Raw genomic sequence first — 57671 nt, forward strand, 5'->3', positions numbered from 1 at the left:
GGCATGCCACACATGTCCAACAGTTGGGAATTCCCCGACAGTAGTAATGACATGGTTTTTTTCATCGTGGGGCAATGTGCTTGCAATCATAGACGTGGCATCGGACACCGAATTTACCACGCCAATTTCTGATATGTCAGCGTGGATGAGGCGGGCAAATGATGCTTTAGCCCGCTCTACGCCCTCCATCCAAAAACTCCAGTCCATCCCGACTGTACGCCAGTTGTCGAGATATTCCTGCATCGCATTCATAACTGCAACGGACTGGGGTGCCTGAGAGCAGTTACCTAGGTGAACTTTCTCTTCAAGAATTGGGAATTGATTTCGGTATTCTTGCAGTTTCATAGAATGTTCCTCCTTAGTTTATGTCTGCTGATGTGTCGTTCGAAGCGGAGGGGGATTTCCTGCCCCACATAAAATAGTACACGATGCCACAGAGCAGGATAAACGGTGCACCGAAGTACCAGGCTGCTACCCAGTTCGAATCGGTTAGCATCGTTAGGAGAATAGCAATAAGCAGAACGGCTCCAACGATAGGGACCACAGGAAACAGGGGAGCCTTAAATGGCAGTTCCCAGTCTTTGGTGAGTGGACGGAAACGAAGGAAGGTGAGAAAAATCATGATCCATACAAAGATACCACCAAATATCGCAATGCCAAATAGGTCGTTAAACGCTTTTGGGGTCAGAACATTAAGGATAATCGCCACAAGTAAGCCGGCACTAGACAGCAGTAATGCCGGTATAGGTACTCCTGATTTATTGATATGCCCAAGTCTTTTAGGTGCGTAGCCTCCACGTGATAATGAAAAGATCATTCTGGTACACAAGTAGAGGTTCGTATTCATACTTGACAGAGCTGCAGTAAGTACGACAAAGTTCATAATGCCGGCTGCGGCAGGAATACCTATCTTTGCAAATACGAGCACAAATGGACTTTCAGTAATGAGTTTGGCACCCGTCTGAGTCCACGGGACGACGGCGAGCATCACGACTAAAGACAGCAGGTAGAACAATACGAGTCGTACAACCATCGCACGCATGGACCGCGGGATCGCTTTTGCTGGCTCCTTGGCTTCTCCTGACGTTACTGCTACGACTTCGACGCCGTAAAAGCTGAAGATAGCCATCAACACTGCCATCCAAACACCGTGGAACCCATTTGGCATGAACCCTTTGTGACTGGTAAAGTTAGAAAATCCAGTTGCTGCAGTTCCGATACCAAAGATTATCGCAAGACCGAGAACGATAAAGAGAACGATAGCGACAACCTTAATCATGGCAAACCAATACTCAAACCTTCCAAAATTACCTACAGACCTTGCGTTAACGTAGACCAGAGCCAACGAAAAGACGAGAATCCACAGCCATTTTGGAATACTAGGGAACCAGTAGTTCATGTAGAGTGCAACAGCCGTTGCTTCGCCGCCAATCGCGATGACTTGAGCCGCCCAGTAAGTGTAACGGACAACAAAACCAGCCCAGTTGCCGAGATACTTCTCTGCATAGACGCCAAAGGATCCTGCTGTAGGATGAGCAACCGCCATTTCTGAGAGACTCAGCATCATCAAAAAGGCAATCAATGCTGCAATCGCAAAGCTGATAATGACTGCAGGTCCAGCGTAACCAATGGCAATACCCGAGCCCATGAACAAACCAGTTCCGATGGCGCCACCGATTGCAATCATAGTCAATTGTCCGGTAGAAAGCTCACGCTTTAGCCCGCTTTCCCGCTGAAATATACTATCGTTTTCTGGATTCATAAATTCTGCACCTCATCTCTTCGTGTTTTTTTACATTAAACAAGTTTAAATTCAGAACAATTAGTCATTTTGACCGGGGGGATTTCGGTGTCCGATTATCATTTTTTACATAATTCCACATGGGTAGAGTCTGTTTCATTTGACTGGAAACCGTATCAGGCTTATGGTCACACGTTGAGCGTCGCCAAACATCAGTATGTCTTTCATGAGGGCGGTCCGGTCGAATATGTGTTTGTTGTTCACTCCGGACGAATTCGCCTGTGTCAGTTGAGTAGTACGGGTGAAGAGAAGACCATTCTTGTTGTTGGTTCCAACAATTTATTTGGAGAAGTCAGTGCTATGCAACAAGATGGCTATATCACATCAGCTGTTGCATCCTGTGACTCTCAATTATTACGGATTCCAGTACAGACTTTTCTATCACTGTTCAGAAGTAATTCAAATTTTTCTGAGTTCATTTGCCAAAGTATGAGTCATAAGTACAAAATACTCTCGTCCCAAGTAACAGCTATTTCATATACATCCGCACAGTATAGAGTTGCACAATACGTTCTCGAGTTAGCACAGAGTTACGGTGAGTCGTTTGAGACTGGTGTTCGAATTTCCATTTCCTTTACTCATCAAGAAATGGCCAACCTTGTTGGGACAACACGTGTGACAGTTGCGCAAATTTTTGGACGGCTGGAGGAACTACATATGTTGATCAAAGATGGTTCATACTTCTATATACCTTCCATTGAAAATTTTCGTCACCTCCTTGACAATCCTAAAGCTTCGCATTCTCACAGTAGCGTGATTAAGAGAGATGCGCTGTAAAGTGTTTTACATATCTCTGTTCATTTAGAATATATAAATAATTCAATTTTCTTACTATACTAACAGTTGAAAATGAAGCGTGTTACCGCTGTTGGAAAGAGATTTGCACTAATCTTAGCCGCGGCAAGGCAGGAGACAGCGTTACCTTTAAAAATCAAAAGAATAAAGTACTCCTTGAGGAATACGGTACAGAAGAGGAAGTCGTTACACAGCGACGTAACACATTTAACAGTGCATTAAATATAACGTCGCGAGAATTTAAACTCATTAGCATCGGAATTCACAAGCAAGTGTCTCATTTGCCTTATCGAGTAGGGGTTGTGGCTTTTTGTGGAACAATCCTGCTATTGGCGAAGTCATGTTTGGGGAAAACATCACGATTTGGAAGGCACAATCCACGAAGGAGCTGGACTACTGGATTACGGCGGGTGAGACTCCCGCTGAAATTTTGGAACAGTATACGGAGACCACCGGTAAGCCTCCGATGATCCCGATGGAACATACTTAGGGAAAAGAACAGGTGACCAGCCTCAATTTGACCCGGGTGTCATGACAGAAGGAGAAAATACATATCTGTACACAGGTTTTTGTGGAATTGGAGATGAAACGAGAAAGGGTCCGATGGCTACGGTACTAGGGCCAGATATGCTTAGTGTCGTAGAAGAACCGGTCTTCATTGCACCAAGTGAACCGTTCAGCAGGGGCAGTGGTTATGAAGGACACGAGTTTTTTGAGGCTCCTTCCATGAGAAAAAGAGGGGACACCTATTATTTCATCTATTCTTCAATTGCCATGCATGAACTCTGTTATGCGACCAGTCATCATCCGACAAAACACTTTGTTTATGGTGGTGTCATTGTAAGTAATAGCGATGTTCAGATTGAAACTTATAAACCAGCCGCGAAACCTATGTATTATGGCGGCAACAATCACGGCAGCATCGTTGAAATTGACGGTGCATGGTACATTTTTTACCATAGGCACACCAATGGGACAAATTTTAGTCGGCAGGGCTGTACTGAACGAATTGAATTCCAGAATGACGGAACCATTCCTCAGGTAGAGATGACATCCTGCGGGTTAAACGAAGGACCACTCGTCGGATCCGGAGAATACCCCGCATATTTAGCATGTAATCTATTCTGTGAGCATGAGGAACTGTATACGGGGACTCACGGGGCGTGGATGGACGGACGATTTCCAAAGATAACTCAGGATGGAAGAGACGGAGATAAAGAGCCAGGCTATATCGCTAATATGAGAGATACTGCGACGGCCGGATTCAAATACTTCAATTGCAATGGGGTTCAGAGAGTCACAATTAGGGTGCGAGGCTATTGCCGCGGGTCTTTCCAAATCAAAACATCATGGAATGGTTCCGTCTTAGGTGAGATACCGGTGGACTTTACGAATGTATGGAAAGCCTATTCTGCGACTATCGCGATTCCAGATGGTATACAGGCACTGTATTTTACATATGCAGGAGTGGGTAATGCCAGTCTGCAATCCTTTTCATTAGAGTAGCCCATCATCTCACTTTAGTATGTTGTGTCCCACAAGCGTTTCTGGCACTGCAATTACAGTTTGGGGCGTCCAATAATCGTAAGGGAACCAAACATTGGTTACTGTTCGACGAACCAGTAATAATGAGGTCCTCAGACGCAGCACGCCGGTCAGCCTTACAAAAGATGAGGTTTCGGACAAATTAAATGACAAACGAGGGCGAAGCGCACAACGAATGTCAAGTTGTGCGCTCTATTGTCTTACAAAATCATGTTTGCTTTGACTTCCAGTAATATTTTAACGTGTCACGTCGTCAACTAATCAGGATGTCTCAAGAGTGCTAGGGGTGTGAGTTTGGATAGAAACAAAGCGATAGAGGAATGGTTTCATCAATTTGCAACTGACATTTATCGTTTTCTTATTTATTTCACGGGGGAAGTTGAAAACGCCGAAGACCTGCTGCAGGAGACTTTTACACGAGCTTATGATAAATTCTATCAGTTTCGACATGACAGTTCCCCAAAGACTTGGCTATTGCAAATTGCTCGCAATTTGGCAATTGATGATGTCAGAAAGTCTGAGCGGAATATGGCTATGGATAAGGAATTTATTGTTCCGGACTTGGTAACTCATGACAAGGGCCCAGAAGAAGCGACTGTTGTGATAGAAACGACTCGATGGGTCTTAAACGCACTCAGTGAAATGAACCCCGACTTTTCTAAAGTCTTGTTAGTGCGAGGAATTCAAGATTTATCGTCAAAGGACAGCGCGAAGATACTTGGATGGTCTGTCGTAAAAGTCAACGTGACTTATCACCGTGCTTTAAAGGCAGCGCAAAAGATATTTTCTCATAGCGAACGACAAGATGAGAAAGCGGGTGTGAATTCATGAGAGACGTTCCAAAGAAAGTTCAGCAGTTTTATGAATATGCAAACCAACTGGAAGTGCCGCAAGACGTAAAAGAGAAACTTCAACGTCATGTAGATTCTTTAACAGAGAATAAGTTTGGGCCAGAGAAAAAATCTGTGCAACCGCGACGACGGCGACGACGCTATGCTAGAGGTTTACTCGTAGGGGCAGTGGCGGTTTTCGCGTTTGTCGGTGTTGTCTCAGTCATTTTGCGGTCGGATAATGAGAAGCAAAATACCGTAGCGAATAAGCCTCCGCAGACATATGATTACAAATCTCTTTTAGGGTTCAATCCTACGGTTTTGGCACATGTGCCGTCAGGATATAAGTTGACGAAAGCCTCAATTTTTGTAACGAAGGGCGTGGAGAAAGACATTGTTCATTCACCCAACGAGCAGAATTTGGATTTTACCGCTCGTTATACTTCAAACTCGGGGAACATTACGTTTTATGAATACAAAGCGCCCAACTGGCCGAAACCCAGTGTTGCAAACGGATATCACAAAATCACTGTAAATGGGAAACAAGATTGGATAAAGGAAAAGAATCTCATCAACTCTACCACTAAGCGAATTGTTCTCTTTCAAAACGGGCTCTATTATTCAGCTGACGCGTTCAATTTCACTCAAAAGCAGTATCTGCAATTTTTTCAGGATTTGACTGTCCCGTACAAGAAAAAACCGAACCAAGTCGTTCAACGATTTTGGGGTATCAATATCATCAAGAATAATCTTCCCTTTCATGCACAGCTGCCGCCTGTTCCGAAGGGATATAAAGTGACGCAGGCAGTAGGATACATTTCTAAGGGTGTCACTAAAAGTGAAGAAAAATTGGGTTACCCGCCCGATGGAACGCGAATGATAGTTAGGTATGATGACAGTAGACAACACAGATCCGTCATACTTTCAGAGTATCTGGGATCTAAAAGTTCTGTACCAAGTGGAAAAAAGGTGAAGATTGGTTCCATCACAGGCAGTTACGTAAAAGCTCCTTCAGGTTCGTCCGCGATGGGGTCAAGCTCATCTGCCTTAGCTTGGTACAACTCTTCTACCCGCGTTGTCACGGCGCTTGAGGGATACCCGGATCTCAGTAAGAGGACGTTGCTCAAGATTGCGAATGGAATCATCGCTGACCACACAAAGGGGTGACACAATACGTCACCCCTCTGATAAGATGTCTATTCTGCGACTCGCTATAAGTAGCCAATGTGTTATAAATTTGGACTGGATTTTCCCAGTGGATGTGTCTCGGTAACTTCTGTCATACCGATATTACCGAAGCGGCGACATTGATTACAGATTGTCCCGCTATTTGATTTTGTAGGATGACTGCCAGTACTGATGCCCCGAAGGCGCCGCCGATTTGCTGCAGAATTCGCGTTGCGCTGCTGGCATGGGGAATCTGTTCTTTACTTAATCCGGTGTACGCTGCTGCCATGACGGGAAGCAGGACGCCGCCAAGTCCCGGACCGCGGACAACGAGGGCAACCGCCAGGAGCACCTCGTTGATGTGAGGGCCGCAGAGGGCAAAGGGCAGTGTCCCGAGCAGGGTGAGGAGGGTTCCAGTGAGGACGACCCACCGTGATCCGATGGTGTCTGTAAGCCTTCCTGCCAAGGAACGGGTCAGGAGCATGCCGACGCCTTGGGGAATCAATAACAATCCGGAAGCGAGCACGCTGTCTCCGCGAACCTGCTGATAATACAGTGGGAGTAATAACATGCCGCCATAGGAAGACAGCCCTGCTAGAAACAAGAGGCCAGAGGATGCGGTAAAGGGGAGGCTCTTAAAAATCCGGATATCTATGACTGGATGATGAGCTTTTCTTAAAACATAGAGACAGAAGACCGTGAGCAGGAAGAGTCCAATAACCATCGGGACGATGACGGAACTGTGAAAGAACCCGTGATTTGAACTGACCTTCGTAAGCCCGTAGACCATCAGCACGATGGCCGGGGATAGCAGGGTTAAACCAACGAGATCGAGCTTTTGTGACGGGTTTGGGGCACCGTCTTTTGGCAAACCCCACACGGCCAGGATGACGGCAACGAAACAGATGGGGATATTGACATAGAAGATCCAGCGCCATTGAAGATAATTCAGAATCACGCCGCCTAACACGGGGCCAAGAATCGGGCCAGGGTCTGCAAATGGCCATCTCATTGCGTAGTCGCTATGGAGATGCCTGGAGGGCATGGCATATGGATGCACATATATATGAGTTGGCATGTGACGAGAACCAACCTAAGATTGTTGATGAGGAACTACATATCTTAGAAAACCTTGAAGCAGATTGGGATGACAACTGATTCCTAGCATGATTCGTCTTCGCCGGAAGGTATTCCAGGAACACATTCTGTCAACGTTATTGAGTGATTTTAACCAGGACCGTTAGCCAGCAATCTGACTGTGCGATTGCCTATGTCCCATAATATGACGGTGTCTGGATGAAGAGACCGTCGATAAAGTAGGTATTGCTGTGATTTTTTAAGGAGGGTGTGCCGGACGGTTTTAGACAAAGGCGCGTTTCAAAGGGTGATTGAAATCATAGAATGCCCAAGAAGTCTATTCTTGAATTGCCATGCATGAACTCTGTTATGCTGCCAGTCATCACCCGACAACACACTTTGTTTATGGCGGTGTCATTGTAACTACTAGCGATGTTCAGATCGATACTTATAAACCAGCCGCGAAATCTACGTATTATGGCGGCAACAATCATGGATGTCAGAAAATACGTCTGCTTTAGTGTGGTACAGCCCTTCTACTCATGTCGTTACGGCACTTAGTGGCTATCCAGGTGTCACTAAGAATCCGCTGTTCGGGTTTGCAAATGCAGTGATCAGCGACTACACGAAGGGGTGATTCGATATGTATCGCCTCTTTCTCATTAGTGTGTATTGGGTCCTATTCAGATTTGGGGCTGTAGATCTTTGCTAGGTTACCGCCACAATTACGAAAATTGATTGATTCTCCCATTCTTGGAGAGCGCCTGGAACCCCTGCATCTGAACTGTACACCTCTCTAAGTCATTAGAGATTCTTCTGCCTCTTACTGAAAGTAGCTCATACATTTCAAACCAAAAGTCTGAATCAAAAGAAAGTTGCGTAAGTATTGTTGACAGCGTTATCATTACCACATATACTTTCTGTTATAAAGAAAGTAAGTTGGTGTTGGTTTGAGATATCGACCGGCTATGTTGAAAAAAATGAATGAATCCAGAATTTTGAACGTCGTAAGAATGCGGGGGGGAATGTCACGAACAGAAATATCAAAAGAACTTGATATTGGATTGCCGACGACCATGAGGATTGTTGATGCGCTTGTTGAGAGAAGATTTCTGAGTGATGTGGGTGTCGGAAATTCGACTGGGGGGAGACCTCCTACAATTGTCGATATTGACCGGAGTTCACTGAAGGTAGTAGGCATCGAGATTGGCAGAAGGACAACCCGGGCTGTATTAACCAATCTCTTAGGGAAAGCTGTCTATGGGCAGACTACAGACATCCGAAGGGTCGACACCCCGGAGAAATTGCTGTCTTTTACTTCGGACTTCCTTTCTGCGGCGGCAGTACCAAAGACGGACATTTTGGGCATTGGGATTGCTGCGCCTGGCCCACTGGATCCGAAACAAGGTAGAATTCTACAGCCTTATAAATTCCCCGTCGCCTTGCAAAATGTGCCGCTTGCCGATGTTGTGAGTAAGCACTTTCAACTGCGTTGCTGCTTGACGAACAACGCTGACGCTGCTGCTTTGTCTGAGGTGTGGTCCCATACGGCAGACTCGCCAGATAGTCTCATATTTGTTTTGGGAGAGCTTGGATTTGGAATGGGTACCGTACTCCACGGGCAAGTCTGGAATGGACACTCTAATGTTTCGGGAGAACTCTCCCACATTGTAGTGAACCGCCACGGCAGGAAATGTTCCTGCGGCAAGGTAGGCTGTGTAGATGCTTACAGTTCACTTTCCGTCATGGAGCAGCGCGTATCAGAAAAATTGCAGGAAGATATACCCTTTGAAGAGATTATCTCGAGGGCAGAGAGAGGAGCAGATCCGGAGGGTTCTGTAGTCAGAGAAGCTTTGGAGGTATTGGAAACCGGTATTTTAAATGCGGCCGCCGTGGTTGATCCGCAGTCGATAGTACTGGGCGGTAAGTTTTGGATAGACATCGAACAGTACGCACCTGGTTTATTCAGCGGGACAGTAAACGCGTTGAGTGAATGGGCCGGAGCATCAGTTTCGATGACCAGAAGAGGTATTCAGGCCGTGTCCCTTGGTGCAGCTACTTTAGTCTTGCAAGATGTTTATGATCATACCAACGCGGTGAAATAGGCGTGGCGCTGAAATGAATTGACTGAAATGAATTGGTTGAAATGAATTGTGGGTAAAGGATTAAACTGGCATCTTTGAATCTACATCTTGACTCTTTGATGGAAGCATAAGGGGGAAACGATGAAGATGAAAGTGAGAAACAAGGTTGCTGTTTTGTTCGTACCGATTGTGAGTACTGCGGTGTTAGCCGGCTGTAGTGCGGGGGCATCATCGACAGGAAATGCAGGTAGCAATACCTCTGGTTCTGGCGGTGGTTCGGGGGGCACGATAACCTACTGGGCCTCTCAGGAAGGCGGTTCCATTCCACTTGAGAAGAAGGTGCTGCAAAAAGTCACCGCTAATTTTCAGAAGCAAAGTGGGATAAAGGTTGATTTCCAAATCATAACCTGGGCCAACCTCTGGAATAAGACGTTGACTGCCATCACGAGTGGCAATGGCCCGGATGTCATTGATTTAGGGAACACTTGGGCATCAACTTTTGCGGGAACGGGCGGTTTCGTTCCGCTGTCGGCAAGCAAGATGCAAGAAATTGGAGGAAAATCCAAATTTCTGTCTTCGGCGATGCAAATGACTGGGGTACCGGGGCAGCCGCCAATTGCGGTGCCGTACATGTCTGAAGCCTACAGTCTCTTCTATAATAAGCAGATGTTTAAGAAGGCTGGAATTACAACGCCTCCGCAAACCTGGACACAGTTTGTGAAAGATGGAAAGAAGTTGAATGGAAACGGTGTTTACGGTATGGGGACAGACGGATCGGAAGTAAACGATAATTTTCACTTGTTCTGGATCTTACTCAGACAGCACGGAGGAAAGATTGTAGAGAATGGTAAAGCAGCGCTAAATAGTGCGAAGGCTCAGAAATCTACTCAATTCTTTACTCAACTGATGACAAAATATAAGGTCATGGATCCCGATTCTGCAGCATGGAATGGCAGCCAAATGGTGTCGAACTTTGCGAACGGGAAGATTGCCATGATGTTCGCCCAAGGCAGTGATATTCCTCAAGTCGAAGCGGATGGTATGAAAAAGTCACAGTTTGGCATTGCGACTGTACCTTTGGTGTCTTACGGTCAAACAACGGCTCCGTCTCAAGATAAAATCGCGAGCTTCATCGCCGGTATTGACTTGGGTATTTTAAAGTCTTCAAAGCACCAGTCCGCTGATTTGAAATTCCTGAAATTCATGACGAGTAAACAGACTCAAATTACGTTAAATAAGGCGTACGGCACACTGCCTCCGGTCAAATCGGCAGAGTCTAATTCGGCCTTTCAAACGCCGGCAAACAAGGTGTACTTAAAGACCTTGAAGGACTATGCAGCACCAACTCCCCGGATTAAGAACGAGGGGCAAATGGAGCAGTCCGTAGGAACTCATATGAAGACAATTCTTGCGGCTGCGGCACAGAATAAGCTCACGAGTCAAACCATCGCAGCGCAGTTGAAAAAAGCGAATGCGGAGGTTCAATCGATTCTCGGAAAATAAGAATTCTGGTGTAACGTCTCGTACCTCCAGTACAGCACGTCTGAGCTTCGTGTATGTGGCCAGTGCGGTTCATCTAGTCACATACACGGGCCTATATTTGGAGTGATATTCTCAGGTGAAAACATCGTTACGAACGAGAAGTCTTAAATGAAAGGAGATGGGTAAAATCGCGAGGGGTAATAAGAAAAATACAAATCGGGTAGTTATTTGGTTCATTTTACCCACTATCTTCTTTGAACTGTTGATTCACGTTATACCTATGCTAATTGGGGTCTATATTAGCTTTACTCATTTGACATCACTTACCTTGCTTCACTGGCTTCGAGCTCCTTTTATTGGCTTTGGGAACTATCAGACAGGATTAAGTCCGACCAGCCCCATAGGCGCAACATTTTATTCTTCGTTATTGGTCAGTTTGTCGTATTCGATTCTGACGGTTTTGGCATCAGCCATCATTGGAGTGGGGGGCGCTCTTCTAGTCAACCCGCCGTTTCGCGGTAGAGCAATTTTTCGGGCGCTGTTTTTAATCCCGTATGCTGTCCCTGCCATCGTAGTCGGGATTATCTGGCGTTTCATATTTTCTCGGCAATTCGGATTGGCAAACGGACTTCTTGTGAACATATTTCACATTTTGGGACAACGTCCTTTTTGGTTGATTGGGCCGCACGCATTTGTTGCAATGCTTGTCGCCAACGTATGGAAAACATGGCCTTTCATTTTCCTTGTGTCGCTGGCGGGGTTGCAAACCATTTCCCAGGACTATCTCGAAGCTGCGGAAATAGACGGGGCGGGTGCTTGGCGGCAATTCTCGGCAATTGTACTCCCTGGAATACGTCCTGTTCTCTCCATTGGGGTATTGCTAAGTTTTTTGTGGACCTTCAATGATTTTACAATTCCCTATTCTATGATGGGGTCAAGTCCGCCTACAAGTGCAAATGTACTGCCCCTATCCGTGTACAGTAATGCCTTTCAAAACTGGAATTTCGGCACAGGCGCAGCCATGTCTGTATTGATGATATTGATTTTGGGCCTTATTGCCGTCCTGTTTGATAGACTCTTTAAAGTCGGAAGGAGCGCATAGCCATGAGGCAAAGGTCGACTCGTAAATCCGTGGTACGCTATGTACTGCTGGGTGTCTATACGCTGTTTGTGGTACTTCCATTATATGAAATGCTTGCTGCATCGTTGGAGCCTCTGAAGTACATTATTTCTCCGGCTTTCCATTTCTGGCCAAAGCATGTGAACGTATCAGCCTACTTTCATATGTGGAAGACCATTCCTTTAGCCAGGTATTTTATGAATAGTATCGTTGTTTCAGGTGTTGCAACCCTTCTATCCATTCTCATCGCTCTGTTTGCGTCCTACGCATTCAGCCGGTTTGAATTTAGAGGGAAAACGTCCTTTGGGTGGGTCCTGCTGGCGACTCAGATGTTCCCAGGCATTCTCTTCTTACTGCCTATCTATGTCATGTTCATCTACATTCAATCTCACACGGGTATTCATTTCACTGGAACCTACCAAGGTTTGATTATTACCTATATGACTTTTGCCCTGCCCTTTTCGGTGTGGATGCTGAAGGGCTACTTTGAGGGGATTCCAAAGTCTTTGGACGAGGCTGCCAAAATTGATGGGTCATCGCACCTTCGCATTATCTTTCAAATTCTTTTTCCTCTGGCTCTTCCGGGGATTATAGCAACAGCGGTATTTGCTTTCATCACTGCTTGGAATGAACTCTTATTTGCCACAGTCCTGACGTCGTCGGCTACAAAAACCATTACAATTGGGTTGGAGAGCTATGCGAGTCGAAGTGTGATTCACTGGGGACAACTGATGGCAGCCTCCTTGACTGTAACGATACCCATCGTTGTTGCTTTCTTACTGGTGCAAAAGTATTTCTTGTACGGTTTTGCTGGCAGTGTTAAGGAATAAGTGCGGAGTGGGTGTACTCTAGCATACTAATGTGCCAAAGTAGAGAGCAGAATCATTTTGACAAAGGAGAATGTTTTATGGCAAAACTCGGTCTTCAATTATACACGTTGAGAGACATGATGGAGCAAGATTTCACAGGCGTCTTAAAAAAAGTGTCAGACATCGGATACCAAGGTGTGGAGTTTGCTGGATATGGCGGATTGTCTGCCACGGAACTTCGTAAGGTCATTGATGACCTTGGACTTGAGGGCGTTTCCAGTCATGTGCAACTTCATGAATTGGAAAACAACCTAGACAAGGTCCTGGAGGATGCGCAGGAACTAGGGCTGAGTTATATTGTCTGTCCTGTACTTCCGGAAACTATGAGGGAAGGGGCCGACAACTACCGAAAGTTGGCTGGTCTGTTTGAACAGGTGGGTGACAAAGCCGCACGGGTTGGCATCAAATTTGCATACCACAATCATGCATTTGAGTTTACCGAGTTAGATGGGCAGTTTGCCCTCGATGCGTTGTACGCATGGACTGACCCCAAACTGGTGCAAGCAGAACTGGACATCTATTGGATTGAATATGCCGGACAAAGCGCAGCGCAGTACATCAAGCGCTATGCAGAGCGGACGGAGTTGCTTCATGTAAAAGATATGACTAACGACGATGAAAGGTTTTTTGCGGAAGTAGGCACAGGTCAGCTAGATATTCCAAGTATTCTGAGTGCGGCACAGGCAGCGAAGGTTGAGTGGTATTTGGTAGAGCAGGATATCTCGCGACGCGATCCGCTGGAGAGCATTCAGATAAGCTATCGCTACTTGACTGGCATGGGTCAGTAAAGGACACGCTCGGGAACGACCACACAACAGAATTGAGGGATAGTTATGAGTCGTGACATAAAAATAGGATTGATTGGTGCGGGGAACATCGGGAGTGTACACTTAGACGTCTTTCAACACGTGGATGGTGCATCGATTGCTGCGATTACGGATGCCTATTTGCCTCTGGCAGAACAAAGAGGAGCCGAATACCAACTGCGGGTTCATCAAAGTGTAGAAGGTCTGCTCAATGACGAGTCATTGGATGCGGTCATCATTGGCGTACCGAACAAGTTTCATGCACCCTTGGCTGTTCAGGCGTTACAGGCAGGGAAGCATGTTCTGTTGGAAAAGCCAATGGGTCTCAACGCCGAAGCAGCAAAAGAGATTGTGCGGGCTGAGCGTACATCCGGCAAGGTGCTCATGATTGCCCACCAGATGCGTTGGCAGTCCAATTCCATCGAAGTAAAAAAGCAGATTGAAAAAGGTGCTCTGGGCCACATTTACAGCGCAAAAACGGGCTGGTTTCGCAGAAAGGGAATTCCCGGTTGGGGGACGTGGTTTACTCAGAAGAATGAATCGGGCGGCGGACCTTTGATTGATATCGGGGTACATATGTTGGACCTGGCTCTCTACTTGATGGGCAATCCGAAGCCTGTATCGGTCTTCGGGTCTACCTATGCGGAATTTGGTCCAAAGAAAAAGGGGATAGGGACCTGGGGCACACCAAACTGGGATGGTATTTTTGATGTGGAAGACTTGGCCACGGCACTCATCAAAATGGAAGACGGCAGCAGCTTGACTCTGGATGTCAGTTGGGCTGTACACATGGACACCAGCAACGAGCCTTTTGTTCACTTAATGGGCTCAGAGGGCGGTGCATCCATTCAGGGGAACTCTGCTAAGCTGCTAACGGAACTATACGATAGAGCGGTAGATATTCCCGTTGCTGAACCGAAAGACGATGAAGGAGAGCGGGTTCGCTTAAGTCGTCACTTCGTGGAATGCGTTAGAAACGGCACGCCGCCCATTACGTCCGCGATGACGGGGTTGGCGAATAACCTGGTCTTGGACGCAATTTTTGAATCGTCCGAAACTGGATTGGAAGTCGTATTGGACTGGGAGCTCTAAAATACTCCATGAGAATGCGGGGGGATTTGCAATGATGAAGGGACTTACCAGAGCAGGTGTTGGGGATGTCGGTTCCATTGAAAAATTCATCGAGGAGGCGTCAGAATACGGATTTTCATCTGTTGATGTGAGCGGGAGTGAAATTGAGGAACTCATCAATTCTTTGGGTGCAGCCGGGGCAAAGAAACTTCTCAATGACAAGCATATGGAAATTGGTTCGCTGTCGCTTCCGGTTGAATGGAGAGCGGACGAAGAGACTTTTCGCAACCAATTCAGTTCGCTCGGTGTGATTGCGCAACAGGCTTCAGCTCTAGGGTGCACGGCGTGTTGTACCTATGTTCTACCTTCGACAGATGATAATGCTGCGTCTTTTATGGCTGCAGCAACACGACGGCTGCGGTTGTGTGCACAGGTCCTAGGCATTTACGGGATACGCCTGGGGCTGGAGTTTGTGGGTCCTCATCACCTTCGGACCCAGTGGAAGCATCCATTCATTTGGGACATGGCCAGTACGCTGGAATGGATTGATACGATTCACGAACCCAACGTGGGTCTGCTCCTTGATGCGTATCACTGGTACACCAGCGAGTCGGATGTCAGTGAGATTTTACAACTCAATGCTGCGCAGGTTGTACATGTTCATGTGAATGACGCCCCTCCGATTCCCGTTGCTGAGGTCTTAGACAACAATCGCCTTTATCCTGGTGAGGGTGTCATTCCATTAGTAGATTTTCTGCAGGCACTACAGCGCATTGGCTACAGGGGTGCCGTTGCCCAGGAAGTGCTTACGCCAAAACCGCCGGAATACGAAGCTGCAGTGCTGCTGGAGAAGTCTCGGGAACAAATGACGCATTTGTTCAGCCGTGCGGGATTGTAAAGGAAATGATGTTGTGGAACAAGGGCTCTATGAACAACTGATGAACCGCATGATGCACAGACAATTGAACAGTCTGTCGCCGGCGGAATTTGATATTGGCAAAGACCGCCTGGATGCGGAAGAAGCGAAAAAGTATCTTTCCAGCTACATTGCTTCCGTTACGCGAAAGGTCTACGCTCTTAAGCATTGACTCCAGACTGCTGCTGAAGTTCCTGATTCGCTATATCGAAGAAGGCCGCCAACCGCAGACCTCTGAGGAACAGTTGATGCAAAACATGTTTTATTACACGTTCTATCGCTCCGTTCCTGAGGCAGTGGGCTTCACAAGCATCCAGGAGGCTGTGGAATTTATTCTGGCATCTAAGGAGTTTCGTAGTGAACTCCTTGCTATCCTGAAGTATAACGACAGTCATCTCAGTTTCGTTGCGAAGAGAAACGAATTTCCATTTCCGTGTCCGCTGGAATTGCACTGCAGGTATTCGGTAGACCAAGTGTTAGCTGGCATGGGATTCTGGGATGGGAACAAGGCACGTCCGTTTCGGGAGGGCGTACTCTATCTGGAGAATAGGGATACAGACATCTTCTTTATCACGCTGAATAAATCGGAAAAGGATTTCTCCCCATCCACACTCTACGAAGACTACGCAATAAACGAACGACTGTTCCATTTGCAAACACAGGCGCGGACATCTGCCGCCTCGCCTACGGCACAGCGGTATATCCATCATCATGAGAGAGGCAGTCACATCGCGCTCTTTGTGAGAGAATTCAAGAAAGAAAGCGGTGTGACTTCACCCTACACATTTCTCGGTGAGGCGGACTATGTTCGGCACGAGGGAAGCAAACCGGTCAGCTTTGTGTGGCGTCTGAGAGAAGAGATGCCGGCGGCCTTGGTGCCCGCAGCAAACAAGGGCATTGTCTAGCTGTACATGGGAACCATCAAGAGGAGGTAGGACTGGTGACTGTCTACAATAAACTGGCACGTGACAAAGTCCCCGAAATCATCGGTCAGGACGGAAAAGCGCTATTGTCGAGGATGCTTGACTACAATAAGTACGTCGAGGCGCAGCAAGGGAATGAGTGATATCAAAATCATCACGAGCAACCTGGCGAACGAGATTATACCCGCCCTATCCGCCTCCAATTCCGTCTACATGGTGGTTTCCTTTGCCATGGCATCCGGCGTCAGAATGCTGATGCCGTCCTTGCGTTCTGCCGCGACGCGTGGGGCAGATGTAAAAATTCTCACGGGTGACTATCTCTACGTGACTGAACCAGCAGCGCTGTCGATGTTACTTCATCTCGGAGATTCAATTGAAATTCGTCTATGGCACAGCCACGGCAGAGCCTTTCACCCCAAGGCCTACCTCATCGGTGTGGGCAGTGAGGAGACCACGGTGATTGTGGGGTCTTCAAATTTATCGAAATCAGCGCTAACCACAGGCGTTGAATGGAATCTTGCTCTCAGTTCAAAAGCGGCTCCCGACACCGTGGAGCAAGCCTACCAGGAATTTATGCGATTGTTCTATCACGAACAGACAGTACCCGTCAATCAGCAGACGATGCGCGAGTATGAGATAGAGTACAGTAAATACTATGCACGCCCCAACACAGGTGAAAATCCGTGGACCGATCCCGAAGAGAAGGTATCTGATGGAGTCCAGACCGCAGGACCCGACATGGTTCACGAAACACCGTCTGCGTATACCTCAATCACCGCCAATACGGCTCAAGTCGACGCGTTGGACGAGATCCACAGGCTAATTGACGACGGTTATGACAGAGCCATGGTGGTCATGGCGACGGGGCTTGGCAAGACCTATCTTGCAGCATTTCTGGCACAAGAGTATAAACGTGTTTTGTTCATTGCTCATCGGGAAGAATTGCTGCTCCAAGCCGAGCGATCCTTTAGAAGTGTGCTCCCCAACCGAAGCATGGGGATATTCAATGGTGTACAAAAGGACGCTGACGCAGACTGTGTATTCGCCTCGATTTTTACGTTGGCCATGGCCCGGCACCGTCAACGCTTTCGACCTGACGACTTCGACTTAATCGTTGTCGACGAGTTTCACCATGCTGCCGCCAAGTCATACCAAACTCTATTAAACTTCTTTCAACCGGCTTTCCTGCTAGGTTTAACGGCAACGCCCGACAGGGCCGATGGGAAGGATATTTATGCGCTGTGTGACGGAAACGTTGCCTACCAGATGGGCTTTATTGAGGCCATCCAGAACGGTTGGCTGTCTCCCTTTCAGTATTTCGGTGTCTATGATGAATCGGACTATTCTAAAGTGACGTGGCTTGGTACCCGCTATGATGAGGAGGAACTGGCTGCCATCCAATTGCGTGACAACGCAGCAAAAGCGGTTTATGGTGCCTGGGCACAACACAGGCAAACGCGGACCCTTGCGTTTTGTTCATCGATTCGGCAGGCCAATTTGCTCGCTTCGCACTTTACCAAACGGGGTGTTCGCAGCCTCAGCTTACATTCACACACAAGTGGCGTGTCGCGCCAGCAGGCAACCCAAAGTCTTGCTGCAGGAGAAATCGAGATTGTTTTCACCGTCGATCTCTTTAACGAAGGTGTGGACATTCCGAAAGTTGACACGTTGTTGTTTGTCAGACCGACGGAGTCACTGACTGTGTTCACTCAGCAAATTGGCCGCGGACTGCGGCTGCATCGGGACAAGTCTCACTGCACCATTATCGATTTAATTGGGAACTACAGAAATGCAGACGTAAAGCTGGGGGTCTTCCAGGAAGTCAATGCTTGGACTGATGCAGACCGCAAAAGTGTCCTTTCGATTCCGGTGCCACCGAGGAATTGTGAGTTTCACCTCGACCCTCAAGTGATTGACCTTATCAGGGAAATGAGTGGGAAACGCCGTCCACGCAAGGAACGTCTCTTTGGAAACTATCGAGAGGTGAAACGTGTCTTAGGCCACAGACCGTCATACCTTGAACTCCACTTACACGGCAGTTCGGATGTGAAGGCGTACAGACAAGAGTTCGGTAGTTATGTCGGGTTTTTGGAGTGGGCCGATGAACTCTCAGACGACGAACAGACCGTATTTCAAGACTATCAGCCCTGGCTCAGAGAAGTGGAGAGCACGGTCATGACAAAGAGCTATAAGATGATTGTTCTGCTAGCAATGCTGCATAGGGGCACAGAGCAGTGGACAGAGCCGGTGGCACCTATTGATGTTGCACCGTTTTTTCACCAGTATCTGATGGATAAAGAATATCGGAAGCGACTCGACTTCTCCGAGAAGACCTTAAAGCTGTTGTGGGACTATGACGAATCTGGTGTGAGCCGCTTGATTGCCACCATGCCAATGGCAAAGTGGGCTCGGTCATCTAAAGGCCTTGTGACATTCGAGGGCGGCATTTTCCGACTTGCGTTTGAGGTTAAGTCCGACGACCGTCTTCTGCTGCACAAGTGGACATTGCAAGTCTGCGAGTATCGCCTGCACTGGTATTTTGAGCGCAAGGCGCAACTGTCACGCAAGAGCAAAGGGTAGTTGTTTTGAGGAGCGATGCTTCTTCGACTCTATCCATTTCAATAAATCTTTTCATAGAAAGGATATATTTAACTTCACGTCGAATATTGTCAAGAGTACATATACTAGAGAGTAAAGGACAGATGATATTGGCTCGACGTAAGAAAGATGATGGACTGGAGTTAGCATGGCAGGGACTTGTTGTATTTCCTGCAGGAATGGGATTTTTGTTTGCTTTTTGGCTGTCGCATTATTCCGTGGTAGCTGGTATCATTTGGGGACTTGTCCTTGGAGGCATTGGTCTGATAATAATCATTGTCTATCAGTCTATGCAGGAAGCACGGTTGAAGCGTTCTGGCATTCTTGAAGTTGACAAGATGACCGGGAGGACGTTTGAGAATTATTTAGGGCATCTCTTTCGCAGCCAGGGCTACAGGGTCAAGGTAACAAGGGAATCCGGAGACTATGGAGCAGATTTGGTTCTCGAAAAAAACGGCTCAAAGATTGTGGTGCAGGCAAAGAGGTATCAAAAAAACGTTTCGATTAAGGCCGTCCAGGAGGTTCAGGCTTCTCTTGCGTACTACGGAGCTCAACAGGGGTGGGTCGTTACGAACAGCGGCTTTACGGCTTCCGCAGTCAACCTGGCGAGGTCAAACGGCATTAGACTTGTTGGTCGCAAGGAACTGATGAATCTCATGTTGACTCTGAATGACAAGAGCGACGCCAAGAAACAGAGTGCTAGAATATGAGACAACTCTGAATCCTAAGATGGCTTTTGCATGACTCTCGCACCCCCTTGCTATTGCCAAATGGTTCATGTTCCCAAGTTGTCGAGTTATTTGTACAATGAAGAGGAATAATGACGGATTTTGGGTGGCTGAATGATGCAAAACCTGTTTGACGTCGTATCTACGAATCTATTCTCTATTCTGGCCGCACCGAACAGGGCTGTATATTTCCGGGCCCTAATGGTGCTTCAGGCATGTTACCAGCGAGAGATAACCATTCACCGATCGACACTTGTGACGTATCTCGTAAGTGAGATGGAGCGAGACCTCTACGATTTCATAGAAGACGAGATATCTGACGCATCGGACAGAGAGGCGTCGGACGCCGCTACGTCCGACGAGCCCAGCTCATTGTCCAGCAAAGCACATGCTTTAATTCGACGCTTTGTGGAGACGGGCTGGCTGCAGACGTCTACGGATGCGGTGGAGCTGGACGAGACATTGATTGTCCCGCCTTACGCTGGTATCCTGCTCGATGCCTTTCACAGCATCGTGGAACCGGTGCAGCAACGATACAACGGCTTTGTTTACAGTGTGTATTCCAACCTTCGCACAGCCAATGACGACCGAGATGAGTTTATGTTCCAAGGACTGCAGGCTGCGAATGACAATACCCTTGCACTGCGCGAGAACCTGAGATCACTGTTGCACAACATCCACTCCTACTACCAGAACCTCCATCTGCGTCAGGAGATTCGTGAGCTTCTGGCAGAGCACTTTGACAGCTATCAGTTATCTGTAGCAATTGCTGCATATCACCCGTTGAAGACCTTTGACAGTGTCTATCGGTTTCGGCCTCGTATTCTGGACATTTTACGCAATTGGTTGTCACTTCCAAGTGTGCTCAACCAAATGACAAAATCCGTGAGGCAGCGGCGTACGGAACTTGACGAGCCGGATGCACGACGCGAGGTCGTCCAGCGAATTACATTCATTATCGATACTTTCGAGTCTCTCGATGACTTGTTAAGGGAGATAGACAAGCGTCACACCAGCTATAACCGGGCTTCAGTCGAGCGCCTGCAGTACCTCCTGAACACGGACCGGGACATTAAAGGTAAGCTTGTTCAACTGATTCGGGCGCTGCCAAAGGTACAGAGCAACTCTACGTCTGCACTTTTGGAAGAGATGCGTACTTTGCCGATTTACCAAGTCAAGTATCTGGACTCAGAGGCTCTTTATAGGCAACCAAAGAAGCGCGTCCGAGGAGCGCCGCAGCCCGTGGTGCAGCAGAGCACGGATGATGCTGCGTTTCGTGCGGAGGCCCGAGAGCTCATGGAGCGGATGAACGAGATATACTCGCAGAAGCAAATCGGAGAGTTCATCCTGAAACAAATGAAAGACAGTTATCGTCTTGCTTCTGAGGACATGATCCTAGAGGAGTTTGACGACTTTTTGCGTGTGATTGTTGCGGTGGTCAAGGGGGATGAGTCTGGGGTTCCATATGAAATTGTATGGAACGAAGACAAGGCAGTCGTCTCGGTTGGCGGCTACAAAATACCGTTGATGACGTTTGTGAAAAAGGGGGCCAAGGTATGAGTTGGGACGAGCAGTATAGAGGCTTGACGGAGCGCGACAAGGAGGCCTTCTCTCGACTTGTGAGCCTCTTGTATCAACAAACGTTTCTTGTCCGTGATGTGTGGGATGCAAAGGAACACGGCATGATGGGGAACCGCGACTACCGTTTTGCAGAACGCAATTTGGCGATGTTGAAGGAATACCTTGCAGTCGGCGGGTTCGAGATTCAAGTGGACGGACGCAGAGGCGTAATGGCCATTTCCAACAAATACGACCGGAACCGCATGAGGGTGGACAAATTCACCACATATCTGCTCTATACGCTGCGTTTGCTGTACGAAGAGCAGATGGAAACCGCATCCATGCGTCGCGAAGTTGTGGTATCGTTGCACGACATCATTGGCAAGCTCTATACCATTGGAGTGATGGACAAGCGCATTGCACTGACCCAGCTGCAGTCGACCATGAACCGACTGCGACAACTTTCCATTCTGGACCGGGTGGAAGGTACCACTCAGGATATGGAGAGTCGCTGGATGATTTATCCTACTATTACTGTTGCTGTATCTGACGATCGCATTAATGACCTCCACAAACGCATGCTCTCCGGTGAACTTGGAGGCGATGTGTTTGACCAGACTGACCTGGCAGGAGACGCTGTTGAAGAGGAGGAGAGCCAGTGAAGCTGCTACGGCGCGCGTTGCTTGTGAAATGGCACTATATTGAACACGAGCTGATTGATTTTGCTCCCGTGACGTTTCTTACGGGAAAGAATGCGGCTGGCAAGTCGACCATTTTGGACGCCATGCAACTGGTCCTGCTTGGAGACACAGCGGGGCACTTCTTTAACAAGGCTGCGAACGACGGGTCACGGCGAACTTTGAAAGGCTACCTGCGTGGTGAGGTGGGTGAAGACGAGGGCTCAGGTATCATTAATTTGCGCGACGGGCAGTTTTCGTCCTATATCGTCCTAGAATTTTCCGAAGAGGGAGGGGACAAGCCCTTCTGTATGGGGGTTGTTTTCGACTCTTCACCAGATGGATCCGTCGAATGGAGATTCTTCTCACTGGCGGAGGCACTCCCGGATTTCCACTTTATCCGCGACGGCGTACCGCTGGATATCAAAGGACTGAGAACCTGGGGACAGATGCGAAAGAATCGTTTTGAGATGTTCGAGAGCAACAAGCGCTATCAGGAAGTCTTCCTGGCGCGCATGGGGAACCTGAACCAGAAATTCCACAGACTGTTTCGCAAGGCAGTGCCCTTCTCACCCATCATGGATATCGCTGGATTTATTTCCGAGTTTGTCTGCGACGTGAAGGTGCATCTCGACATTGATGACATGCGAGAGAACATTCGTCACTACCGTCAAATGGAGGAAGAACTGCGTGTGGTGGAGTCACGTGTGAAGGCACTTGGTGAGATTGACGGCACATACCACCGCGTGGAAGCTGCGAGGGACAAGGTCAAGCTCTACGAATACCTGGTGGACAGGGCAGAGTTGACAAACAAAGAGGAGCAGGTCGCGGCAGCAAAAAACGAGGCTCATGAAATGGAGCAACAAAGAGAGCGGATTGATGGGGAGATTGTTGCCAATAAGCAAACGCAGGAGCAAGTTACTGGAGAACGAGACGTACTGGTTGAAGAACGGGGGAACTCGGATGCCTATCAGCGGCAGCAGAGACTTGAACCTCACAAGCAGCGTCTTGAAGGTGAGTTTAACCACATTCGCCGGGACGGGGAACGCCATGATGGAATGCTGGTCGATCACGCTGAACGCTGGCGTGCAACGGCCCGCAAACTGGAAGACACAGACACATGGTGGACAAGTCTCGAAAAGGGGACCTCACTAGACGTTGGTGGCGTTGAGTTGAAACTGTTTCAATCAGCTCATTTGTACAGTGAGGCTATTCGTTCTATACGGGAGGGGTTATTGCAGTGGCCGAGCCCGGCTGGTTGGCAGTCGCACACATTACTTGATGAAGAGATTACCGTAACAACCGATATGACAGCTCTCAGGAATTCCGCTGAAAGGCTGAGACAGGCAGCTCAGCAACTCGCTGAAGGCCAGATGGTGATGCATGACGCGGTCCGCGCTTGGGATGAGGAGTCCGCTTCACTCGAACGAGCAATTAGTGAGTTGAAACGGGGGATTAAGCAGTATGATCCCAAGGTGGTGACACTGAAAAGACTCATCGAGGACGGACTGTCTGCCACGGGTCAGCAGATGGCTGAAACATCAACGGAAGTTGCCGTGACCCGGCAGTCAGTTGCAGGGGAGTCTGACGTTGACAAGGCCGCAACGGGTAAAGCGGCATTGGATCGACGGAGTAGTGAGATGAGCAGCAGGGCAAGCGGCGAGACGAGCGGTGTCAGCATTTTTGCTGAGTTGCTGGAGATTCGCAATCCAGTGTGGCAAAAAGCAATTGAAGGGTACCTGCACACACAGCGGTTTTACCTGATTGTCCCGCCTGAAACATTTTCGCAGGCGCTGCGGATCTATGACGAAGTCAAGAACTCCCATCATCTGTCTGAAGTCGGACTAGTGGATATTGACAAGGTCATGGCGGAAAGGCCCAAGGCGCTCAGCGGATCGTTGGCAGAAGAAATTGTTACAGACAATCCGTACGCCCGTGCTTATGCAGACTATCTGCTTGGGCGCGTAATGAAGTGTGACAGCGTGGATGAACTCCGCAACCACCGTACAAGTATTACGCAGGACGGGATGCTGTATCACAATTACGTGGCCAGGCAAATCAATCCTGCTCGGTTTGCAACACTGTACATTGGTAAGCAAGCAATCGAGCACCAACTAAATCAGAAGACGACTCGTTTGGAACGGGTGCAGACCTTATTGCAAGGCTTTCGGCCTCGTCTGGATCTTGTGGCAGAGTGGGCAGCACAGTCCTGCCCAACGCTTTCAGAGCTGACGGCAGCGGAGGACTTTCTACAAGAGTTCTCGCGCCTCTCAAAGCTGCGGGGAGAGTACCTTGCGATACTCGATGAGATGGGGCGTCTTGATTTCACCCGTGTAGAAGAAATTGGTAAGGAAATTGCACGCTGTGATGTGTTATTGAAAGATATGGGACACCAGATGAGTGAGTTAACCAAGAAACAGGGAGCTCTGCAAGCACAATACCAGCGATTAGTGCAACAGGACATTCCTGGACTTGAAGAGGAGGTCAGAGACAAGAAACACTTTATCTCCAGCCGCTACGACCCGCTTGCGGCCGCCGATATGAACAGCCGCTACCAGCAGGAACTGAAGCGACTTGGTTCACCGCAAACGGTGATGGCTAATTTCGGACGGCAGCGGTCCACAGAGAAAAACAGGGAAGAGGAGTCACGGGAAGAACTAGTCAATCAACGATCAGATTACAACAAGACGTTTGGTGCCGGATTTGACATCCTGCGTGAGGACAACGACGCGTACAGAGCTGAGTTGACTGCGCTTCAGGAGTCAGGACTGACGGAATACGCAGCCCAGATTCAGGATGCTAAGGAACGAGCTCAGATGCAGTTCCAGGAGGATTTTATCAATAAACTCCGCAGCAACATTGATACGGTGGAGCAGCAGATTAAAGCACTCAACTCTGCACTGCGGGAAGTTTCCTTCGGCGGCCGTGAGCGGTATCAGTTCAAGGTATCCCCGAATTCACAGTACCAGCCGTTTTACGCTATGATTATGGACGAAATGCTGCTTGAGGGACGAAGCCTCTTTTCGGACGCGTTTATGGAGAGGCATGGTTCTGTCATTGACGAGTTGTTCCGGAAAATTGTCGATGTCGACGAGGATAATCAGACAGTTCACTCCGAACTTGAAAAGAACCTGCACACGTTTACGGATTATCGAACCTATTTGGATTTCGATCTCGTGGTTCGCGACGAAGAAGGCCGCGAGTCACGCTTATCCCGCGTGATTGCAAAAAAATCAGGAGGCGAAACGCAGACCCCGTTTTATATCGCTGTTCTCGCTTCGTTTGCACAGACCTACCGGATTCATCAATCTGGCTTTAACAACACCTTGCGCTTGATGATTTTTGATGAGGCATACAGCAAGATGGATCACCAGCGGATTCGAGACAGCATCAACCTGGTCCGAGACATGGGAATGCAGGTCATTTTGTCAGCACCGACTGAGAAAATCGCAGATATCGTTCCGTTAGTGGACCGAACCCTGGTAGTACAGCGGATTAAGTCGCAGACCCGCGTAGCTCCCTTCGAGCCAGACGCTCTGGAGGTGAACTGAAGTGCAGGGAGAGACACTGGCGCGACGTGTGCTGTCGAGACTCTTGGACAAATACGAGAGCAGTGAGGCCTTTCGCAAGGGGAAGCCGACGCAGACACGCATTCAATTGAAACTGACTGATTCGATTGTGGCGGGGTATGTAACCGGCCGGCTCGATCCCGATGACAGAGAAGCTCTTCACGAATCCCTTCGAACAATGGCTGAGCGTAGGCTCATAGCGCTCAAGTGGGTAAAGTTCGAACAAGGCAACATTCTCGAACGGGTGTACCTTAAATGGGAACGCATTGGCGCTGCATATGAGTACCTCAGTCGAGTACCGCAACGAGAGAAACTGGCAGAGTTCACCACTGAGATGGAGGAGTGGCTGAAACGACTATTAAATGCGGGCCTGCCTGAAAGATGGTATTTTCTCAGCAATTGGGTAGACGATATCCTTTCTTTTGTTCGTCAACGCGGACGGATTCCGAGCAGCCTTATCCCTGAAGAAGACCACTCTCGAACACTTTTGCTGCGCGCATTGGTCGGCTTGGTGCGGAAGAGAGACACCTCTGTTCCGGTTCGTTTATTCTCAAAGCAACAGCTTGGAAACAGCAAAATTTTCGAAAAACAGGTTCAAAGCAGCGTTGTTCGACTCATGCGTCGCTATTGGTCAGTGGTGCACCCACTAGAATTTGAAGCCCCAGACGATGATGCCACGCTGCTGCGCGAACTGGGTATCGAATCCGGACATGAGGATATTACGTTCTGCGGTCCGATTCGTTTTCAATACATCACCTCTGAAGGAACCGCGACGGCTGGAGAGATTGACGCTGCCGTATTTCCTTACGGATTGGCTGTTGATGCCAGCGACGTCCATCGCATTCAAATCACAGAAGCATCCATTTCACGTATTTTGACAATTGAAAACAAGGCAAACTATCGTGCTTACGTGCGCGATAGTCGTGAACCAGGTGAGTTCGTCATTTATCTTGGCGGATTTGCCAGTCCCGCACAGAGAGCGTTTTTGCGGTTGCTCCGAAGTTTCTTGCGGGCCCCTACTGCAGATGAGCGCGTTTCGAACACTTCGGGACAAGTGAGCCGAGTTCTTCCTGAGAACAGTGCGTCCACATCAGAGCTGAATCGCAGGCCCCGTGTCGCCCTCTATCACTGGGGCGACCTAGACTACGGCGGCATTCTCATTCTGCAAAACTTGCGGAACAGTTGCTGGCCCGAAGCACAGCCCTGGCGCATGGAGCCAAGACTATTAGACGATTACATAGAGTACGCTGAACAAATTGATGAGCCTTATCGCGCCAAACTGAGGCGTCTTCTGGATTCAGATGGGTACCTTTGGGCCCACCCATTGGTCCAACGGATTCTTCTGCGGGGCGCAACATTGGAACAGGAGGCGCTGTTGCTGGGTGAGTGACAGCTGGCATCCTGTTCTAGTACTGCAGTCGACGAAGCCTGTGCATAAGCTCCAGTCTAGCGCCCGTGTGTCCACGAATATACCTATCAATATACCTCTCGATATACCCATAGATTGAACAGCGAGGAGAAGCATTATTCTGTCAGAATCCAGCAAGGGAATACTAATATTTGCTAAATGGCATCAAATAATTGCAATCGATTGCGTTTTAGTATGGCGAAAAATATTGATATATTCTGATGATTTTAATACACTTAGAGAAATCGATTGCGTAACTATTTTGATGATTGAGATTTTTGACTTTAAGACAGGGAGGGTGAGCGAGATCATTGGGTTTGACAGGCAGTTCTCTTGAGAATTTAGGTAATGAATATGGGAGGTTACACAATGAAAGGTAGTTTATCGTTAGGTGCAATTGGTGCATTATCTCTGGTTGCTATACCATTCGGTACGACTCATGCCGCAACGTCGACCACTCAGGTTACTCCTCATACCGCGACATCAACAGCTCAAGACCTCACTGTTAACTTGGCAAATCGCTATCGACCTGTGACTCACGTAGCAGACGGCGCACTCTATGGATTAACAAAGACGACACCTTTAAACCTCGTAGCACTTTTGAAACCGTCTACATTTGTGCAGATGGCACCGGGCGGCAAGCAACTTGCCAACGGAGAAAATAAACCGTACGGGGACGCACTTAAGGTTGCAGGACTCGCTGCAAAAGCCGGAGCCAAAGTAACGATTCGCATGCCGGACATTTACCCGACATTCCCATACCAATGGGTAAGTTGGAGCAATTGGATGAGCAAAGTAAAGACAATGGTAAAGGCTACAATGGCGTCAGGAGACAAGAACATCTATGCGTTTGAATTGTGGAATGAACCAGATTGGACATGGAATACCTCGGCTGCCGGCCCATTCAATCAAGGGTGGAAACGAACCTATCAAGAGGTGCGTTCGTTGGATCCGAAGGCCCCCATCATGGGTCCAAGCATCTCGAGTTACAATGAGACTTTCATGAAGAGCTTTTTGACCTATTGCAAGGCTAATCATTGCCTGCCTAATGTCGTAAGTTGGCACGAGTGGAATGCTGCTGCAATTCCGTCGGATGTAAATAAATACCAGGCGTTGGAAAAGCAATTAGGGATTGCGCCGATACCAATCAGCATTGATGAATATGGCGGTCAGCAGCAAGAAGGTGTTCCCGGGGCTATGATTAAATACATTGCACAATTCGAACGCGCCGGAGTCCAAAGTGCCGACATGGCATTTTGGTACGAACCAGGAAGGTTTAGCAACCTTATTACTGATACGAAGAACGCAAACGGAGGTTGGTGGTTGTATAAATGGTACGGGGATATGAGCGGAGAAATGGCAATGACCACACCGTCAGCTGCGCCTGGGACAAGCCTTGATGGAATTGCGAGTATCAATCCTTCGAGGCACATTGCAGACGTCGTGTTTGGAGGGGCAAGCGGCAACAATGTGATTACCATAAAGGGATTCAACTCAACGAAAGACTTTCATGGAGACGTCAATGTCGAGCTTAAGGCAACGCCGTGGTACGGTGTGGATAGTACAGTCCGACACCCAACTACACTCTTTGCGGGAACATTTAAGATATCCAATGGGCAAATCAGTGTGCCTGTGAAAGGCATGCACAAGTCCTGGGGATACGAAATGGTTGTTACACCTAGTCACAGAAGCATACAAGGGACTTCAAAGGTGAAATATCCAACAACTCCGCATCGGTTTGTATTACGGAAGGAAGCTGAAAACGCAACCATTCATGATGCCAAAGTGTTCTCTGGTAGCTATGCATCGGGTGCGCAGTATGTCGGAATGATTAACAACCCTGATAGTTATGTCCAGTTTCACGTCAAAGTTCCTAGCGCCGGCACGTACAACATGCAAGTTGGCTACGCAAACGGGACAGTTGGATATTCTGTGGACAAGTTGCTTGTCAATGGAAGTCATGTAAACAACGTCGCATTTCCGGCATCAGGAGGATGGACAAATTCAGTACCCAACTTTGGAAGCAGAAAAACAATAGATGTTAAAGTTCGCTTGAAAGCCGGAAACAACACTATAACCTTACAGAAATTGACCGACTATGCGGAGCTTGACTATATTCAACTGTCCAAATCTCGACAGTTCGATACGAGAGCTAAAAAGTAAAAATCTAAAAAGTAAATAGAAAAGAAAGCCATGATACTAGTGCTGGGGCTGTCTTTTACTAACGAGGTTAGACGGACAGCCCCGTGTTTGTTTCGAACTAAATCCAATAAGGCGTTCCGGAGACTGCCGATACGTGCTCATGGGCGCATTTGCTTCGACAGAGTACGAAGACAAGACAAGGCTCTCATCACTTCCACAGATACATTTCTGAATAAATGTTCGCAAAAATTTGATTAATCATTTAAATTTGAGTTACAATTTTAGCATTAATGCATAACTAATTGTGGAGTTGAGGTCGTGTGAAAATTGGTATACCAAAGGAAAGCCTAGCTGGTGAAACACGCGTTGCAGCAACCCCGAAATCTGTCAGTCAGTTAAAGAAACTGGGTTTCGATGTGGCAATCGAGTCTTCTGCTGGTGAACTGGCAAGCTTCACTGATGAGATGTATTCTGCGGCGGGAGCAGAAATTGTGGATGCTGCCCAGGTTTGGGAATCAGATCTCATTTATAAGGTTAATCCTCCAAACGAAACAGAAGTTGCAAAGATTCATGACGGGTCAACGTTGGTAAGTCTACTATATCCAGCGCAAAATCCAGAGTTGGTGAGTCAACTTTCTGAGAAGAGTATCAATGTTTTGGCTATGGATATGGTTCCACGGATTTCGCGGGCTCAGTCCATGGATGTTCTCTCTTCGATGGCAAACATTGGAGGCTACAGAGCCGTTGTGGAAGCTTCCCATCTTTTTGGACGCTTCTTTGCGGGACAGATTACGGCGGCAGGAAAAGTACCTCCTGCGAAAGTCTTGGTAATTGGTGCTGGGGTCGCTGGTTTGGCTGCCATTGGAACTGCCAATTCGTTGGGAGCCATTGTTCGTGCATTCGATACGCGTCTAGAAGTAGCCGAGCAAATCGAATCCATGGGTGGTCAGTTTCTGAAACTGAATTTTGACAGTGACGAAGACGGCTCAACGTCTGGCGGTTATGCAAAGGTCATGTCGGATGAGTTCATTAAGGCTGAAATGGCGCTGTTTGAAGAACAAGCTAAAGAAGTGGATATCATCATTACGACGGCGCTCATCCCGGGCAGACCCGCACCTAAACTGATTACTAAGGACATGGTGGAGAGTATGAAACCGGGATCGGTCATTGTTGATATGGCGGCTGCAACTGGCGGGAACTGCGAAGCCACGGTGCCTGGTGAATTGTACGTGACGGACTCGGGTGTGAAGGTGGTTGGGTATACGGACTTGCCTGCACGACTACCGGGTCAGTCGTCAGAAATGTACTCTACCAACCTTCTTAATTTATCTAAATTGCTTTGTAAGGAAAAGGATGGGTCGATTGACATCAATTTTGACGATGTGGTTCTGCGCAATATGAGCGTGATTCACAACGGTGAGGTCACGTTTCCGCCGCCGCAGATTAGCGTCTCCGCTCCGACAAAACAGTCGAACGAGACTCCGCAAACAGCTGAATCAGCAGTGGACGGTGAAAAAAAGCCTTCAAACCTGAAATACATTTTGGGCGTCGCCGCAATTCTTGTGTTTGGTTTAATCAGTTATGTATCACCTCCAGAGTTCTTGGGTCATTTTACCGTATTTGCACTGGCTGTCGTGGTTGGCTACTACGTTGTCTGGAATGTAACCCATTCCTTGCATACGCCTCTCATGTCTGTTACGAATGCGATTTCAGGCATCATCTTGGTTGGTGCATTGTTGCAGGTTGGCAGTCCAATCGTAATTGTCAAGGTGATTTCCTTCATCGGGATACTCATCGCATCTGTCAATATCTTCGGCGGTTTTGCGGTCACCCAACGGATGTTAAAAATGTTTATTAAAGAAGAGGGGGGTCGCTAAATGCCTGCAGGTTTACTAACAGCTGCGTACATTGTTGCCGCGCTTTTATTTATCATGAGTCTAGCGGGTCTGTCAAAACAGGAAACGGCTAGAAACGGAAACAAGTTTGGCATGGTGGGTATGGGAATCGCTCTCATTGCCACAATTCTCAGCATCAGCTATCACAGTTATATTTATATTGCAATCGCCATGTTAATTGGTGCCATCATTGGGATTCGATTGGCACTGAAAGTCGAAATGACACAAATGCCGGAGTTGGTTGCAATCCTTCACAGCTTTGTTGGACTGGCAGCAGTCCTTGTCGGATTCAACAACTTTATTAGAATTTACACAGGTTCCGCGGCGGCGACAACGGGATCATACTTAAATATTGAGCTGACAGAAATCGTTCTCGGGGTATTCATTGGGGCAGTAACCTTCACGGGGTCCATTGTGGCTTTTGGAAAGCTTCACGGTTTAATCAACTCGAAGGCGCTGTCCATTCCTCACAAGCACAAGTTAAACCTGTTAGCAGTGACGGCATCCGTAGTCTTAATGGTGTTGTTTATCATCGCAGGCGGAAAGGGTAGTGCTTTGATTTACTTGTCAGTCATGACGGTCATCGCTTTACTCTTTGGCCTGCATTTGGTTGCATCCATCGGCGGCGCGGATATGCCGGTTGTCATTTCCATGCTCAACTCCTATTCTGGGTGGGCAGCCGCAGCTGCAGGTTTCATGCTGTCCAACAACTTGCTGATCATTACCGGCGCTTTAGTCGGGTCTTCTGGGGCAATCCTCTCTTATATCATGTGTACAGCTATGAATCGTTCGTTTATTTCCGTGATACTGGGCGGGTTTGGCAATGAAGGTGCCAGTGTCGGAAGTGATGAAGAGTTGGGAGAATACCGTGAAACGACTCCTGAGGATGTGGCGGACCTGCTCAAACAGTCCAGCTCTGTCATTATCACTCCAGGGTACGGGATGGCTGTGGCCCAAGCTCAGTACCCCGTTGCTGAAATCACCAAAAAACTTCGAGCGATGGGCGTCAATGTTCGCTTTGGGATTCATCCCGTTGCAGGACGTTTGCCTGGTCATATGAATGTTCTTTTGGCTGAGGCAAAAGTGCCGTATGACATTGTGCTGGAAATGGATGAAATCAACGATGACTTTCCGGAAACCGATACGGTTCTTGTCATCGGAGCCAATGATACTGTGAACCCTTCTGCTCAAGAGGTGCCGGGAAGTCCGATTGCCGGTATGCCTGTGCTTGAAGTGTGGAAGGCACAAAATGTCGTCGTCTTCAAACGTTCCATGAATACAGGGTACTCCGGGGTACAAAACCCCCTCTTTTTCAAAGAGAACACGTCCATGTGTTTTGGCGATGCAAAAGAGAGCATTCAAGCTGTGCTGAGTGCGATTGGGTCAAAGGGAGCTATGATATCGTAGGCTTTCTGTAATGCATTCACTACCTGATCCTCCATCCGCAGACCGACGACGGATGGAGGAGTTGTGTTTCATCTTCCTGCATTTTGAATCTCGTGCGCTAAACGGAGATTTTCCAGTGCATCATATGGTGACATGGGCGGAGAACTTGTTCCGCGAACACATTGCACCATATTAGCTATTTCAGCTTCGAGTTCAAATAGTTCGCCGGAGTGTCCCTCCAGCGTGATTTCTTGAGGAGTACTGTCTTTGCGGACTACAAGTTGAACAATTGGATTACGTGTTCTATCAGTAAGTCCATGCCATTCTGCGCGCAGCGATCCCTCAGTACCGTAAATCGTCGCAACAAGGTGATGTCCGTCTGCCGTAAGGCAGTAGCGGTATGTAGCATGGGGTCCATTTTGAAAGTCAAGCGCCACCGAACAGTGGTCTGCTTTGGTGCCAGAAGACCCAGGAAAACGGCTGCTGACTGTGTGTGGACGCCCCTCAAGATTACCAATCCAGGTCATCAAATCGAGGTGGTGGACGGCCTCTTCTATCATCCAGTTGCCCACAGCCTCATCGTTCCAACGCCATCCATGACTTCCTTGACGAAACGGATGACGTTCCAGCGCTATATCAATCCAAAGAACGTCTCCAATCGTGCCGTCATCTACAAGAGACTTGACTTTTGTCCACAATCTGGACAGTCTTAATTCATACCCCACATATAAGCATTGGCTGCCGGATTCCCACGCAGCAATAACCTTGTTTGCATCGTCAACAGTGGAAGCCAGAGGTTTTTCCAGCAGAACGTGCAATCCCTTCTGGAGTCCATGAATGGCGTACTGGGCATGAAGATGGTTCGGGACGACTACGTCAAGAACGTCAATTTCGCAGGACTCCAGGCCTTCCTCCAGGCTGTCGAAGAAAGGACACGATATCGATTCGTTTGCTGGCTTCACCCCGGTTGTATTCACAATAAAGGCAAGTTCTGCGCCTGGGGTGTTCGTGATGATTTGAGCATGATGGCGTCCCCATCCTCCGTATCCTGCAAGTCCAAACCGAACTGGCTGCTGTTTTTGCATTTTTCAGGACTCCTTACATGGGAGACTTAATGGCCGTTTCGAGAAGACGTTGAACCTTATAGGCTGTCTGAAAATCAGGCTGCGCGGATTGTCCTGTTTCAATCGCTGTCAGAAATGTGTCCAGTTGAATCAAAAATGGACTCCGTTTGTCGATGTCTTCATTTGCTTCAAACTCTGGATGGTCCTCGCTGTACCACTGAATGGTGAGTGCGTCAGGCTCACTTGCATCATAGGCGGCGTAACCGTTGGCCCCCATAATTTCGACCCGGTAGGTTCCGGGACCGACTCTGCTGTTAAAGATGGACAGCAGAGCTCCTGAAGCAAATCTCCCTGTGAGTACCGACATGTCATCGTTGTTGGGCAGTGTACCGTCATGTGGTACAAACGTGCCTAAGCTGCCATAGACTTGGACCAAAGGACCGCACACGGGCTCTAACATCCAGGTAGCCATATCCATTGAGTGTGAACCAAAGTCTGTAACGGCTCCTGCACCAGAAACGGAGTCGCGCATTCTCCATTCCATACCGATGTCTTCATTAACCAGCCGTGCCCCTGTGCAAATTTCTCTGTAGGCAAAGACTTTGCCCAGAGCCTGGCTTGTAATGAATTTGTGTAAACGTTGAACGCCGCCGCGATAGCGGTTTTCAAAACCTATGAGATTCACAACCCCTGCGTTCTGCACAGCCTCCTGCATGTGATAGGCACCCTCCAAGGTGTCTGATGCAGGTTTTTCGCACAGGACAGCTAACCCTCGTTCTGCTGCAGCCCTCACATACTGCGCGTGAAACCGATTTGGGACGCCTATTATCACTGCATCGAGAGGCTGTTCAAGAAACTCAGTAAAAGTCTTCGCAACGTGCAAATGAGGGAGACCGTCTGCAAAACGTTCTGCCTGCTTATCATTCTCATCGAAAATTGCTTTCAGGCTGCATCTTCCTGAAAGAGCTTGAATGGCATCCGCGTGTAATTGGGCAATTCCTCCACAACCAATCAGGCCAATTTTAATCATGATTGCTCACCCCACCTCATTACGGACACACACAGGTCATGTGCTCCCGATGACGTTGTCCGTTCATAGTAAACATACAAATTGTTGTTAACTAGTATTGGATCTACGTAACGAATCCTGTCTGCACTGAGTTGGCTTATCCAGCTCTCAAGACGACCTAAGGGCCGGATTTCGGTGTCGCTGTCCATAATGGCAAGTGTTGCTTCTTCTTCATAATTTGATCCTTCATCGGTATTCGCATCATAAAAGACAAGGTCTTTGGGCGAAAATGGGATAATACCAGAAAGTCGTGCGGTGTGACTGTCGAGTAGATTGGGACGCGGATTGAGGACCGACCCGCTCCATGTAAATTGCTTACCGTCTGTTGAAGTCGCCAATCCCGTTCTGGACAACACAGATTGGATAGTGAAAACATCTCCAGAGTCACGAATATCGGATTCAATTTCGTTAATATTGGCAACTTTCTGGGCATAGCTAACATACATGTTGACGTTGCCGTCACCGACTACAACATATGGGTCTTTTACAGCTTCCGCGTTACAATCACTGCCATTGAGCGCAGGTCGAAGGTTTTTTATATCGAGTTTCTCTGGACTGTCACTGGTAACAAAGTCAATCTTCCAGCGGTCGGTTTCACTATCAACATAACTGAGATAACAGATAAACTCGTCGCCGATTTTACGAATGCAGGGGCGTTCCATCGATCGCGTTGATAATGCCTTCCCTTCAAACACAACAATATCTTCAAACGAAATTCCGTCTTGGCTGAATGCAAGGCGATTTTCGTAACCTCGCCGCCCATCGCCTCCGCGCAGTCTATACCCGAGTAAAAACCCGTAGCCTTCCACATACGTGGCCGATGGCGCACCGACCCACCATCCTGGCTCCTTACGAGATGCTTCCCTAATTTTGTAGGTTGTTATCACTGGTTTCTTCATCTAAATACTCACCTCTGATTTGAATTTGGCGATACAAACCAACTGTTTACTGCAAACATTGCTGCACCCACAGAAGGTCTCCATTGCTCCTCCACGTCAAAGTGTTGTCTTCGAATCTCTGGTTGAATCCAGGGATTCCGACGTCTCAACGCGAGTTCCGTTCCTGGGCGAAGGAGTGCTCCTAACTTTCCGCCAAGTACAATAGGAATTCTTCCAAGGAGAAAGGTAATAGACTCACAAGCCTGTGCGATTGCATCGAACGAATCATGGAGCAGGGTGTAGTGGTCTGTCGCTTCGTCTTCAAGCAATGCATGGATTGCGTTTAGCAAATTGGCTTTTGCGGTCAAGTTACGTGGATCTACTGCATCGAGGGAGAATTGTCTCGCCAAAGAGTTCACATTGACATAGGAATCGAGACAACCGTTTCTGCCGCAAATGTCGCAATAGGGTCCCTGTGGGTTCACAATCATATGGGCAATTTCGCCCACGCTGTTTCCTAAGGACAACGGTTGGTTCCCCACAATGATTCCGGCTCCGATACTGCTGCCGACGCTGAGATAAACCAGACTCTCAACAGACGTTTTTAACGCCTCAGTTAATGCACAAGCCATTGCGTTGTTAATATATCGCATTGGCACGTCGAGACTGGACTGGAGCTTCAAGAGTAATTCGTTGTAGTGAAGAGAGGGGAGAACAGTTGATTCAATTACCGTTGTTGAATCTGACGAGACAATACCGGGAACAGACACAGTTCCTCCAAGCACCCGTCTGTGACTGCGGTTCAGAGCACTTGCTAAGTCGCCTGTACCTGTAAGAAACTCTTCGAGTGTAAAACTGCTTTTTGTCACTAAGTTTTGATAGACATCGACCAATGACAATACTGAGCCTTCGGGACTGACGTCCACTCCTATGAATGTCATTTCTGCTTCATTTAATCGATAATGCGTTGACGGCGCTCCCCGACTGCGGCGCTCTTCCGACTCTCCAACAACCCACCCCAACTGCTGTAGTTCATCAAGGATGGCGGACACCGTCACTCTGGACAATTGGGTATGGTGGATAAGCCCCGTTTGCGTTAGACCTGGACGACTTCTCAAAGCATTCATGATAGAACTGCGATTCAATTGACGAATGTGTTGTGTAGACGTGATTGCAGATGTGTTCTCTTGCAAATCAGAAGCCCCCTCTTCATAGACAGAATACTAAGTCATATCGTATTTTTTGTAAAGGACATTTTCATAAAACTTCACGGGATATGAAATGAATTCTGTCAATAAAGGTTGTTTATCTTGCTCTTGTTTGGAAGAAAACGTAGATTCACCTGGTATTTTACCTGTAAATTAGGACTTATAGCAAATATAATGAAAAGGACTTTTGTTTTAAAAAGCGAATAATATCTCCAATATGTAATAATGGTGAAGGATGTTTTCACTAAAAGCAGAATACTTAAAAGACAGAAGACTTAAGAATAACTACTTGGTTCTAAGTTGGAGGTGTCAAGTGTGAATTTAGCTATGATTGGAGAGGACCTGATTCACAGTTATATCTACCCTGGACGAATCAATGGCTTCTACCGGAATTTGCTTGAACAGTACGGCGGCTGGATGGCGGATATGCATCCGAAACATGACAGCAATGCACTTGATTCACGTGTTCAGATTTCGGTCATCGTTTCCACGGATACGGAGTTAGCCAGCAAGATTGCCGAAACATGTAAAATTGAAACGGTTGTCACTCAAATGACGCCGGATATGGTGGATGAGTTAGACGGCGCAATCATCATGGAACGAGACGGGAACCTACATTTAGAGATGGCAAGGCCCTTCATTGAACAAGGAAAGTTTGTCTATATCGATAAGCCGGTAGCTCAAACATTAAGAGACATTGTGGAACTGGAGGCCATTGCCAAAGCACACAACGCTCCTGTGCTTGGAGGCTCGGCAGTCAGGTACAGCCAGCGTATGAAAGCCGCAAGAGAACATTCACAAAACGCTGTGTCTGTTCACATTGCAGGACCAGGACCGTGGTTTGAATATGGGAGCCATATGGTTGAAGCCCTTGTCATTCTAATGGGATGGGACATTGTGGAGACAACTGTGCTCGGTACCGAGACATCCGGTGCAGCAACGCTGCAATGGGCAGACGGTCGCTGTGGCGTAATTCAATACGGGAAAGGATATCCGCCAGGATTCACGATTCAGTTGTTTGGTGAGGGCGAGATGTTCCAGACGAACTTGGATGATGCTGTGGCATACTACGAAGGAGTTTCAAATCAAATTGTAGCCGTTGCAACAGGAGAGGCTTCTGCAAGTGACTGGTTGGAATTGCGGTCTATCACAAAAGTAATGGAAGAGGTAGGGAGTAAAATTGTTATTTAGTATCTGAATTGATAACAGCTGGTCACCGTGAAGGACTGAAAGGACCCGGAGGGAGTGGTGAAGAGAGATGAAAATCGGCGTACAACTGTATACGCTGAGGGAAGCAGTAGCGAAGAGTCTGCCAAGTACTCTTCGGAGGGTAGCTGAGATGGGCTATGAAGGGGTTGAGTTCGCCGGGTTTGCCGGGTATTCGGCAGAGGAACTGCGAGACCTTCTGTCTCACCTAGGTTTAAGCAGCCTTGGCAGTCACACCAATTTTTATCAACTCAGAGACCATTTTGATGAAGTAGTGAAATTTCATCGTATCTTGGGTACGCCATATATTGTCTGCCCATTTCTCGACGAGGAGCTTCGTGCCACGGAAGAGAAGTGCCGACAAGTGGCTCTGCTGTTTGAAGAATGGGGGAGAGCACTGAAGGATGAAGGCATTGTTTTTTGCTACCACAATCATTCTTTTGAGTTCCAAAAGGATTTTGATGGGCGGCTGTTGTACGACGTGCTAATAGAGCATACATCTTCAGATAATGTGAAACTCGAACTAGACACGTGCTGGGTACAGCATGCGGGACAAAATCCCATTGCTTATATGCAAAAATACGCCGACAGGGCAGCGTTACTTCACCTGAAAGACTTACGAAACGAAGGGCGGGATGATGTTCAGACCGTACCGTTAGGTGAAGGAAATGTAGACCTTCAAGGAGTTGTTTCCACCGCAGAACAAATTCACACTGATTGGTTGGTCGTTGAACAGGACTTTTGCCAGTACGATGCCTTTAAAAGTGTTGCAAACAGTCTAAGTTGGTTAAAGAAACACTATAGGTCCGAGCCTTTTCACTAGACGAATCGTTCCTGTCCGAGGACATATCATTCCGTTCGTTGATACGGTAAGTGAGGTGAAGCGGGATTCAGTTTGTCAGAGAGCACATCGAGTGTATGTATGAAGGAAAAACCTTGCGCGGAATGTTTCATAGACCTGCCGTTGAGAATCTAGCGCAAGTACCTGTGGTGATAATGCTTCACGGCTTCACGGGGAGCAGAGTCGAAAGTCATCGGCTCTTCTTTCATATCTCTGAAGAACTGGAGCGCATGAATGTTGGTAGTTTGCGTTTTGATTTTCTCGGGTGTGGCGAGAGTGACGGGGACTATCAGGAGATGACCGTTACGTCCCTCATTCTGCAAGCACAAGAAGTGTTGCGCTGGTTGAACCATGCTGGCGTCAGCAACGTGAATGTCACTGTACTTGGATATAGTCTCGGCGGCCTAGTTGCAAGCGAATTGGTGAGGGCGGATAAAAGTCTCGGAAGAGCGATTTTGGTGTCTCCGAGCAGGCCGTGGTACCTGCGAGAGAAACATAAGGAACGTTTTTCTAATAAGGCAGCTGAGGCTGTTGAAATTGGGGGATATTTAGTAGGAAGAGGGTTCTACGACAATCTGGTTCAACACCTGGGAGATACGCCGTTTTCAGATGAGCAACAGATTCTCGTCATTCATGGCACTGATGATAACACTACTCCGTCTGCAATTGGTGAGGAATATCTCTCAATTCCCGGAGGAACCAAGAAATTTATCCCGATATCTGGTGCTGACCATTCTTTTAATACGTTAGCTCAAACACACCAGCTCCTTGAACATATTACAAGATATCTTTCGTAAAGGGCCGTCACTGCGTCTTCAAACCGTTACTGCACTGTCACGTAGTCTAATACAGATAGCGCGGCTAGATGAACAACAAAGCCAGGCATTTGCCTGGCTTTGTTGTTCCCTATTTAGGTTTTGCGACACTGTTCATTGAAGACGCGAATGTTTACTGAATTTGAGTGCCCGTCCACAAACCCTCAATAAACCTATTGGTATTATCGTACAGGGAGTGATAAAAGGGATTCGTACTCTGATAGGCTGTAAGCAAAGTCTTGGAACCGAGATAGTAGCTCTTTAAAACGTTGTTTTGAAACCCAAAGACGTTACCCGCGGAAAAGTAGTCATAGTACTTCTTTTGTGCTGTTTGCGCAAGGCTCGTGGTCGCGGAGGTCACGTCCCAGTGAGCTTCAATTTCGATGCCGTCACCATATTGTTTCGCCATTCCCGCCACGGAGGCAAAACGGTCGTAGGCATTGATATTCCAGTTGAAGGATACATTCGGTTGAATCATAACGGAGTCAAAACCCAGACTTCTGGCACGTGTTACTCCGACAGCTCCGTAATAGGGAATCCAGAAGAATTTCCCGCCGTTTAGATGGACCATAAAGGACGTAGCTCGAACTAAGTCTGCGTTATACGGTAAATTTGCCGCCAAGGATTCGGGCTGCCAATAGAAACCTGCTAATTCCAAGTTTGAATAATGATGAGATTTCCAATTCTGCTCGATTTGGTGAATGTACCAGTGGATGACTTTCAACTTATTTAAGTAGGCTTGATACTGGCCGACGTCAGCAGGGTTTAAATCGAGAGACCTTCCCGATGGGCTGATAGCACCAAAGGAGCTTGGGCTGGATGTAAGTCCAGGGACATTAATGACAACTTTTTCTTTATAGCCCGGGTCATTCAACTTCTTCTTCGCCGTTGCGACGGCTTGATTCAATGCTGAAAGCTGAATGTCCTTTGAAAACAGGTTCTGAACCCAGCCGTTGATAGTAGATGCACTCGCAGGAGAGCCGTATGGACCAAAGAGTACGCCGTCATACATCCAATTTGTTGCCTTTCCAGAGCTTGTCTCGTGGGCAATCATAGGTTCGAAGTTCTGTGCGGTCCAAGTCCCCAATGATCCGTGGCCATCAGTGTATGCAAGCATCAGATTGCGAATTCCGGCGCTCTTCCACGAACCGGACGGAAGGTAGCCGACAGATTTGGTACTCCAGGGCTGCGCGTGTCCAAACTGTGGTGTCCATGTGTGCCAATTTGGAGTTTTGAAACCATCTACTACAAATTCATCCGCAAACGCAAAAACCTTTGCAGTAAAAATGGCTCTAACATACCTTGCATTCACATTGGTATAGACGCGATAAGCCTGCGTTCCCGGTGTGGTATCTCCCTTCCATGTCGATTTTGACATACCGACTGAAGTCCAGTGTTTGCCGTCATTTGAGACCTGGTAGGATACGCTGTTTGGAAAATCAATCCCCGCGCTCAGGTTTTGCAGCATGTTCAGAGACAGAGAACGTATGTTTTCTGTTTTGCCGAGGTTAATAGTGATGGCACGTCCGTATTGACGGAGGAAAGCCTCCCAACCGGAGCTTGAAAAACTGAGCGGTGCCATCTGGCCGTCCGTGAGCTGTCCGTTATTCGGCCATTTGGATTCAATGCTGTGAAAGGTGTTGTCTGGCCACTGCGTTGTGACGGTATAGCTTTTGCCTAGTGCCAAGTCGCTTCCGACATTCTGTGTTCGCCCCATGTTCGCATGACTACCAGCCTGAATAAGGTGATGGCTCGTCGAATTGCCTGATGTGGTAGCTGCAAAAATCGTACCTGAGGGAACGATGAGGCTCCCGGCTAGGAGCATCGTCGATGCCCCTAACGTCCACTTCAACTTCATTTTCCTTACACCTCCGAATTTTCAGTTTAATATCTTATGTAGTCCACGCAAGATGACTTGGGTGGATTATACCACTTCTCATATTATTTGTGGAGAAAAATTCTTTTAATTTAAATACGAATTACTATTGGGTAGAGGCGGACCTTTTTGTCTGATAATTTGTTTATGTGGATAATTCTTTTATGTTTTGAAAGTAAGGTGGTATAGTTTTTCTGTGGGATTGAAAATAGTCTCAGAAGGAAATGGACCGCAAAATTCATTTTCGCGATGCAAAGAGGTGGGTCAGTGAATCTCTACGTGAGTTGCGCCAGTATGAAAATAAGGAGTGCATACGCGTGGATGGTTTAACTGCAGAGTATAGAGGAACAAGTCTGATAGATGTATTGACCAGGGCCTTTTGACTTTAGATGACGGGAGAGATTAGTACAGGATGGAGAAAATGTTTATTGAACAGAAGCTTCTTAGGAGATTGACTCAACTCTACGAAAACAGGGTCGTTACGAAAACCCCCGTGAAGCAATGGGAAATTCTCAAGGATGAAAAGTATCACCCTTTTCCTCCGGAACCGTTTTCTGGAGAACCTATTGGAGTTGGAGAGACCTGGGGGGAACTTTGGGAATCTCACTGGTTCAAGTCAAGCGTTTCTTTGTTAGATGACTTTCCATTTGACGCGGCATCTCGCTTTCGTCCCGTACTATCCATCAGTCTGGGGGCAAAAGAACAGTATGAACCAGGTCCTGAAGCATTACTGTTTCTAAACGGAGCACCAGTAGGGGGACTAGACGCCAATCATAAGGAAATCTGGTTTACAGATGACGAGTGGCAGGACGGACAACATGAAATTTTGATGAAAGGATTTGCCGGCCAAAATGTAGGGAGGAGGGTATTTAAGCAGGCCGACGTGCTGCTTGTAGATGTATTGACAAATGAACTTTATCAGGCGCTGAAACAGGCCTACGATATTGCCTTGCAACTAGATGAGAGCAGCACGGTGCGCACGGGGTTGCTAAGACTTGTGGATGATGCCTTTCTAGCCATTGACAGCCGCTATCCACACTCCCAGGAATTCGCTTCGTCAGTGACACATGCCCTTCATGAATTTCGTACAAGTATTAAAAACTTTACTGGTTACAAAGAGTTATCACTTCCAACCATTCATTTGGTTGGCCATGCCCACATTGACGTAGCGTGGTTGTGGCGCATAGAGCAAACAAGAGAAAAGGCCGCTCGCACATTTTCCACAGTCCTGCGTTTGATGGAGGAGGAAGCAAACTTCAAATACATTCAGTCACAGCCACAACTGTATGACTATGTGAAGAGTGATTATCCGGAGTTGTACAAGCGCATTGGTAAACGGGTCAAAACGGGTCAATGGGAACCCACCGGAGCGATGTGGGTCGAAGCTGACTGCAATATCCCAAATGGTGAATCCTTGGTTCGTCAAATCTTGTACGGTAAGAAATTTTTTAAAAATGAGTTTAATGTGGATAACCATACATTGTGGCTGCCAGATGTGTTTGGCTATAATTGGCAAATGCCTCAAATTCTAAGACGCAGCGGAATTGACTCATTTATGACGACGAAAATCAGTTGGAACCAGTACAACCGTCCTGAAAACGACACGTTTTGGTGGCGGGGCCTCGATGGAACAGAGCTTTTGACTCATTTTATTACAGCGCCAACTCCAGACGCTCCAAACGTAAAATTCTTCACATACAACGGAGTCGTGGACGCAGCAAGCGTTTTTGGCACGTGGAAAAACTACCGTCAGAAGGATATTAATCAAGACCTGTTGCTTGCATTTGGCTACGGAGACGGGGGCGGGGGTCCGACGCGTGAAATGCTGAATGCTGCCAAGAACTGGCTGGATGTTCCCGGCGGAACCAGTGTCGATTTTTCCACAGTAGAAAGCTACTTTAGCCGGCTACACGACAAGCTTGACGAAAACGAGGATGTTCCAATATGGGATGGAGAATTGTACCTTGAGTACCACCGCGGTACCTACACTTCTCAAGCGAAAAACAAGAAGCTAAATCGACAGTCTGAAAGCCTGTATCGGGATATTGAGTTCTATGCGACCTTGGCTCTTCATTTGATGAAAACAATGTATCCAAAAGACCTGTTAGATGAAGGGTGGAAGCTCATCCTTCTCAATCAATTTCATGACATCATCCCGGGCTCATCTATTCCTGAGGTTTATATAGACAGTCTGGAAGATTACGAGAGAGTAATGAGTCTTGGGACAGCAGCATTGCACTTCTCCGTTGCATCTATGTTTGAGTTGAATTCGGAACATCCCGCCATCATTGTTGGCAATTCTTTGTCGTGGTCTGTGACTGGGTATGCATCGATACCTTGGTCTCACCAGTTAGAAAACCTGGTTGCGATTGATGAAGAGACTGGAGAAGTAACGGCTTTGGAGCGGTTGCAACCACTGGACGCGAGTTTGCCTGGGCAATCCATTGAGGGAGAGATTGCCGTGCTGAGAGTTCGAGATGTACCTCCGATGGGATGGAAATCCCTCGCTTTAGTTCCGTCACATACAAAACAGCTTGGGAGTCCTCGCTGCCAGGTTCAAGAGTTGGGAAATCAAGTGATTGTCGAGAACGAAGTGTTGAGAATGGTGTTTAATGAGGCCGGGTCTATATCTGAGATGTACGACAAAACAAACCGACGCCAAGTACTGCCTAAGGGTGAAGTGGGCAATAGACTCGTGGTTTTTGAGGATAAACCTCTGGACTACGACGCATGGGATATTGATGTCTTCTACACTGAAAAATCATGGATTGTAGACAACTTAATAAGGCGCGAAGTAAAGTCATGGGCCGATGGCAGTGTCAGCATTGTGCAGACATGGACATTTTTAAACTCTCAAATCATGCAAAGAGCCATGATTCATCCAGAAGACAGCGTAGTCAGCTTTGAAACTGAGGTAGATTGGCACGAGCATCAACTTATGCTAAAAGTCGAGTTTCCGACTGATCTGCGAACAAACAAAGCGACGTGTGACATTCAGTTCGGGAATATTGAGCGACCAACCCATTCCAACACATCTTGGGATGCAGCCAAGTTTGAAGTCTGTGCCCACAAATGGGTAGATGTTTCAGAACGCAGTTACGGTGTTTCATTGCTGAATAATTGTAAGTACGGGCACGATATTCGTGGAAATACTTTACGATTGACACTGCTGAAATCAGCAATATGGCCCGATAAGAATGCGGACAATGGAGTTCACAGGTTCACTTACGCAATCTACCCGCATAACGGTGATTGGTATGAGGCACAGACCCCGAGACGAGCCTATGAATACAATTCTCCGTTGCGCGCATTTCGCGGTGGAACAAAACCTGGATTGAGACCGAAGTACTCGTTTTGTAAAGTCGAAAGCCCAAGTGTAATGATTGAAGCATTGAAGCAGAGCGAAGAGGGTTTCGCAACGGTTCTGCGGCTGTATGAGTTCTCCGGGGCGCGTGCAAACTGCAGGATTTCATTTGCACAGGCTCTGAGTCATGTCTTTCTCTGCAATTTATTGGAGGAGGAGGAGTCCGAGCTTACCATCGAGCGCAACGGAACCGAAGTGACTCTCCCGTTTAAGCCCTATCAGATTGTTACACTCAAAGTGACGTTTGCGGTGGACGGGGGAAACGTATAATAATGGGAAATGGATTTTCGACAGCCATGGATACTCTGCAGGTTATTAAGGGACGGCGCTTTGATGGGCCGCGTCGTCTTGATTTGCCATTGACAAAGGACGAGTTGGAAGTTCGACTCCTTTCAGCGTGGTGCGGTCGGGTCGTCGGTTGTATGCTTGAGTCTGCCGACACAACTGTCATGGCAACAGGTGTTAGCGAAATCAGCAAGCTCATTTCTGCTTTGCCAAACGAGCATTTAGACGATACGATTCTCAGTCTGATAACTCTCGAGAAATATGGACCTGACGTAACGACCCGAAACATTGCAGACATGTGGTTACATTTTCTTGATGAGCGCCTGAGGTCTGGCGCGGAACACACTGCATATCGAAACCTAGTGAGCGGGGCGCAGCCTTCTCAATCTGCGGTTGCGGAAAATCCGTTTCGAGAATGGAACGGGGCACACAAGCGAGCGGACATTTTCGGCTACGTGTGCCCGGGTAACCCAGAGCTTGCGGCGGAGATGGCGCACCGTGACGCAATCATTTCTCATTCTGGCAACGGCATATATAGTTCAATGTTTGTTGCGGCCTTAATCTCTGCAGCCTTCTCTCTCCATGATATCGAGTCAGCTATTCGCGTTGCCTACAGTGAAATTCCATCAGATTGTGGGTTGGCAGAAATGGTTCACACGATATTGAAATGGCGCGTGCTCGATTACAAATGGAGTGATATGTTACTCCTCTTTCGCGAAAAATGGGGCGGTCTGCATGCGCGCCATTCCATTCACAGTCTGGGTCGGGTGGTGTTGGCCTTACTTCAGGGGGACGGTGACCTCATTCAATCTATTCGCCTACTCGTTGACAGCGGCGTTGCAATTGATGCCGGCCTTGCAACTGTCGGTTCCGTATGCGGTGCCATGGAGGGTTCTACGCAGTGGCTGAAGAGATGGATTGGCGTGGTGAATCGCGATGTACCCACAGGACTACGCGGACAAGATAAGCTGTCTCTCCCAGATTTGGCAGAACGGACCCGTGATGTCTGCTTGTCAATCCAGGCCTCTTACGCGGATTAGGCCCCCTTACCTGTATTGAATATTGTACGTAAATTCGCTCAGCCATTGATGATTTCTGTGATCCCGCAGTTTTACGCTGACACTGTCATCGCCAATGTCTAACCAGCGCGACTGCGGGAATTCACCGTGCGGACACCCGCCACCGATGTAACAAACACCATTTTGTCGGACCAGTTGTTCGCGAATATCCATTCGACTGTGAGTATGCCCAGTGATAAAAAACACGTTATCTCTGGTTTCAAGAATTTTTCTTAATTCTTCTGACTGTACACAGGTGTCATCGGATTTAGCGACTGTAGCGTTGATAGGTTGATGAAAAAATACAAATACAGGACCTGACTTTGCTGTCTCAAATTCCTGTTCAAACCATTTCAACTGCGTATCAGAGAGCCACCCGGCGTCTTTCAAATCGGGGCTGTATTTTTCCGTCGATAAAAAGAAGAAGGAATGATTTTGAATGATTTGCTTGCTGTAGATGGTCCCTTGCTTTGTATAAGAGCAAAACTGCTGTTGTGCCTTCTCGCAGGTAAATTCGGGATCTTCATAGTAGCCGTAGTACTCATGATTTCCCATTGTGTAATATAAGGGCTGATGGCAATGCTTTTCAAGCAACCGCATGGCCAACCTGAAGTCACGTGCCTTCCCGTTGGTGATGTCTCCGTTCATAACATAGAGGTCGGGTGACAAGGAATCCGCATCTATCAATGCATCTTCTACGGTTGGAACCGTGGACACCGGGGCCTCTGTTTCTTTCCATGTCATGATGTGTAGATCGGAAAATATACTCACGGACAAAAATCCATTGGACAAAACTATTCACCTCAATCATAATATTGATGGAGATATCCTCCATCCTCTGGGTCTATTATAGCGTTACAGAGGAACAGAAAGTGAATTTTACTCCGAATCTGAAGTATGGATTTTCATCTCTGGGTCCATGCCTGTTGTGCTCGAAAGGGGACTAGAAAATGAGCATAGGAAATAGTTCGAAGACGCTAGCAATGTTAGGCAGTATATATAAGTCGCTGTCCAAGGCAGAACAGAAGGTAGCCGACGCGGTGGCCAGCGACGTGCAGGGTACCGTGTACTCGTCTGTTACCGATCTTTCCGAGAAAGCTGACGTCGGAGAAACAACGGTCATTCGGTTTTGTCGAAAACTTGGTTTCCGAGGGTTTCAGGAATTTAAGTTGACGCTCGCTCAAGAAGCGGTTAATTCAGAGCAACATGTCCATGGTGAAATTGAGATATCAGAACTGGATGATACCAGGACAATGTGTGAGAAAATTACCCTTCACAATACTCAAGCCTTACAGTCAACTCTCAATTTGTTACAGGAATCGGAGTTGGAAAAGGCAGTAACTGCCTTGCAGAATCACCAGAAACTCTACATTTTCGGTGTGGGGTCGTCCGGTATCACTGCAGAAGATGCCAAATATCGGTTTATGCGGCAAGGTTTTAACGCCGACTGTGCAACCGACGGGCATGTGATAGCTATGAACTGTGCCTTGGCCACGAAGCAAGATATCGTGCTTGGTATCTCAACGTCTGGGAGTACCAAGGACCTTGTCGACGGAATGCGTATCGCTAAAGAAAACGGGGCGTATATTATATGTCTGACCAATCACGCTCGGTCTCCCATCACTTCCTATGCAGATGCAATTCTTTTGACGTCCTTTAAAGAAAATCCATTACATGGAGGCGCATTTTCGTCCAAGTTGGCACAGATTCATGTCTTGGATATACTCACTACGCTTACTGCCCTCCGCATGAAGGAAAGGTCTTCCAAGTCCATGGAATCTACCGCAAAAAGTGTCCTGGACAAATTATATTGATTCGCGTGCGACAAATATAGGGAGTTATTTACGGACGGATGTGCGACTTGCTGCGCTGAAAACTAAGTAACTCCCTGCTTCTCGCTTCCCCTCTATTTATTGGTCCTCAAGTCTTCTCTTATGATTGCCGAATCTACACTCTTTTACTTATCTACGTTTTTAGAAATTTCAGTTGACAGATGAGTCCGTCATAACGTAATCTTTACGTAATGGAGGTAACATCCGCCAATAATTTATAATGTGGAGGTTATATCCGATATTTTTTTTAGCTAACGGATGTTGCATACGGAAGTAACAAAAAGGTATGTCTAAACTTTTAGGGGGTATCGCAATGGAAAGGAAGCGGAAACATTCTGTTGGAATAACAATGTTAGCTGCAATGGGTATTACCGCTCTTGTTGCCGGTTGCGGCGGCGCCACAAATGCTACCAACAATACGAGTAGCAACGCCACTGCAAGCAATAATACGGCAAGTAAAAGCGGCGTCTTGTCAATGTACATGATTGATGATGGTCACGGCTTCGACCCAAGTCTATTTTCGTGGGAAATGTACCAAGATGGAATGGGAATTTTTGAGGGTCTGGTTCACATGGGTCCTAATGGCAGTCCTGTCGCTGGTATGGCGCAGTCTTGGAATACAAGTAAGAACGGACTGACATGGACATTTCAACTGCGTAACGGAATCAAGTTCAGTAATGGAGATCCCATTACAGCGCAGGACTTCGTCTACGGGTTCAGGCGGGCTGTGAGTCCGGCTGATTCTCAGAGTACAAAAGCCGGTCCAGCTCCAATCACCAACATTCCGCTGCTCAATGCTAGTGCAGTCCGCGCAGGAACGAAGAGTGATTCCGCCCTGGGGATTAAAGCCGTCAATGCGAGTACTGTCGAAATTACTTTGAGTCGTCCAGACCCGGGTCTGCTTAAGGCTATGAGCCTTCCCACCTCAGCCTGGATGGTACCGTTAGACAAAAAAGTCGTCAGTAAAATGAAGCCTGCGGATTGGACGAACCCTTCCAAGATTGTCTCTAATGGGCCCTATATGTTGAAGTCGTATACAGCCAAGACCCAGGCCATATTAGTTCCTAATCCACATTACTATAAGAAAGTTAAATTGAAAGAGATTAAACTCTGGTATTCTCAGAAGACCAATCAACTGCTTGCCTTTAAGAATGGTTCCCTCGATCTCGCTGTATTGAAGGCTCAAGACGTGTCTGCTGTGAATAAGGATTCGAAACTCAAAAGTGAATTGCATATGACACCAACGTCTGCACAATACTCATTCCAGGTTCTCCCGTCCAAAAACAAGGCTCTGTTGAACGTAAAAGTTCGTAAAGCCTTCCAAATGGCGATTGATAGAAAGGCGATTAGTAAAGGTGTACTGAAAGGAACGGGCACTCCTGCATATGGGTACTGGAATCCGACATGGCTCGATCCCTGGATTAAGGATAATGCTATCACCTACAATCCAAGTGAGGCCAAGAAGTTGATGGCTCAGGCAGGATATCCGGGAGGTAAAGGATTTCCTACTGTAATGTTGTATACAGGTAATCCATCTGACCAAGTTGCTCAGGCAATTCAACAAGAATGGCAAAATACCTTAGGTGTAAAGGTAGTCTATAAAGGAGAGGAATGGGGCCAATTCTTGACAGACATTAAAAAGCAACTGCCAGCTAACGAAGTTGGTTTTGGTCAAACCTCGACAAATGCATTCTATCCAAGCTTGGAACTGCCTACTACAAAAGTAGACTGGCTCTACAATAATGGTATTGTGGCAGGCTTCATTCCGCCCAGCCAGTTCCAAAACTACTACAATATCCAAAATAACAAGAGCATAGCTCCGAACAAGCAAATGGCTCAGGAGGCTGCGCTGCAAGAGAAATACTTACCGTCCGACATCAAGCAATGGATGAATGAGGGATTGACGGCGTATAAAACCAACAGTCAATCCATGATGAAAAAATTCTTCATCGATGCTCAAAAACGCGCCTATACCATCACCGTTTATACTCCGTTACAACCTATTTTGGTTCGGTCTAACGTGTCTGGGTATCACCCCAATCGTATGCTCCTGATTGACCCGCCTGTCTGGTTTGGCTATCTGTCGAAATCCTGAGTCTAGTCACGTGCAGTCATGTGAGGTAAGGAAGCCGTATCAGCTTCCTTACCTCGTAAGGAGGGTGGAGCATGGCGAAGTATATTTTCAAACGTATGATGTATATGGTGATAGCGTTTATTGCCGTGAGTTTAGTCACATTTGCCTTGATGAAAGCCGCACCTGGGAGTTTCCTTTCTATTAATACGTACTCCGGCGGCGTTACCGCAGCGGCTACGCAACTCAATGCGAGTGCGCAAGTGATGCAGACTCTAATCAAAGACTACCATTTGAATCAGCCGTGGTATGTGCAGTATTGGGGATATGTCTGGGGATTTGTAACACTCCATATGGGGACCTCTTTTGAATATCCCAATCAGGAGACAATTTCAATCATCGCAAGAACCTTCCCCATCTCCATTGGCTTGGCACTCGTCTCCATTGCAATTGGCGTGGTTGTTTCCATCTTTTCAGGGATTGTTGCAGCCGTTCGAGAAAACACGTGGGTGGATTCAAGCACGATGTTTATAGCCATGATAGGGACTGCATTACCCGTTTATATCGTTGCTGTACTGCTGATGCTCGTCTTTGGTGTCTGGCTTCATGTATTACCTGTAGTTGGCTTTCGGGGTCCTAAGTACTACATCTTACCGGTACTAGCATTGTCCATTCCAATGATTGGCTCGATGTCCCGTTACATGCGCAACAGCTTGATAGAATCGCTGCACTCGGAATACATCACAACGGTGTACGCGAAAGGCGGAGGCTTACGGCAGGTCATATTGGGCCACGGTCTGCGAAATTCGCTACTGCCATTCATTACGGTGGTGGGTCCTCAACTTGCAGCGCTGATGATGGGAACCGTCTTTATTGAGGAGATGTTTGCCATTCCAGGAATGGCCCATATCTTTACGACGGCGGCATCTCAACGGGATTATCCACTCATAATGGACTCCACACTTTTGTATTCGGTAGTGATTATGCTCATGAATCTAATCGTAGATTTAACGTACGGTATTCTGGACCCAAGAATCAGGAAGACCGGATATACGGGCTAGGAGGTGTAGCATGACTACAGGAGCGCAAACCACATCCGATTTACAATCAATCATGACTAAACGGCGTTCCATGACGAAGCGTCTGTGGTACCAATTTAGGCGTAATAAGTTAGCTGTTTTAGGCTTGGGCTTTATTGTAATACTGGTTCTGTCAGCAATTTTTGCACCCATAATTTCGCCTTATCCATATTGGAAGACGGACCTCTTGAATACCTATCAATCTCCCAGTGGTGTACACTGGCTGGGCACCGACGCTGATGGTCGTGATGTACTGACGCGCATTATTTGGGGACTTCAAAGTGCTTGTATTGTTGGTTTTGGGGCTGAAGTGATTGAATTAACAGTGGGTATGATGCTCGGCGCAATCGCCGGTTATGTTGGTGGACTGGCAGACAATATCTTAATGAGAATCGTCGATACAGTTTATTCGTTTCCTAGTTTTTTGTTTAGTATCATCTTGGTTGTGATGCTGGGTCATAATCTTTGGGCTATTCTGATTGCTGTGTCTGCGACAAGCTGGGTTGGCATGGCAAGAATTGCAAGAAGCCAAGTTATGAGAGTTCGACAAGGCGGATATGTTGAGAATGCCCGAAGCATGGGAGCATCATGGTGGACCATTATTCGCCGCTATGTTCTCCCAAATTCTATGGGACCTATTCTTGTTGCCGTATCATTCGGTATACCGGCAAATATGATGACTGAAGCAGGGCTAAGTATCGTTGGATTGGGGATTGAACCTCCTCGTCCGGACCTCGGGCAAATGATTTTTACTGGACAAGATTCCATATTTGGTTATCCGTATTTGTTGTGGGCACCAACTCTGTTATTTGGGATTGCACTCCTGAGTTTCACATTTGTCGGAGATGGATTGCGCGAGGTGTTTGATATAAAAAGTAAGCGTTAATGAATTCTCTTGAAGTAGGTGTGAGGTATGCATCAGGTTCTGTCTGTCAACAATTTAACCGTTCGGTTCGCCTCTGACCAGGGGACTGTTAACGCGGTAAATGGCATTAGTATTGCGGTTCAGCAAGGCAAGGCCGTAGCCCTTGTCGGTGAAAGCGGAAGCGGAAAAAGTACAGCTGTGAAAGCTATGCTGAGACTGCTTCCTACAAACGCTGAAATTCGCGGGGATGTGGTTTTTCAAGGAAAAAATCTTGCCAATCTCTCTTCAAAGGAGATACGCAAGATTCGCGGCCGTAACATTTCTATGATTTTTCAAAATCCAAAAATGTTCTTGAATCCTACCAAGACTATCGGTCAACAAATTATTGAGCCGATACTTTACCACCACCTAGCTACTCCAAGTAAGGCGAAAGAGAAAGCCATTTCTCTGCTCGACCAAGTCGGAATTCCATATCCAGAGGAGCGCTACAGCAATTATCCATTCGAGTTTAGCGGAGGAATGTTGCAAAGGGTCATGATTGCAATGGCACTCATTACGGAGCCGGAGTTGTTAATTGCCGATGAGCCAACGACTTCGTTAGATGTAACCGTACAAGCGGAGATCCTGACGTTGTTGAAGAGGTTGCAACGCGACCACGGAATGTCAATGGTGTTTGTAACCCACGACTTGGCCGTAGCTGCGCAAGTTTGTGACGAGGTCTATGTCCTCTATGGCGGGCTTGTGATGGAGCACATTACGTCGGAAAAGTTGAGACAACGCAGTTCGCATCCGTACCTGCAAGGACTGTTGAGGTCGATTCCAAGAATTGACGGACCTCGAACAAAGCTTCCCTTCATTCCGGGGCAACCTCCAAGTACGATTGACAGCACAATTACGGGATGTATCTTCGCCAACCGTTGTACACGGAAAATGGATAGATGCGAAGAGCAGCCCGAACTAGAGTCTGTTGCGGACAGACATGAAGTTGCCTGTTGGTTGTCCACCCTGGAGGTCAGTTCCTATGGCGGTTAACAACTTGAACGACAGCGGCAAGCAATTGGTCAAACTGGAGGAACTTACGAAGGTGTTTTCCGCGAGTAGAGGTGATTTCCTCGCTTGCGATCACGTAAATTTACAAGTACAGCAAGGAACCAGCCTCGGCATCGTAGGTGAAAGCGGGAGCGGCAAGTCTACTTTAGTCCGGCTGATGCAACTCCTTATTCCATCCACGAGCGGCAAAGTGATACTCAATGGAATTGATGTGACCCGTCTGCCAGAACGCAGACTTAAGCCCTACCGCAAGATGATGCAGTTTGTGCAGCAGGATCCCTATGGCTCACTGTTTCCCCATTTTACCGTTGCCAAAAATATCACCGAACCACTTAGAATTCATAAAAGTGGAAACAAACTATCAAGATTGGAACTTGCACTGCAACTCATTGACAGGGTGGGTCTGTCACCCAAACAGTTTCATTTGTATCCACATGAGTTGAGCGGTGGACAGCAACAGCGTGTGGCCATTGCTCAAGCCCTTTCCTTGAATCCGGAAATGCTGATTCTCGACGAGGCGGTATCAAGCCTGGATGTCTCCATTCAGGCCCAAATTTTGAATTTGTTGCAGGGCTTAAAAGAAGAATTTGGATTGACTTATGTATTTATTTCACACAACTTGTCTGTGATTCGGTTGATGTGCGAAGAAACAGCGGTCATGTATTCCGGGCGCGTTGTAGAGACAGGGGAGTCACAAGAACTGTTTCGCAATCCCTTACACCCGTATACTCAATTTCTGATTTCATCCATTCCAGCCTTTACGGACTCGGGAGTGACACCACTGCCAGAAGAATCCATTGCGCTTAGGAAACGTCCGTCTCGCTCTGAATCGGGGGAACTATGTCCCTATCATACAAGGTGTCCCTTTGCCCAAGACAGATGCCGAAGTGAACGTCCGGTGTTGAGAGAGATTGTGCCCGGAAGATTCGCAGCGTGTCATTTCGCTGAAGACGTAGCCACGGCCAAAACGGGTCAATGTAGAGGATAGATAACTGTTAGGTGGTAAAATATGGACAATAACGAATTGCTAGAGAGTATCCAAAACGGCCTCATCGTTTCTTGTCAGGCATTAGACGACGAACCTCTGTTTGGGGCTGAAATTATGGGGCGAATGGCGTTGGCAGCAAAAATGGGTGGAGCAGTAGGAATCCGAGCGAATGGCGCCCAGGACATTCGAGAGATTAAGAGAGTTACGGACCTTCCTACAATCGGCATTGTCAAGCGGGCCTATGAAGGCTCAGAGGTATACATTACGCCAACCATGAGAGAGGTTGATGAAGTCGTCTCCGCAGGAGCAGACATCGTGGCGGTAGATGCTACGAATCGGGTGCGTCCGGGCGGCTTGATGGCGAAGGAATTTCTTGAGTCCATTCGAGTAAAGTTTCCGGATGCGCTTGTCATGGCGGATATTTCGACATTTGCGGAAGGATTAGCAGCGGTGGCGGCAGGCGTAGATATCATCGCGACAACGCTGTCCGGCTACACTGCTTACAGCCGGCAAGCCGTTAGTCCAGACTTCCGATTGATGCGTGAGTTGACGCATAAGGTCAATGTTCCCGTGATTGCTGAAGGAAGGATCGGAAAGCCTGAGGAAGCCGTAAGGAGTTTCGAGAATGGCGTGTTCGCTGTGGTGGTCGGGTCAGCCATTACACGACCTCAAGAAATTACACGTACATTCGTAGAGGAGTTGCAAACCATACGGAAGATACGTTCTATATAACTCTCGAAAGGGCTGCATCATGGAGATTACATTGGTATCAACCTATCAGAAGCTGAGTGAGGTTGCTGCGGACTATGTACAAGAAACGATGAAGTCCCGTGCTCATTGCGTCTTGGGTCTGGCTACGGGGGAGACTCCTGTCGGCCTATATGCTCAGCTGGTACGACGCTATCGAAGGAGAGAAATTTCTTTTAAAAACACGACCACCTTTAATCTTGACGAATATGTGGGATTACGGCCTGCAGACGAGTCGAGTTATCACTACTATATGCACCGTCATCTGTTTCGTCACGTCGACATGGACGTCAATAAAATTCACATTCCCCTGGGTGCCGCGGCGGATTTGGAGGGGGAGTGCAGACGCTATGAATATGCTATTGAGGATTCAGGCGGCATAGATTTGCAGATTCTCGGCATTGGCAGAAACGGGCATATTGGTTTTAACGAACCGGGATCAACTTGTACAGGCAGAACGAGAGTAGTGCAGTTGGAGGCAAGTACTCTGGAAGCGAATGCGCAGTATTTTCCGTCCGTTCAGGATATGCCGCACGAAGCGATTTCTATGGGAATCGGCACGGTTCTGGAGCAAAGTCGACACATTTTGTTGCTTGCTTCCGGTGCGGCAAAGGCCGCCGCGGTTGAAAAAATGTTGTCAGCGGACGAGACAACGGGAAAGCTGCCTGCCTCGTGTTTACAACTGCACCCTAACGTCACATGTGTGCTGGACTATGACGCTGCGGCAAATCTATCAGATTCCGTTGTAAGAGAGAACAGGGTACTAGAGGGCGGGGTGTAGTCGAGTTGAAAGAACATAGCATTGGCATTGACATTGGCGGGACCAAAATCGCTGCAGCAGTCATATCGGAGGAGGGAAGTATTTTACATAGGAGAGTGTGTCCTACACCTACAGCAGGTCAGGAGTTTGTCATTGAGAAACTGAAAGAGCTCATTGACGACTTACTGTTCTGGTGTCAACAAGCCAGTATTTCTGTCAAGGGAATTGGCGTTGGGACTGCAGGTCAAATTGACTTTGCGACGGGAAGGGTTTTAACCGGCACCACCAATATTAAAGACTGGAATGACATCCCGCTGCGCAGTGTCTTAACAAAACACTCTTTGTTGCCTGTGTGGGTTGATAATGATGTCAATGTACTTACGATTGCTGAACAAAAATTTGGAAGCGCCGTCGGAGAAAAAAATGTCATCTGTCTGTCTTTGGGTACTGGCGTTGGCGGCGGTCTGATTGTAGATGGGCAGTTAGTCAGAGGAATGTTTGGTGCGGCAGCCGAACTAGGTCACATTTCAGTGAACATGAACGGCCCTCAATGTAACTGCGGCTTCAAGGGCTGTCTGGAAACCTACGCGTCTGGAACCGCTATAGCTCGAATGATGAATGAGCGTTTGAACAAGACCGACGAAGTCCAGGCGGATTCAGCTTTAACCAGTCGACAGGTCTTCGACTTGTATCACCAGCAGCATTCTACTGCAATTGAAGTGGTCAATGAAATGACCGAAGCACTGGCGTTTGCCATTGTGAGTCTGATTCATACGTTCAATCCGTCGGTCGTGGTGCTAGGCGGAGGTGTCATGGATAGCGGTACTTGGATAGCAGAGCTTGTCAACGGCAAGGTCAAGAAATTAGGTATTTCTTCAATGGTGCAACCTGTACGAATCACCCGAACAAAGACCGGTGTGGATGCATCAGTCATTGGGGCAGCATACCAGTGTTGGCTGTACCAATAAAAGAAGCCAGGAGGAGAAGAACATGGCCAAAATAAAAATTGCGGTTATCGGAGCTGGCACTATTGCGCAAATCGGACATCTTCCATATTACCGAGATGAGACTGGTGTGGAACTTTGTGCGGTCGTAGATGTCAACTTGGAAAGGGCCACGGATGTGGCTCGAAAGTTTGGAGCGAATGCCGCTTACAGTGATGCCAAAGAAATGTTTGAAAAGGAAAACGTGGATGCGGTTAGCATCTGTACCACAAATCAGAGTCATGTAAGTCTGTCGAAACTAGCATTTAGCTACGGCGTGGATGTTCTGGTAGAGAAACCTCTGGCTGTGAGTTCTGCTGAAGCTTGGGAGCTAGTAAATGAAGCAGAGCGTGCCAAATGTATCTGTATGGTGGGTATGAGCCATAGGTTCAGAAATGAGTCCCAGGCTCTTAAACGGTTTATTGAAGCCGGTGACTTAGGAGATATTTACTATGCCAACGCTAAGATTCTTAGAAGAAGGGGTACGCCCACTGGCTGGTTTACCGACAAATCAAAATCAGGCGGAGGACCGCTGATGGACATCGGTGTCCATGTTCTGGATTTAGCTTGGTGGTTAGTGGGGAAGCCCGTCCCGGCTCGTGTTTCCGGACAACTGGTCAAGAAAATTGGCCGCTATGAAACAATCATGTCCTCACGCTGGCAAAGTGCAGACAGCGCCAATAGGGACAACAGTATTTTTGATGTCGAAGACTTTGCAAGTGCATATATTCGTTTCGAGAACAACATGGTGATGAACCTTGAAGTGAGTTGGGCTCTGAACGGTCCGCAAGACGATGCGCTCAAGGTGAATATCTACGGTGACAAAGGAGGAGTATCTCTCGATCCGCTGCGCTTTTACTCCGAACACAATCACATTTTGTCGGAATCTGCTCTCTCTGTGCAATCAAACGATCAAATGAAAGATGAAATTTCCCACTTTATCGAATGCGTTCAAAGACGTGAAACACCGTTACCCTCCGTACATGAGGGCGCGCAGATTGTTGATATTTTAGAAGCCATTCACGCGTCGTCTGAACTGAACCGTGAAGTCATCATACAGAAGTAAAGGTGTAAATCGCTGCAACCTCTAGATTGAAAACGTGGAACGGGAGACAGGAGGCCCACTATGAAGTTAGCCGTAAGCATGTGGAGTGTACATCGAAAGTTCTTTCATGACGGTTGG

Annotated in this window: 46 protein-coding genes and 2 pseudogenes (2 of these 48 cut by a window edge); 39 read left to right on the top strand and 9 right to left on the bottom strand. The window is 47.6% G+C overall.

Annotated features, from left to right (window positions below):
- Positions 1-345, bottom strand: partial view of an aminotransferase class V-fold PLP-dependent enzyme gene (locus GI364_RS08830; RefSeq protein WP_198853245.1) — the 5' portion only. 786 nt of this gene lie to the left of the window's left edge; 345 of the gene's 1131 nt are visible here — the first part of the coding sequence; the start codon lies at positions 343-345; the stop codon falls past the left edge of the window.
- 13 nt (positions 346-358) lie between these two features.
- A complete protein-coding gene (locus GI364_RS08835; RefSeq protein WP_198853246.1) occupies positions 359-1762 on the bottom strand; it encodes an amino acid permease in 1404 nt (467 codons plus the stop codon).
- 87 nt (positions 1763-1849) lie between these two features.
- Here GI364_RS08835 and GI364_RS08840 point away from each other — a divergent pair, with 87 nt between their 5' ends.
- The 5 genes and pseudogenes from GI364_RS08840 (at position 1850) to GI364_RS08860 (ending at position 6138) form a co-directional block, all read left to right on the top strand.
- The gene (locus GI364_RS08840) at positions 1850-2578 is read left to right on the top strand and encodes a Crp/Fnr family transcriptional regulator (protein WP_198853247.1); all 729 of its coding nucleotides are present in this window, start codon (positions 1850-1852) and stop codon (positions 2576-2578) included.
- A 328-nt stretch (positions 2579-2906) separates the two neighbouring features.
- On the top strand, positions 2907-3086 hold the full coding sequence (locus GI364_RS08845) for a hypothetical protein (protein WP_198853248.1): 180 nt from the start codon (positions 2907-2909) through the stop codon (positions 3084-3086).
- A 32-nt stretch (positions 3087-3118) separates the two neighbouring features.
- Positions 3119-4102: pseudogene (locus tag GI364_RS08850) on the top strand (family 43 glycosylhydrolase); the annotation flags it as partial.
- Positions 4103-4435: 333 nt separating this feature from the next.
- Positions 4436-4972, top strand: coding sequence for an RNA polymerase sigma factor (locus tag GI364_RS08855; protein WP_198853249.1), 537 nt, complete (start codon positions 4436-4438; stop codon positions 4970-4972).
- Complete coding sequence (locus GI364_RS08860) at positions 4969-6138, top strand: hypothetical protein (protein WP_198853250.1); 1170 nt, start codon at positions 4969-4971, stop codon at positions 6136-6138. Before GI364_RS08855 ends, GI364_RS08860 begins: the two co-directional genes overlap by 4 nt.
- A 112-nt stretch (positions 6139-6250) precedes the next feature.
- Here GI364_RS08860 and GI364_RS08865 read toward each other — a convergent pair whose 3' ends face one another.
- Entirely contained in the window at positions 6251-7150 is a 900-nt protein-coding gene (locus GI364_RS08865; RefSeq protein WP_233096075.1) for an MFS transporter, read from the bottom strand.
- Between the two features lie 1090 nt (positions 7151-8240).
- Between GI364_RS08865 and GI364_RS08870 the strand changes: the two genes are divergently transcribed.
- The 18 genes and pseudogenes from GI364_RS08870 (at position 8241) to pntB (ending at position 32470) form a co-directional block, all read left to right on the top strand.
- Positions 8241-9320 carry an ROK family protein gene (locus tag GI364_RS08870; RefSeq protein WP_198853252.1) on the top strand — a complete coding sequence of 360 codons (1080 nt, stop codon included), beginning with the start codon at positions 8241-8243 and terminating at the stop codon, positions 9318-9320.
- Between the two features lie 120 nt (positions 9321-9440).
- Positions 9441-10802 (top strand): extracellular solute-binding protein, encoded by a 1362-nt coding sequence (locus tag GI364_RS08875; protein ID WP_198853253.1) that lies wholly within the window; start codon positions 9441-9443, stop codon positions 10800-10802.
- Between the two features lie 157 nt (positions 10803-10959).
- Entirely contained in the window at positions 10960-11883 is a 924-nt protein-coding gene (locus GI364_RS08880) for a carbohydrate ABC transporter permease (RefSeq protein WP_198853254.1), read from the top strand.
- A gap of 2 nt (positions 11884-11885) precedes the next feature.
- On the top strand, positions 11886-12731 hold the full coding sequence (locus GI364_RS08885) for a carbohydrate ABC transporter permease (protein WP_198853255.1): 846 nt from the start codon (positions 11886-11888) through the stop codon (positions 12729-12731).
- A 77-nt stretch (positions 12732-12808) separates the two neighbouring features.
- The gene (locus GI364_RS08890) at positions 12809-13558 is read left to right on the top strand and encodes a sugar phosphate isomerase/epimerase family protein (protein WP_198853256.1); all 750 of its coding nucleotides are present in this window, start codon (positions 12809-12811) and stop codon (positions 13556-13558) included.
- Positions 13559-13603: 45 nt separating this feature from the next.
- Positions 13604-14668 carry a Gfo/Idh/MocA family protein gene (locus tag GI364_RS08895; RefSeq protein WP_198853257.1) on the top strand — a complete coding sequence of 355 codons (1065 nt, stop codon included), beginning with the start codon at positions 13604-13606 and terminating at the stop codon, positions 14666-14668.
- A 31-nt stretch (positions 14669-14699) separates the two neighbouring features.
- The gene (locus GI364_RS08900; protein ID WP_198853258.1) at positions 14700-15545 is read left to right on the top strand and encodes a sugar phosphate isomerase/epimerase family protein; all 846 of its coding nucleotides are present in this window, start codon (positions 14700-14702) and stop codon (positions 15543-15545) included.
- A gap of 176 nt (positions 15546-15721) precedes the next feature.
- Positions 15722-16468 (top strand): annotated as a pseudogene (locus tag GI364_RS08910) (DUF3427 domain-containing protein); the annotation flags it as partial.
- Between the two features lie 35 nt (positions 16469-16503).
- Entirely contained in the window at positions 16504-16629 is a 126-nt protein-coding gene (locus GI364_RS25120; RefSeq protein ID WP_255524620.1) for a nucleoside triphosphate pyrophosphohydrolase family protein, read from the top strand.
- Positions 16622-19066 carry a DEAD/DEAH box helicase family protein gene (locus tag GI364_RS08915; RefSeq protein ID WP_198853259.1) on the top strand — a complete coding sequence of 815 codons (2445 nt, stop codon included), beginning with the start codon at positions 16622-16624 and terminating at the stop codon, positions 19064-19066. Before GI364_RS25120 ends, GI364_RS08915 begins: the two co-directional genes overlap by 8 nt.
- 128 nt (positions 19067-19194) lie before the next feature.
- Entirely contained in the window at positions 19195-19794 is a 600-nt protein-coding gene (locus GI364_RS08920; RefSeq protein ID WP_233096077.1) for a restriction endonuclease, read from the top strand.
- Between the two features lie 132 nt (positions 19795-19926).
- The gene (locus tag GI364_RS08925; RefSeq protein WP_198853260.1) at positions 19927-21372 is read left to right on the top strand and encodes a Wadjet anti-phage system protein JetA family protein; all 1446 of its coding nucleotides are present in this window, start codon (positions 19927-19929) and stop codon (positions 21370-21372) included.
- On the top strand, positions 21369-22034 hold the full coding sequence (locus tag GI364_RS08930; RefSeq protein ID WP_198853261.1) for a DUF4194 domain-containing protein: 666 nt from the start codon (positions 21369-21371) through the stop codon (positions 22032-22034). Before GI364_RS08925 ends, GI364_RS08930 begins: the two co-directional genes overlap by 4 nt.
- Positions 22031-25600 (top strand): ATP-binding protein, encoded by a 3570-nt coding sequence (locus GI364_RS08935; protein ID WP_198853262.1) that lies wholly within the window; start codon positions 22031-22033, stop codon positions 25598-25600. The genes GI364_RS08930 and GI364_RS08935 overlap by 4 nt, the downstream gene beginning before the upstream one ends.
- Before the next feature lies 1 nt (position 25601).
- Positions 25602-27008, top strand: a complete 1407-nt coding sequence (locus tag GI364_RS08940; RefSeq protein WP_198853263.1) for a Wadjet anti-phage system protein JetD domain-containing protein — start codon at positions 25602-25604, stop codon at positions 27006-27008.
- A gap of 387 nt (positions 27009-27395) precedes the next feature.
- Positions 27396-29189, top strand: a complete 1794-nt coding sequence (locus tag GI364_RS08945; RefSeq protein ID WP_198853264.1) for a CBM35 domain-containing protein — start codon at positions 27396-27398, stop codon at positions 29187-29189.
- Positions 29190-29488: 299 nt separating this feature from the next.
- Entirely contained in the window at positions 29489-31045 is a 1557-nt protein-coding gene (locus GI364_RS08950) for a Re/Si-specific NAD(P)(+) transhydrogenase subunit alpha (protein WP_198853265.1), read from the top strand.
- Complete coding sequence (gene pntB, locus GI364_RS08955) at positions 31046-32470, top strand: Re/Si-specific NAD(P)(+) transhydrogenase subunit beta (RefSeq protein ID WP_198853266.1); 1425 nt, start codon at positions 31046-31048, stop codon at positions 32468-32470. It abuts the gene before it with no gap.
- Positions 32471-32538: 68 nt separating this feature from the next.
- Here pntB and GI364_RS08960 read toward each other — a convergent pair whose 3' ends face one another.
- The 4 genes from GI364_RS08960 to GI364_RS08975 are packed head-to-tail and all read right to left on the bottom strand — an operon-like array spanning position 32539 to position 36653.
- Positions 32539-33534, bottom strand: a complete 996-nt coding sequence (locus tag GI364_RS08960) for a Gfo/Idh/MocA family protein (RefSeq protein WP_198853267.1) — start codon at positions 33532-33534, stop codon at positions 32539-32541.
- A 13-nt stretch (positions 33535-33547) separates the two neighbouring features.
- Positions 33548-34543 (bottom strand): Gfo/Idh/MocA family protein, encoded by a 996-nt coding sequence (locus GI364_RS08965; protein WP_198853268.1) that lies wholly within the window; start codon positions 34541-34543, stop codon positions 33548-33550.
- Entirely contained in the window at positions 34540-35481 is a 942-nt protein-coding gene (locus tag GI364_RS08970) for a hypothetical protein (RefSeq protein ID WP_198853269.1), read from the bottom strand. Before GI364_RS08970 ends, GI364_RS08965 begins: the two co-directional genes overlap by 4 nt.
- A gap of 8 nt (positions 35482-35489) precedes the next feature.
- Positions 35490-36653 (bottom strand): ROK family transcriptional regulator, encoded by a 1164-nt coding sequence (locus GI364_RS08975; protein WP_198853270.1) that lies wholly within the window; start codon positions 36651-36653, stop codon positions 35490-35492.
- A gap of 330 nt (positions 36654-36983) precedes the next feature.
- On the opposite strand from GI364_RS08975, the gene GI364_RS08980 reads away from it, so the two are divergent.
- The 3 genes from GI364_RS08980 to GI364_RS08990 all read left to right on the top strand — a co-directional run bounded on the left by GI364_RS08980 (position 36984) and on the right by GI364_RS08990 (position 39512).
- Positions 36984-37859, top strand: a complete 876-nt coding sequence (locus GI364_RS08980) for a Gfo/Idh/MocA family protein (protein WP_198853271.1) — start codon at positions 36984-36986, stop codon at positions 37857-37859.
- Between the two features lie 67 nt (positions 37860-37926).
- On the top strand, positions 37927-38697 hold the full coding sequence (locus tag GI364_RS08985; protein WP_198853272.1) for a sugar phosphate isomerase/epimerase family protein: 771 nt from the start codon (positions 37927-37929) through the stop codon (positions 38695-38697).
- A gap of 122 nt (positions 38698-38819) precedes the next feature.
- Positions 38820-39512 carry an alpha/beta fold hydrolase gene (locus GI364_RS08990; protein ID WP_233096159.1) on the top strand — a complete coding sequence of 231 codons (693 nt, stop codon included), beginning with the start codon at positions 38820-38822 and terminating at the stop codon, positions 39510-39512.
- Positions 39513-39663: 151 nt separating this feature from the next.
- Here the strand turns inward: GI364_RS08990 and GI364_RS08995 are convergent, their stop codons facing one another.
- A complete protein-coding gene (locus GI364_RS08995; protein ID WP_198853274.1) occupies positions 39664-41388 on the bottom strand; it encodes a DUF4855 domain-containing protein in 1725 nt (574 codons plus the stop codon).
- Between the two features lie 430 nt (positions 41389-41818).
- Between GI364_RS08995 and GI364_RS09000 the strand changes: the two genes are divergently transcribed.
- Both GI364_RS09000 and GI364_RS09005 read left to right on the top strand, forming a co-directional pair.
- A complete protein-coding gene (locus GI364_RS09000) occupies positions 41819-45040 on the top strand; it encodes an alpha-mannosidase (protein WP_198853275.1) in 3222 nt (1073 codons plus the stop codon).
- 2 nt (positions 45041-45042) lie between these two features.
- Positions 45043-46095, top strand: a complete 1053-nt coding sequence (locus GI364_RS09005; RefSeq protein ID WP_198853276.1) for an ADP-ribosylglycohydrolase family protein — start codon at positions 45043-45045, stop codon at positions 46093-46095.
- Positions 46096-46101: 6 nt separating this feature from the next.
- Here the strand turns inward: GI364_RS09005 and GI364_RS09010 are convergent, their stop codons facing one another.
- Positions 46102-46905 carry a metallophosphoesterase family protein gene (locus GI364_RS09010; protein ID WP_198853277.1) on the bottom strand — a complete coding sequence of 268 codons (804 nt, stop codon included), beginning with the start codon at positions 46903-46905 and terminating at the stop codon, positions 46102-46104.
- 158 nt (positions 46906-47063) lie between these two features.
- Between GI364_RS09010 and GI364_RS09015 the strand changes: the two genes are divergently transcribed.
- The 11 genes from GI364_RS09015 to GI364_RS09065 all read left to right on the top strand — a co-directional run.
- Entirely contained in the window at positions 47064-47927 is an 864-nt protein-coding gene (locus tag GI364_RS09015; protein WP_198853278.1) for a MurR/RpiR family transcriptional regulator, read from the top strand.
- 331 nt (positions 47928-48258) lie between these two features.
- Complete coding sequence (locus GI364_RS09020; protein ID WP_198853279.1) at positions 48259-50040, top strand: peptide ABC transporter substrate-binding protein; 1782 nt, start codon at positions 48259-48261, stop codon at positions 50038-50040.
- 71 nt (positions 50041-50111) lie between these two features.
- Positions 50112-51077 (top strand): ABC transporter permease, encoded by a 966-nt coding sequence (locus GI364_RS09025; RefSeq protein WP_198853280.1) that lies wholly within the window; start codon positions 50112-50114, stop codon positions 51075-51077.
- A gap of 10 nt (positions 51078-51087) precedes the next feature.
- On the top strand, positions 51088-51981 hold the full coding sequence (locus GI364_RS09030) for an ABC transporter permease (RefSeq protein WP_198853281.1): 894 nt from the start codon (positions 51088-51090) through the stop codon (positions 51979-51981).
- A gap of 27 nt (positions 51982-52008) precedes the next feature.
- The gene (locus GI364_RS09035; protein ID WP_198853282.1) at positions 52009-52992 is read left to right on the top strand and encodes an ABC transporter ATP-binding protein; all 984 of its coding nucleotides are present in this window, start codon (positions 52009-52011) and stop codon (positions 52990-52992) included.
- Positions 52982-53998, top strand: coding sequence for an oligopeptide/dipeptide ABC transporter ATP-binding protein (locus GI364_RS09040; RefSeq protein ID WP_198853283.1), 1017 nt, complete (start codon positions 52982-52984; stop codon positions 53996-53998). Before GI364_RS09035 ends, GI364_RS09040 begins: the two co-directional genes overlap by 11 nt.
- Positions 53999-54019: 21 nt before the next feature.
- Positions 54020-54730: an N-acetylmannosamine-6-phosphate 2-epimerase gene (locus GI364_RS09045; protein ID WP_198853284.1), complete on the top strand. Its 711-nt coding sequence runs from the start codon at positions 54020-54022 to the stop codon at positions 54728-54730.
- A 19-nt stretch (positions 54731-54749) separates the two neighbouring features.
- Positions 54750-55526: a glucosamine-6-phosphate deaminase gene (gene nagB, locus GI364_RS09050; RefSeq protein WP_198853285.1), complete on the top strand. Its 777-nt coding sequence runs from the start codon at positions 54750-54752 to the stop codon at positions 55524-55526.
- 5 nt (positions 55527-55531) lie between these two features.
- A complete protein-coding gene (locus GI364_RS09055; protein WP_198853286.1) occupies positions 55532-56473 on the top strand; it encodes an ROK family protein in 942 nt (313 codons plus the stop codon).
- 22 nt (positions 56474-56495) lie between these two features.
- The gene (locus GI364_RS09060) at positions 56496-57554 is read left to right on the top strand and encodes a Gfo/Idh/MocA family protein (RefSeq protein WP_198853287.1); all 1059 of its coding nucleotides are present in this window, start codon (positions 56496-56498) and stop codon (positions 57552-57554) included.
- 60 nt (positions 57555-57614) lie between these two features.
- Positions 57615-57671, top strand: the 5' end (the start) of a protein-coding gene (locus GI364_RS09065) for a sugar phosphate isomerase/epimerase family protein (RefSeq protein ID WP_198853288.1). 768 nt of this gene lie beyond the right edge of the window; only the first 57 of its 825 coding nucleotides appear in the window; it begins with the start codon at positions 57615-57617; its stop codon lies off the right edge, out of view.

Source organism: Alicyclobacillus sp. SO9 (genome assembly GCF_016406125.1).
In the GTDB taxonomy this organism is placed as follows: domain Bacteria; phylum Bacillota; class Bacilli; order Alicyclobacillales; family Alicyclobacillaceae; genus SO9.

Bases quoted from the DNA above. Each gene is read 5' to 3' on its own strand.
- GI364_RS08895 (WP_198853257.1), top strand. From the start codon at position 13,604: ATGAGTCGTGACATAAAAATAGGATTGATTGGTGCGGGGAACATCGGG.
- GI364_RS09015 (WP_198853278.1), top strand. From the start codon at position 47,064: ATGAGCATAGGAAATAGTTCGAAGACGCTAGCAATGTTAGGCAGTATA.
- GI364_RS08900 (WP_198853258.1), top strand. From the start codon at position 14,700: ATGATGAAGGGACTTACCAGAGCAGGTGTTGGGGATGTCGGTTCCATT.
- GI364_RS09000 (WP_198853275.1), top strand. From the start codon at position 41,819: ATGGAGAAAATGTTTATTGAACAGAAGCTTCTTAGGAGATTGACTCAA.
- GI364_RS09005 (WP_198853276.1), top strand. From the start codon at position 45,043: ATGGGAAATGGATTTTCGACAGCCATGGATACTCTGCAGGTTATTAAG.
- GI364_RS09060 (WP_198853287.1), top strand. From the start codon at position 56,496: ATGGCCAAAATAAAAATTGCGGTTATCGGAGCTGGCACTATTGCGCAA.
- GI364_RS08945 (WP_198853264.1), top strand. From the start codon at position 27,396: ATGAAAGGTAGTTTATCGTTAGGTGCAATTGGTGCATTATCTCTGGTT.
- GI364_RS09035 (WP_198853282.1), top strand. From the start codon at position 52,009: ATGCATCAGGTTCTGTCTGTCAACAATTTAACCGTTCGGTTCGCCTCT.
- GI364_RS08960 (WP_198853267.1), bottom strand. From the start codon at position 33,534: ATGCAAAAACAGCAGCCAGTTCGGTTTGGACTTGCAGGATACGGAGGA.
- GI364_RS09030 (WP_198853281.1), top strand. From the start codon at position 51,088: ATGACTACAGGAGCGCAAACCACATCCGATTTACAATCAATCATGACT.
- GI364_RS08860 (WP_198853250.1), top strand. From the start codon at position 4,969: ATGAGAGACGTTCCAAAGAAAGTTCAGCAGTTTTATGAATATGCAAAC.
- GI364_RS08985 (WP_198853272.1), top strand. From the start codon at position 37,927: ATGAAAATCGGCGTACAACTGTATACGCTGAGGGAAGCAGTAGCGAAG.
- nagB (WP_198853285.1), top strand. From the start codon at position 54,750: ATGGAGATTACATTGGTATCAACCTATCAGAAGCTGAGTGAGGTTGCT.
- pntB (WP_198853266.1), top strand. From the start codon at position 31,046: ATGCCTGCAGGTTTACTAACAGCTGCGTACATTGTTGCCGCGCTTTTA.
- GI364_RS08835 (WP_198853246.1), bottom strand. From the start codon at position 1,762: ATGAATCCAGAAAACGATAGTATATTTCAGCGGGAAAGCGGGCTAAAG.
- GI364_RS08970 (WP_198853269.1), bottom strand. From the start codon at position 35,481: ATGAAGAAACCAGTGATAACAACCTACAAAATTAGGGAAGCATCTCGT.
- GI364_RS09040 (WP_198853283.1), top strand. From the start codon at position 52,982: ATGGCGGTTAACAACTTGAACGACAGCGGCAAGCAATTGGTCAAACTG.
- GI364_RS09025 (WP_198853280.1), top strand. From the start codon at position 50,112: ATGGCGAAGTATATTTTCAAACGTATGATGTATATGGTGATAGCGTTT.
- GI364_RS08875 (WP_198853253.1), top strand. From the start codon at position 9,441: ATGAAGATGAAAGTGAGAAACAAGGTTGCTGTTTTGTTCGTACCGATT.
- GI364_RS08870 (WP_198853252.1), top strand. From the start codon at position 8,241: ATGTCACGAACAGAAATATCAAAAGAACTTGATATTGGATTGCCGACG.
- GI364_RS08965 (WP_198853268.1), bottom strand. From the start codon at position 34,543: ATGATTAAAATTGGCCTGATTGGTTGTGGAGGAATTGCCCAATTACAC.
- GI364_RS08915 (WP_198853259.1), top strand. From the start codon at position 16,622: ATGAGTGATATCAAAATCATCACGAGCAACCTGGCGAACGAGATTATA.
- GI364_RS08925 (WP_198853260.1), top strand. From the start codon at position 19,927: ATGATGCAAAACCTGTTTGACGTCGTATCTACGAATCTATTCTCTATT.
- GI364_RS08880 (WP_198853254.1), top strand. From the start codon at position 10,960: ATGGGTAAAATCGCGAGGGGTAATAAGAAAAATACAAATCGGGTAGTT.
- GI364_RS08995 (WP_198853274.1), bottom strand. From the start codon at position 41,388: ATGAAGTTGAAGTGGACGTTAGGGGCATCGACGATGCTCCTAGCCGGG.
- GI364_RS08885 (WP_198853255.1), top strand. From the start codon at position 11,886: ATGAGGCAAAGGTCGACTCGTAAATCCGTGGTACGCTATGTACTGCTG.
- GI364_RS08890 (WP_198853256.1), top strand. From the start codon at position 12,809: ATGGCAAAACTCGGTCTTCAATTATACACGTTGAGAGACATGATGGAG.
- GI364_RS08865 (WP_233096075.1), bottom strand. From the start codon at position 7,150: ATGAGATGGCCATTTGCAGACCCTGGCCCGATTCTTGGCCCCGTGTTA.
- GI364_RS08930 (WP_198853261.1), top strand. From the start codon at position 21,369: ATGAGTTGGGACGAGCAGTATAGAGGCTTGACGGAGCGCGACAAGGAG.
- GI364_RS08990 (WP_233096159.1), top strand. From the start codon at position 38,820: ATGTTTCATAGACCTGCCGTTGAGAATCTAGCGCAAGTACCTGTGGTG.
- GI364_RS09020 (WP_198853279.1), top strand. From the start codon at position 48,259: ATGGAAAGGAAGCGGAAACATTCTGTTGGAATAACAATGTTAGCTGCA.
- GI364_RS09045 (WP_198853284.1), top strand. From the start codon at position 54,020: ATGGACAATAACGAATTGCTAGAGAGTATCCAAAACGGCCTCATCGTT.